Below are 53398 nucleotides of genomic sequence, written 5' to 3' on the forward strand. Positions count from 1 at the left end.
TTCAGGCGGAGGAGGATGTCAACATTCGTTTCCCGGGTCGATCACGTCGTCGTCGACCCGCCGGATGCTCTCCGCCAGTCGAGAGCCGTCGGGAACGGCGTTCAGGAACGCCTCGGAGCCGAACGACGCGTTCCCGTTGACCGACACCATCCCAAGGTCCGCGGGGTCGCCGTCGAGCCCGGTGAGGAACGCGACGGTCCGAACTGCCGGCACGTCGTCGACTCGGGCCGCCGCATCGACGGAGTCGTACAACGACCGATGAGTCGCGACGTGATAGACGCAGGTCGGAGTCGGCGCGAAACAGAGGAGGTATCGCGCGCCCGGCTCGGTGCGTCCAAGCTTCGGGCGGAGCGCGTGGCTCGCGTCGGCGTGGAAGTACCGCTCCATCCGGCGGTACTGCCGGAGGATCTCGTTGGCGCCGGTCGCGCCTCGGACGGCCGCGTCGCCCTTGAGTTCGATGACGTGGTCGACGCGTTCGGGCGCGCGGAGACGGACGTACACGTCGACGACCCCGCGGCGCCCCTCCGCGTCGTACGGCTCCTCCAACCGGATCTCGGGGTCGTCGTGGACCGCGCCGTAGTGGTCGACCACGCGCGTCGCCAGCTCGTCCTCCCGCATGGATCGACCACGGGGACGCCCGCGAATAAAGCCGCCGGCGGGAGGCCGTTTCTCACACGTGTCGGCTGGCTCGGTATTCTCGGAATTCGGGGGTAGGCAACGGGTTTGTAAGGCTCGAACCCCTACTCAAAGGCGATGTCTGACAAACTGTCTAGACGGCGGTACGTCGCCGGAACCGGAGCCGCGCTGACCGTGGGAACGCTCGCCGGCTGTTCCGGCGGCGGGGACGGCGGCGACGGTTCGGACGGATCTGACGGTTCGGACGGATCTGACGGTTCGGACGGATCTGACGGTTCGGACGGATCTGACGGCTCCGACGGATCTGACGGCTCCGACGGCGGCGACTCCGGCGGATCGGCGGCCGACGACGTTCCGAGCGAGATCGACGAGTACCTCACTGACGCCCGGCAGTACGACGGAACGATCATGGACTACACCGGGCAGGACGAGGTCACCGTCGCGGTCGGCGCCGGCGACGTGGGCTTCGCCTTCGATCCGGCGGCCATCCGGATCGACTCCAGCACGACCGTCGTCTGGGAGTGGACCGGCGAGGGCGGCGGGCACAACGTCGCCTCCGCCGAGAACTCCGAGTCGGACTTCGACAACGGCGAAACCGTCAACGAGGAGGGGTACACCTTCGAGCAGTCGTTCGATAATACGGGGATCCAGCTCTACGAGTGTACGCCTCACCAAGCGAACGGGATGCTGGGCGCCATCGAAGTCGTCGAGGCGTAACTCGGCCACCGACTGCGGTTCGCTTTTTAAAAGGACGGAGCTGCGGAACCCGTAGCGGTTGGCACGGGCATCCCGACAGCAGTCGATACGGACACCCCAGCGATTGATAGCGGGAGTGGGTGTCTCAATGTGGTTGATTGGTTCTTTATAAGTGGACGAGTGGTGTTGCTGTCGACCGTTTATACGTGATCGATGACCTCGCGGTGAAGGCCTCCAAAGCCCCAGTCGCTGCGGGCGGCGCACGCTCGCTGTGCTCCTCACTCAGTCGCTCACTTCGTTCGCTCCCTCGTTGCGGTGCTTGCGTCGCCTGCGCCGCCCGCAGCGACTGCCCCTTTGAGTCCCACCCACCCCGCACCGCGACCGCACCTCTCACCTCCCCAGCCTCGTCACCGGCGCACAGCGCCGGCGACCTCGCACCGTCGGTGAGCGGCCCTATGGGCCGCTCACCGGGGCGCGCCACCGCATAGGTATTTATAGGCGATCGGTGCCGTCGATCAGGGCTGTTTAAATACTGCATTATCCCACCGATCTGCAATACCGACTCCCGCTATCGTTCAAGAGCCGCCACTCACCAACCGACTGTGTCGGGCGAAAACACACCGACAGAGAGGGTTTCAGCAGCGTCAACAGACGCCCGTCTGTCAGCGTCGTGGCGAGCCGTCTCGGTGACGGGCGGAATCCGCGAACACAACGGTTACGGGAGGAACGACCACCGCACGTCGACGATCCGGTCATCCTCGCTCGTGACTGTCGGCCGCGCGAGGTGGTCGTTGGCGTTGACCCCGGCGTCGGCCAGCCGCGAGAGCGACTCTTCTAGCGTGCGATCGGATCGTTCGACGGCCGAGTCGCGGACGTACGGCGCGTCGAGGGGGTCCGACCGGGAGTTCGAGATATCGATCGCGTCCGTGAGCTCGCCGCCGATCGCGTACGCCGGCTGATGGAACTTCCACCCATCGACGGACAAGAAGAGCCACACGTCGCCGTTGATCGCGTGATACTCGCCGGAGACGCGGGACGGGTCGTGGGCGACGACGCGGGTGAGGACGGCGGTCTTCGTCCGGTAGAGCGCGTCTTTTCGTGCCGATCGGACGTTGCTTTCGGTGAGGTCGCCGCGCTCGTACGCGGCGGTCGCCTCGTCCGCGAACTGCTTCGCGACCTTGTTGACGACGTACAGCGATTCGAGCAGATCGTCCGTCGGTTCGAGCGGGTCCACGGTGACATCGGTCGGCGGCTGCGACCGGTGTGAGGTGGGTCCGTCGCGGGCATAGGCGTTTCGGGATCCGCGATCGGTGTCGGTCGAAGCGACCGGCACAGTCGACGCGATCGCGCCCCCCGGATGGTTAATTCTTTAAGCGTACGGACGAACTCGAAGACAAGCAATGTCGGACGACTCGCTCAAACTGTACACGGCGATATACGTCGCGCTCCTGGTCGCGGCGGCGCTGAACTTCGTTCTCTTCGAGGCCGATTTCCTCAACTTCACCTACGCTCAGGCACTCGGTGGGACGATGGTGATCGCGACGGTCAAGACGCTCCTCATCGTCGCGTACTTCCAGCACCTCCGGTGGGAGAACCGCTCGCTCACCTACGTGATGGCGCTCGCGCTCGCGCTCACCATGCTGCTGATGGCCGCGGCGACGTACTCCATCTCGTAGAGCGCCTCGCGACGGTTCGCGCTTCTCTCGTCCGTCTTGTTCTCGATTCCGGTTCTTCGCCGCTCTCCACTTCGACCCGTTCCGTCTGTGTGTTTTTTGTAGCCGCACGTGGATGTGCCCGTATGGAACTCCGACCCGCAACGCTCGACGACATCGACGCGATCCGGACGGTCGCGCGCCAATCGCTGATCGCTTCCTACGGCCACGCCGTCGACGAGACGCTGCTCGCGGAGGCGATCGACGAGTGGTACGACCCCGACGAGCTCGGCGCGGACATCGGCGACGAGGACACGGTGTTCCCGGTCGCCGTCGTCGACGAGACGGTCGTCGGCTTCGCCGAGAGCTACGTCGTCGGTCGACGCGAGCGCGTCGGCGAGATCGACTGGCTCCACGTCCACCCGGACCACCGCGAGTCGGGAATCGGCTCTGAGCTCTTAGAACGGGTGGAGTCGGAGCTTCGCGAGTCCGACGTCGACCGCATCGAGGCACGCGTCCTCGTCGCCAACGAGGCGGGGACGGCCTTCTACGAGCGTGAGGGGTACGACCTCGACGGCGAGCGCTCGGTGGAGATCGGCGACGAGACGTTCGACGAGCGCGAGTACCGCAAGCAGATCGGGCGGCTGACCGGGATCTCCGAGGGAACCTACGAGACGGACGACGGCGACACCGTCCACGTCGCCTTCGACGAGAGCGATCGGGGCTCCCACGCCCCGTTTTACGTCGCGTACGTCGACGCCGACCTGTCGCAGCGGTACGGCTTCCTCTGCGGGAACTGCGAGGGGACGAACGTCGCTATCGACACGATGGACCGGATGGAGTGCCGCGACTGCGGCAACCGCCGTAAGCCGGCCCGGTGGGACGCGGCGTACTGAGTCGCGCCTCTCTCGCTCCGATCCCCGACTACAGCGTCTCTTTCACGCCGAGCACGCGCTCCTCCGCTTCTCGCCCGGGGTCCCACTCGCTCCCGTCGCGGTCGGCGTCCCGATGCTCGGCGACGGTCCGCGCCATCGCCTCGTCGACGGGCGTCGACTCCCACCCGAGGTCGGCGAGCGCGCACGTGTCGAGCAGGTGCGGGTACTCCCGGTACAACGCGAAGTCGTCCAGGTCGAGGCCGCCGGCCGCCAGCGCGTCGGCGCTCGCCGCGACGATCTCGCAGTCGACGCCGGCCGCGTCGGCGACCGTCTCCAGCGTCTCTTCGAGCGTGAGCGCCCGGCGGTCGCCCACGTTGTACGCCGTCCCCGCCTCGCCGCGCTCGGCGACGATCCGGAGCGCGCTCGCCACGTCCTCGACGTACGCCCGGTGCCAGAGGTTCTGTCCGTCGCCGGGGACGACGACGCGGTCGTAAGAAAGCACGCGGTCGATCCAGTAGTCGAGCCGCTCCGTGTAGTCGTTCGGCCCGTAGACGATACAGGGACGCACCGCCATCGCCCGGACGCCCTCCTCGGCGGCCGCAAAGACGGCGCGGTCGCCCTCGGCTTTCCGGTTCCCGTAGGTGTCCGAGCCGTCGTCGGTCGCCTGCTCGGTCGTGCACGGGCGAAGCGGCGTCTCCCCCTCGCGTTTGGGGATCTCCTCGGCCGCGTAGCTGGCCCCGGAAGAGACGTATACGTACCCGTCGACGTCGGCGAACACCTCCGTGGCCGTCTCCACGTCGGCCGGCTGGTAGGCGACGCAGTCGATCACGATGTCGGGCTCGACCGAGAGCTTCGCGCTCCGGAGATCCCGCTCGTTCTTGCGGTCACCCTCGACGTGGGTCACCCGGTCGTCGTCCGAAAAGGGGTTCTCGTGGTTTCCTCGGTTCAACAGTCCGACCTCGTACCCGTTCTCGAGCAGGTCGACAACGGTGTGTCGGCCGATGAATCGGGTGCCACCGATAACCAGCGCCGTATCGGTCATATCGGTCATCCGAGAAGCGGACTCAAAAGCGTGGCCGAACCGGAACGAACGGTCACTCCTTTGCCCGTGGCTCGTCGCCGTCAGGACTGTCGGGACTGACCTCGTCCGCGCGCGGCCCGTCACCGCGCCACCGCCGGTACAGCAGGTAGGCGACCCCGAGCCCGACGAACCAGCTTCCGACCCCGGCGATCGCGAAGCCGACTCCGATCAGGAACTCACCGGCGGGCACGCTGAACATACTCCCGCTGGGCGTCTCGGCCACATAAACGCTCCGAGGGAGGGGTAGTTACTCGGCACTGGCTCCCGTTCCCGGCGACATGAGCGACCACAACAGGAGCCGGCGACGGCCGTGGCTTGCGGCGGCGCTGGCGCTTCTGATGTCCGGGCTCGGTCACGCCTACCTCAGACGGTGGGCGCGCGCCTTCGGCTGGTACGCGGTGATCACGGCAACGCTCGTGTTTATCGTCCCCGACCCGGCCGTCGATCGGCTGGTCGCCGGCGATCCGCCGCCGATCGCCGACATCGCCCCCGTGCTCGTCGTCGTCGCCGCCAGCGTCGTTGACGCGTACGTCCTCGCGGTCCGGAACAACCGGGCGCACGAGCGGCGCTCGTCGTCAACGGAAACGGGAGGGGGCGAGCCGCGGCCGGACGCCGACGAGGAGGGGACGTGGAGTGACGACTCTACGATCGATACCCGGTCTTCCGATCCCACCGCAGATTCGGCCGCCGGCACCGTCTCGTGTCCGCACTGCGGCCGCGAGACGGACGCGAAGCTCGACTTCTGTCAGTGGTGCGCCGAAGCGGTCGACGAGTAACGGAGATCCGCGAAAAGAGCCGAATCGGGGTGCCCCCGCTACCTCAGAAGAGGTAGAACAGCGGGAAGATGAACACCCAGACGATGTCGACGAAGTGCCAGTAGAGGCCGAAGTACTCTATCGGCCGCTCGTCGTCCATGTAGTGGCCCTGATACGCCCGGACGAACAGGAAGATGGCGATCACGAGACCGATGATCACGTGGATCCCGTGAAGCCCGGTCGTCACGTAGTAGATCGACGCCTGAATCGGGTCGCCGTGCGCGTTGGCGTTGATCGTCACGCCGCGGTCGAAGATCTCGTGGTTCCACTCCCACAGCTTGATCGCGAGGAACACGAAGCCGAGCGCGATCGTCGAGCCGAGCGAGGCGAGCAGCCCCTGCCGGCTCTTGCGGTGGGCGGCCACCAGCGCGAGTATCACCGTGAACGAGGAGGTGATCAGCACGAACGTGTTGATGAGGCCGGGCAGCGACTCCGTCAGCGGCTCCCACGTCATCCAGCCGGCGTTGTACCGGACGAAGATGGCCGCGGAGAGGAACGCGCCGAAGACGATCACGTCCGACGCGAGGAAGAACCACATCCCCAGCTTCACCTTCTCGACGCCCTCGAAGGGCCACCGCTCGGCGAACTCACTGGGCGGGGCGTAGAAGTCTTCCAGCCCCCACTTCACGCCGGATCCGATCAGTCCGATCAGGCCGACGACGACAAGTATCGGGTACACCGGGTTCGACACCGTCATGGTCGTCGTCGCGATCGAGTCGCCGAGGGCGAACGACAGCGACTCGCTGAACCCGGAGAGGCCGAGCAGCATGATGCCGAGCCCGAGCGAGAGCGTGAACGGCCAGATGCTCGCGTGGCTCGGGTGCTTGTCCCAGTACGGGTACTCCGTGATGTGCTCATCGTGACTGTCGCCGCCGTCGGTCGCGGCGTTACCGTCGGCGTCGGCCTTCACGGCCGGGCCGCCGTCGGGCACGTAGTCCTTCACGAACTCCAGCTTGCCGGAGGCGTACGAGGGGCGGTTGGGCCAGTTCTCGAGCGGCGGGGGCGAGGAGATCGCCCACTCCGCGGTCCGCGAGTAGTCCCACGGATTGTCTCCGGCGGGCTCGCCAGAAACGTAGGACTTCGCGAAGTTGTAGAACATGATGAAGAAGGACAGCCCGAGAACGAACGCGCCGATCGTCCCGAACTGGTGGTAGATCTGGAACTCGGGGTTGTACTCGAACACCCGGCGGGGCGTCTCCCAGCCGAGGAACATCGAGAAGTACACCATGTTGAAGCTGATGAAGAAGATCACGAAGTGCAGCTTCCCGAGCAGCTCGTCGTACATCTTCCCGGTCACCTTCGGGAACCAGTAGTAGGCCCCGCCGAACAGCGCCGTCGCGCCGCCGAACATCACGTAGTGGAAGTGCGCGACCACCCAGTAGGTGCCGCGGAACTCGTAGTCGAGGACGATCGCGCCGAGGAACACCCCGGTGATGCCGCCGAGGATGAAGAGTAGAAGCGCCCCGAACGCGAAGAGGAACGGCGTCGTGAACTGGATCCGGCCCTTGATGAGGGTGTAGATCAGCGAGAACACGACTAGGTCGAAGGGTAACGAGATCCCGATGGTGGTCGCCATCATCAGCGTCTTGATCTCCAGGTTGATCGTCGTCAGGAACATGTGGTGCATCCACACGAGGAACGACTGAACCGAGATCAGACAGATAGCGATGATCACCCACTTCCGGCCGACGAGCCGCCGCCCAGAGAAGGTCTGGAACAGCTCAAGCATCACGCCGAGCGCCGGGAAGAAGACGATGTACACCTCGGGGTGGCCGAAGAACCAGAAGAGGTGACCCCACAGGAGGGATCCCCCCTCGGTGGCCGAGAAGTACACACTCCCGAGCACGCGGTCGGACGCGAGGATGAGCCCCACGGCGAGCAGCGCCGCGAACGCGAACAGCATCATCCACACCGTCGCGAGCATGGACCAGGTGAACATCGGCATGTCCATGATACCCATGCCCTCCGCTCGGGAGTGATGGATGGACGTGAGGAAGTTCACCGTCGAGGCAGTGACGCCGACGACGAACATGAACAGCGCGAGCACCGCCCCGGTCGATCCGATGCTCGGCGTGTACATCGGGATGTTGAGCGGGGCGTACATCGTCCACCCGGCGTCGAGGGTCCCGCCCTGGAAGAAGCTGATTCCCAGCAGGATGCCGGAGAACAGGTACATCCAGTACGACAGCGCGTTCAGGCGGGGGAACGCGAGGTCGTCGGCGCCGATCTGCAGCGGCACGAAGTAGTTCGCGAAGCCGAATCCGAACGGCGAGAGGAACCAGAACACCATGATCAGCCCGTGCGCGGTGACGGCCTCGTTGTAGGCCAGCCCAGAGAGGATCTGGCTCGTCGGGTCCCACAGCTGCATGCGGATCAGCAGCGCGAGCACCCCGCCGAACAGCAGGAAGAACAGTGCGGTGATCGTGTACAGAATGCCGATGTCCTTGTGGTTCGTGGTGACGAACCAGCGCTTGACCGAGGTCGTCGGCGGAAGCTCGCTCATGCGCTCGCACCCCCGATGGCGGCGTCAATGCTCGCGGCGCCGTCGACGCCCGCGCCGCCCTCGACGTTCGAGGAGTTACCGCTGGTTCCCTCGTACCACGTCTCCCACTCGTCTTGCGGGACGACGGTGATCTGTCCCTCCATCGCGGAGTGTCCGGGGCCGCAGAGCTCGAAGCACTCGACCATGTACGTGGCTTCACCGCCCTGCGCTTGGACCTCTTCGGAACTTACGGAGAACCAGTTGGTGTTGGTGTCCCCGGGAATGGCATCGGATTTTATCCGTAACTCCGACGAGCCGAAGTTGTGCCACACGTCCCGAGAGGTCACCGCGATATCGATCCGCGTGTCGGCGGGCACGATCATCTCACCGGTTTCGGTGTGCCCGTTCGGGTACTCGTACTCCCAGCCGTACTGGTAACCTTCGACCATGATCTCAATGTTGTCCCCGTTGGCGTCCGGGCCGTCCTCGACGTAGAGGAGGATGCCGTACGCGTACACGACGAGGCTGATGACGACGATCGCGCTCAACCCGAACGACAGGAAGAGCTTCTTTGCTTTCGGACCGCCCTGTCCCGTCGGGAGCTCGCCGACCTCTGGCGCGTCGAACTTCTCGTCCGACCGGTTCCCGTCGTCGCGGTACTTGTACACGTTCCACAGCGTGTACGCGACGACGATGGTTCCGACGAGAGTCCCTAACGCGAGGAAGACGAAGAAGATCTCGTCGAAGACCTCCGCCTGCGCGCGCCAGCCGCTCCCCTGTTGCAGGATAAGTGAGTCTATCATGTTCGTCTCTTTGCTCTTGTACTTCCCTTAGCGAAGGCGCACTTATCTCTTGTGTAGCCGACCGAGATGTGACGCGCTGACCGGACCGAATGAGGTCGTTTTCGAGGGGAGGGGCTCACTCCTCATGGCGAGCCACGGCGGAACGGTGCGTGTCGCTCGGCGGAACATACGAAGGCTATTTGTACGCGGGAACGGACCGGCTAACAACGAACTCACCATGGTCTCACTCACGCTCTTGAGCACGGCACTGATGGGGCTGCTCGTCGTGGCCACCTTCGTCGCCGTCGCACAGATCGGCGGGCAACGCACTGCTCCGGGCGCCGGATCGGTCAGCAGGTACGACGCGATCGTCGCGACGCTCGGCGACATCGTCCGGAAGCCGGTAACGTGGGCCGTCACGTTCGTCGCCATCGCGGTCGGCATCGGCGCGATCGCGCTCCTCGCCGTCGGCAACTTCGGACTGTCCGAGGCGCTCTCCGGGAGCCTCCTCACCGTCGTGTACGCGATTGTCGGGCTTCTGTTGACCGGATTCGTCTTCCTCGGCGCCTACTTCGGCGCTCGCGGCCGCGGTCTCGGCAACGCCCACGGCGTCGCTGCCGGGTCGTTCGCGTCGGGACTCGTGTTCCTCGTGCTCATCGCGGCCGAGCTGCTCATCGGCATCGTCGGGTAGTTCCGCCGGACACGATCGCTTCGCGCCGCCCGGTGAATCGCACCGATCGGGGACAACGAGCTTCGGTATGACTCGCTGTCTCGGCGGGACAGATTCTGTGTCGGACTCTCGTTGCCGACCGATCAGGCGACGGCGACGCCGTTTCGGGCGAGAAAATCGCTCGCGGCCTTGATCTCGACGGGGCTTCCGATTATCCGGTACTCGTCGTCTCTCTCGACCACCGTCACGGTGAACCGCTCGCAGACGCCATCTCGCAGCCCGTCGAGCGCGCAGCGGGGGAGGACGATCTGCGTGCTGTCACGGAGGATCGCCGGATCGGGCATTCGACGTGTCGTCCGTCGTGATACGCCGACATAATCGTGTCGAAAGATTGCCGAATCGAGTCCGATCTGTCGGCGACGCGTTCCGTTGCCCGCCGAGCCGCGGGCGAGTTCGCCGGAGATCGGGGTATTGAGAGATGGTGACGCGGCCGCGAGGCGGAAGGAACACCTTTAACGAGACGAACGGCCGACTGTACGCCAATGGGACTGGAGGACGAGATCGAAGACCTCCGCGAAGAGATCGCCGAGACGCCCTACAACAAGTCCACGGAGGCTCACATCGGGCGGCTGAAGGCGAAGCTCGCGGAGAAAAAAGAGAAACTGGAGAACCAGTCCTCCGCCGGCGGCGGCCACGGGTACGCCGTCGAGAAACACGGCGACGCCACGGTCGCGCTCGTCGGATTCCCGAGCGTGGGGAAGTCCACCCTGATCAACGCCCTCACCAACGCCGACAGCGAGGTCGGATCCTACGAGTTCACGACGCTCGACGTCAACCCGGGGATGCTGAAGTACCGCGGCGCGAACATCCAGATCCTCGACGTGCCGGGCCTGATCGAGGGCGCCGCGGGCGGCCGCGGCGGTGGGAAGGAGGTCCTCTCGGTCGTCCGGACCGCGGACCTCGTCGTGTTCATGCTCTCCGTCTTCGAGATCGAGCAGTACGACCGCCTGCGCGAGGAGCTGTACGCGACCAACATCCGCCTCGACACGGAGCCGCCGAACATCAACATCCGGAAGACGCACAAAGACGGGCTCGGCGTGACGATGAGCGACGAGGTGAGCCTCGGCGAGGAGACGGTCAAGCAGGTCCTCCGCGAGTACGGCTACGTCAACGCGAAGGTGACGATCCCCCACGACCTCACGATCGACGAGCTCGTCGACGCCGTGATGGACAACCGCGAGTACCTCCCCTCGATGGTCACCGTGAACAAGGCCGATCTCATCGACAAGAGCTACCTCCCGACCGTCAAGGAGGAGCTGCGCGAGCGCGACCTCGACCCCGACGACGTGCTGTTCATCTCCGCCGAGAAGGAACTCGGACTCGACGGGCTCAAGGAGCGCCTCTGGGAGGAGCTGGGCGTTATTCGTATTTATATGGATAAGCCGGGTCGCGGCGTCGACTACGAGGAGCCGCTGATCCTCTTCGAGGGCGACACCGTCGGCGACGCCTGCACGAAGATCGGCGGCGAGTTCGAGGAGCGGTTCAAGTTCGCGCGGGTGTCGGGCTCGAGCGCCAAACACGACGATCAGCAGGTCGGGAAAGGGCACGAACTCGCCGACGAGGACGTGCTTCGGATCGTCGCTCGGAAATGAATCTGTGAGCTGGTCGAGACGAGAGAGCGGTTGTGACCGCCTCCAATGCGTTCTGGAGTGATAGTGTTCAGATAAGCTGATTCCATGCGAAAGCGAACGATCTCAACCACTCGTCAGCAGTTTCTGTTTCGGCGTTGCTGAAGTAGATTTCTCACCCAGTTCCCCATGACTGAAGTCGTAGGCTTCTGCCCTCGGAAGCAATGTGACTCACCGCTGTGTTTCTGGGATAGAGCCTCCAAACTGAACAACTAGTTGTTCCGCAGAGAGTGCGTAGACCGTCATCTCGGTTCCTTTTCTAGAGTACCACGTATCGACGGCTTCGACGATGTTAGCTTCGCAGAGGCAATCAAGGTGATACTTAGCGTTCTGGGTAGACGTGCCGATAGCCTCGGCGATGTCTGAAGTTGTCGCTGGTTCGTCGTCAAGCGTCGCCAGTATCTGCTGTGCAGTGTCCGATGAGACCGTCTGGAGTACGTTACTTGACTGCTCGCCGTTAACGAGGATATTGATTTGTTCGCGTGGTGCGTGATCGATAGGAGTACGGTAGGGGAATGCTGTTGGCATATCTGTGAATTAACGTGAGTCACCGCCCAGTGTAGCTGGTTACGCGGTCATTGAGTTCGAGCGACTCGTCACGTCTGTAAATATATACGACCAGTACCAGACCACCGAGGATGGCGAAGCCGACGAAGACGAGTCCCTCTTCTCCAATCCAGCGCGGAGGGCCGACAATGTCAACGGCGAGGAGTTCCGGCGTCTGCTGTGAATGTCCCAGTCCGAATATCGCACTTTGTGTGAAATTATAGAACACGTGAAAGCCGATGCTCAGCGCGAGTTCGCCAGTTAGCACGTATACGCCACTCAGTACTAGTCCAGCGATCAGATAGTACCCATAGTGGCTAAAATTCGTTATTTTTCCGCCGTGTAGAAACGCAAATACGAGGGTGCTGAGAGTCACTGCGAGGCCGACGGCCATCCGCTGGGGAACGAATCCATTCGATCCCTCGGCAAGGTTCTGTAACATCGCACCACGCAGAATGAATTCTTCCCACGTGGCTGCGAGAGCGATATACGCGAACACGATCCCCATCGCAGGTACGAACGGCAGATCTCCGGAACCGCGCATCACGCCAACAAATGTAGCCCAACCAGCACCGAGGGATACTATGAGTGCCCCACCGTTGATCGCGGTGGCGACGAGTCCACCAACAACGAATGAGTGCCACCATTCTCGGTCGAACGAAAGCCCGAATCCACTCACTGGGCGTCGATCAATAACTCGTGCACCGAAGAGAATTGCACCGATGAGAATGACGCCAATGCCAGTCAGTTCAAGGAGTTCTCGAACGGGATGCTCGAACCTGGCTCGGATTACAGTCTGAAGGATTGCGAGGAGGATGAAGGTCAGCACCGTCGGCAGTAACGCACGAAGCGGAGCACGCAGTCGGCGTTGCTCAGCGTTCCAAATCGGCCAGAAGAGTTGAGAAACCCTCTGACGGAAGGCGGTCGGTAGGATACGGTCAATCGTCGATCGTAGCGACATACACGACACAAAGGGAGGGGTACAAGTAGCATCCTAGGCACGGCTTCCGACCCAGAAGCTGTGGCGGGTTTTTTACTATTACCGGGGTCTGGCATACACATGGCCGAGGACGAGGATACTGTCTTGGCGGTACTCGATGACGAGTACGCCCGAGCGATCCTCGCTCACCTCACAATAGAACCGATGTCAGTCGATGAACTTTGTACGGCCTGTGAGATGTCCGATGCGACGGCATACCGCCGCCTCGGTCAATTACAGGACGCAGACCTCGTGACTGAACAACAGGAATTTGATCCCGACGGCCACCACTATAAGCGGTATGTAGCCACGGTTGAAACCGTTACTGTCACATTCGCTGATGGGGGGTATGAAGTAGCAGTGACGCACTCGACAACCGACCCTGCCGACCGCTTCACAGATCTGTTCGAGGGGTTGTCCTGAGATGCTTCTCTTACAGTTGGATGCGACTGGAACTGCTCCGTTGATCGCACTCGGCGTGCTCGTTCTTTCTGTGATATCAGTAGCGCTGTCGCTGACCATTGCGATAGTTCTGGTTCGTGGTTACCGTCGAGGACCGTCTCATCGCGGGATGCTTTGGCTCGCAGTCGGTCTCATCTTCCTGATTACGGTTCCCGAGTTGCTTCGTGTCGGGTTACCGACGGCGACCGACATCGGGGCTGTCGGCCGGTCGATACTCGTCAGTGGCTGTGAGCTATTCGGGTTGGGAACGATCCTGTGGATCGTGTACGGAGGTGGGATACGGTGATAGCAAAGAGTCTGCTGGTGATGGAACTGCTCAGTGTGGTGTCGGTAGCTCGTGGCGTCACTGCCGTCGTGGGACTGTTTGTCGCTACGCTAGCTTACCGAGGGTACCGACGAAATGGTTCTGCGAAGATGCGGGCGCTTGCAGTCGGTATCGGTCTGCTGACGGTAGGAGTATACGTGGCCGTCATGCTCGCCGATATGGTTGGAGCAGGGAACGGCGTCGTCTTACTCGTCCGAGGTCTCGTGACAGTTATCAGCCTCTGTGTCGTCCTATACGCGATTACCGTGGCATAGCCGCTTCTATTGAGAAGGTGGTATAACGATTCATCGACAACGTGAACTTCAGACTTTGTTAAGATCTGGCTCTGTTGAAATTCTCTTCTTCAGACAGATTATCGACTGAAACGTCCGATCCTTGAAGAGTGTTCTTGATCGGTTGCAGGAGCAGACGCGTCGGATCGCTGGATGATTGTTTATAAGGAATTCGCGACTTCCCGGTGAAGACCTCCAAAGCCCCAGCCGCTCGCTTATAAATGGTTGACTGTTGCTCGGCTGAGAACACCACCAGAGCCCCAGCCGCGAGGACGGCGCACACTCGTTGCGCTCCTCGTCACTCGCGTTGCTCGTTCCTGCGGTGCTTCCGTCGTCTGCGCCGTCCTCGCGACTGCCCCTTTGAGTCCCGTCCCGCACCGCACAGCACCATCGGAAGACGGTCCTGCTCGCTCACTCCGTTCGCTGCGCAGGCTGCGACTTCCGTGCACCCGCTCGCTCCCTGCGGTCGCTCTCGGGACCGCAGCCTCACGCCTCCCCAGCTTCGTCAGTCGCCTCCGCTTCGCTCCGGCGACTGACTCCAGCGAGAATCGAAGATTCTCTGGCAGCCGGCGCGTAGCGCCGGCGACCTCGCACGCGCTCCTCGCGACCGCCGAGGGCGGCCGCTCGGAGGCGCGCGCCACCGCATCGTCTGACTCCATTTATACCACCTCCATGTCCCCGTGGCCGACCGAAAGGCGCTTTTCGCGGGGCCACGACCGTCGGGTATGCTCACGGTCGCGCTCGCGGGCAAGCCGAACGCCGGCAAGTCCACCTTCTACACCGCCGCCACGATGGCCGACGTCGACGTCGCGAACTACCCGTTCACGACGGTCGACCCGAACCGCGGAGTGACCTACGTCCGGACCCGCTGCCCGTGTCTCGACCGCGAGGAGCGCTGCGGCAACGAGAACTGCCGCGACGGGAAGCGGTACGTCCCCATTGAGTTGCTCGACGTGGCCGGGCTGGTTCCCGGCGCTCACGAGGGGAAGGGCCTCGGCAACCAGTTCCTCGACGAGCTGACGAACGCGGACGTGGTGTTGAACGTCGTCGACGCATCGGGCGCGACGAACGCGGAAGGCGAGCCCGTGGAGGTTGGCGCGCACGACCCCCTCGACGACGTGGACTTCATCGAAGAGGAGATGGACCTGTGGCTCGCCGGGATCGTCGACCGCAACTGGGAGGGCGTCGAGCGACAGTCGCGCTCGCCCGACTTCGACCTGGAGGCGGCGGTCACCGACCTCTTGACCGGGTTCGGCGCGACCGAACACGACGTGACGGCGGTCCTCCGCGATCTGGTGTACCCCGACGATCCGAAGACGTGGACCGACGACGACCGCGAGGCGCTGGCGCGGGCGATCCGGCGTCGGACCAAGCCGATCGTCGTCGTCGCCAACAAGGTCGACGCCGCGCCCGAGGGCGCGATCGACCGCCTCCGCGAGGGGACGGACAAGCCCGTGGTCCCGGCCACGGCGGACGGGGAGCTCGCCCTGCGCCGCGCCGCGGAGGCCGGCGTCGTCGACTACGACCCGGGCGACGAGGGGTTCGACGTGATCGGCGACGTCTCGGAGGGACAGCGCGACGGGCTGGAGGCGATCCGCGACGCGATGACCGAACACGGCGGCATGGGGGTTCAGACCGCGCTGAACGCGGCGGTCTACGACCTGCTCGACCGGATCACCGTCTACCCCGTGCAGGACGCTTCGAAGTGGACGGACGGGACCGGCAATGTCCTCCCGGACGCGTTCCTCCTCCAATCGGGATCGACTCCGCCGGACATGGCGTACGCGGTCCACACCGACATCGGCGAGGGGTACCTCCACGCGGTCGACGCGCGCTCCTCGCGCCGGATCGGCGAGGGTCACGAACTCTCGGAGGGCGACGTGGTGAAGATCGTCTCGACCGCGGGGCCGTGAGGGACCGGACGGAGTCAGTGAGAGGCGGTAGAGGGAGAGTGAGCATGAGACCGACAGGCACATCCGGATCGCCCGAGAGGGGCCGGTAGATGCTCGGGCTCGAACACGACTTCCGGATCGTCGACACCCGCGCCACGCTCGACCCCGACGAGTCGTCGGTCGCGACCCACGGGCGCGACATCTCCCCCGAGCTGCTGGAACGCGAGATGCTCCAGGCGGGCGTCGTCCGCGCGGTCGCGAGCCCCGGCCGGCGCGCGACTGGACAGAGCTACCTCCGCGCGAACAACGCGGTCGCGCGGCTCTCGATCGACCGCCCGTTCGTCGCTTTCGCGCGACTCAACGGACCTCGCGATCCGGGGAGCGGCCCCGTCTCCGCGGTCAAGAACCTCCGGGCCGAGCGCGACGACCACCACGCCCGCCCCGACGACGTCGAGCAGTACTCCTACGACGACCGGTTCCACGGGTTCACCCTCGTCCCGCACGCCGACGGGCTCCCGAACGAGGACGTGCTCACCCGGCTGGAGGACGCCGACCTCCCCGTGATCGTCCACGCCGGCAGGGAGTTTCCGCCGGAGGCGGTCGAGCGCGAGCTGCTCGAGTACGACATGCCGGTCGTGCTCGCCAGCTTCGGCGGCTACCCCCTCGACGCCGACCTGATGAACGAGACGCTCGACCTGTTGGAGGTGTACGACCGGCTGTACGTCGAGACGAGCGCCGTGCGGTACCGCGAGGTGCTCGAACGCGGCGTCTTGGAGCACCCCGACCGCGTCCTCTTCGGCTCCGGCGCGCCCGATGTGCACCCGAACGTCGGCGTGATGGAGGTGCTTACGCTCGACGTCTCCGAGGACCTGATGCGGCGCGTGTTCGCGAAGAATCCCGCCCGGCTGATCCCCGCGCTCGCCGAGGGTGCCGACGTCTGAAGCGACGAGCACTTGTTGCGGGGCCGCGGACCCGACGAGCATGAGCGACGCCGAGAGCGACGGAGACGCGCGGACCGCGGACGCCCTCATCGAGGTCGTCCGCGCGGTCGGCCACGAGCACGTCACCGCCGAGCACGCGAGCACCGTCGAGCTCACGACCGACGACTGGCTCACCCCCGCGGGCGACTGCATCGTCGGCGTCGAGGCCGACCGCGCGCCCCGCGACTTTTCGGCCGCGTTCCGCGAGGCGTGTCAGAACGCGGACGCGACGATCACGGCGCGGTTCGCGGTCGGCGAGCCGGGCGCAGACGCGGTCGACACCGAGGACCCCGCCCACGTCGACGAGATCGTCGGCCGCGGGGACGCCGACCTCGCGCTCCTCGACGACCGGTCGTTGGTCGGCCGGACCAGCGACTACACCGACGACGAGCGCACGATCTTCGTCGACGGCGACGGGGCCGCCGCGGACCTCGACCGCGACCTCGTGGCCGCGCTCGCGGAGGGCGCACCCCTGACGCTGCGGTTGGAAGTCGATTCCGGGGAGTGAAAAGAGGGGAGAGGCAGGGACGAACGCGTCGAGTCCGCTCAGACGCGCTCGCTCGTGGCGGCTTCGATGAGGTCGATGACGGGGAACGGCTCGCGACGGTCGAACGACGCGAAGACGGCCTCGTAGCGCGCGGAAGGAAGAATGAGCACGACGACGTTCTCGAAGAACAGCGTCTGCGCCTGAAACTCCTCCTCGATGAGGTCTTTGAAGTCGTCGCCGGTGACCTGATTCGCCATGAGCAGCTGATACGCCTCTTCGAGGTCCTGATCGGAATACACCGATTCGAGGTCTTCTCGGACGTATTCGACCGTGAAATCGAGGGCATCCAGGTGGGCGATCACCCGGGCGTCGGCCCCGTCGACGCCGCGGAGCGTATCGACGATCTGAGACATATCAGTAAATTTCACCGATATGTTGTAAATGTGCTCATCTGGAGCCATACCGGCCGATTCGACGGGATTCACAGAATTTCGACCGAACGCGGGCGCCCGATCGGTGGACTCCCACTGGGACCGTCGCTCCGCGGCCGACCTCAGATCGGAAGCTCCGCGTCCGCCCCGACAACCCGATCGACCTCCTCGGGCGCGCGCCAGTCGGTCGTCCGCTCCAGCAGCTGCACGACCATCCGGCCGGTCGCGCCCCAGACGGTGTAGCCGTCGACGTGGAAGAAGTGAATGCGGTGGTCGCCGTACTCCGGGTGGCCGATGCGACGCTCCGTCTCGTAGTTCGCGGGGTCGCTTAGCCCGCTGACGGGGAGCACGGCGACCTCCGCGACCTCCGACTCGTCGGGAATGTACTCGCGGTCGGGCGCGACGCCGACGAACGGTCGGATCCGATACGCGGAGGAGGTCCGGGTGTCGTCGAGCCGGCCGACCACGTCCACCTCGTCGGAGCGCATCCCGACCTCCTCGTCTGCCTCGCGGAGCGCGGTATCGGTGAGGGTCCGATCGATCGGCTCGCGGCCCCCGCCGGGGAAGCTCATCTGGCCGGGGTGTCTCCCGAGGTGGGCCGCGCGCTTGGTGAACAGCAGGTGGGCCTCGCCGCCGCGCTCGATGACGGGCGCCAGCACGGCGGCCTCGCGGCGCGCCCGGGTCACCTCTTTGGGTGTGTGCCGACGCAGCCCCGTCAGGTCCATATCGGCCGTAGGCGCCCGGACGGGGTTAACGTTTCTCCGGGTTCCGGCGATCTGAAACGAGCGCGGCTTCGGACGTTTTAAGCCCGCGACCCACCCTTCACTGGACAATGAGCGACGACGACCAGGAACTCGGAATCACCGAGTCCAAGTCACACAACACCGGCGAGTGGTACGCCGAGGTCGTACAGAAGGCAGGGCTGGCGGACTACGGCCCCGAGGGGATGAGCGGGTTCATCGTCACCCGCCCTCGCGCGTACGCGGTATGGGAGCGGCTGCAGGGGTTCCTCGACGCGAAGTTCAAGGACACCGGCGTCCAGAACGCCTACTTCCCCCTATTTATCCCCGAGTCGTATCTCGAACGCGAGAAGGACATCGTCGAGGGGTTCGACCCCGAGGTCGCGTGGGTGACCGAGGCGGGCAACAAGGAACTCGAAGAGCGGCTCGCGGTCCGCCCCACCTCCGAGTCGATCATCACGCCGTACATCAGCCAGTGGGTGCGGAGCCACCGCGACCTCCCGCTGCGCGTGAACCAGTGGTGCTCGGTCGTGCGCTGGGAGGCGACCGAGACGAAGCCGTTCTTCCGCACGAAGGAGTTCCTCTGGCAGGAGGGCCACACCGCGCACGCGACGAGCGAGGACGCGTGGAACGAGACGATGACGCGGCTCGACCAGTACGCCTCCGTCTACGAGGACCTGTTGGCGATGCCCGTGCTGAAGGGCCAGAAGCCCGACCACGACAAGTTCCCCGGTGCGGAGACGACCACGACCGTCGAGGCGCTGATGCCCGACGGCAAGTCGGTGCAGGCCGGAACCTCCCACAACCTCGGACAGTCGTTCGCGGAGGCGTTCGACATCACCTACTCCGACGAAGACGAGGAGGTGCGGCTCGCGCACACCACCTCGTGGGGGCTCTCGTGGCGCGCGCTCGGCGCGCTGATCATGACGCACTCCGACGAGCAGGGGCTCGTGCTCCCGCCGGGCGTCGCCCCCGAGCAGGTCGCAGTCGTCCCGATTTGGCAGGAGGACACGAAAGACGACGTGCTGGAGTACGCCGAGGGCGTCGCCGACGACCTCGACGACGCGGGGATCCGCGTCGAGCTTGACGACCGCGACGGGCGCAACCCCGGGTTCAAATTTAACGAACACGAGCTCAACGGCGTCCCGCTCCGGATCGAGATCGGTCCCCACGAGGTCGAGGACGGCGAACTCACCCTCGTTCACCGGCCCGACGGCGAGAGCGCCGTCGAGGACCGCGACGGGGTCGTCGAGACGGTCCGAGACCACTTCGACGAGGTGTACGCGAAGCTGTACGCCGCCGCCGAGGAGACCCTCGACGGCGAGGTGCGCGAGGCCGACGACCGCGCAGACATCCTCGGGACGCTCGGCCAGCACGGCGGCTACGTGAAGGCCCCGTGGTGCGGCGACGAGGAGTGCGAGGAACCGATCAAGGAGCCGATGGCCGCCGAGATCGTTATGGTCCCGTTCGACGACGAGGACCCCCTCGTCGAGGGAGACCACGACGAGACCTGCGCGATCTGCGACGACGACGCCGAGCGGACGGCGTACTTCGCGAAGTCGTACTGAGCCGACACGGTCGCCACGCAGAATCCTCGCCCGACGCCGTCCCCCGTTTAATCCGCGTTGATCCGGCTTAACGGAGATCAGTATATATAGGGATACGTCGCGTACCGTCAGGTAATGAAACGAGGGATCGCACTCATCGCCGTCGCGGTCGTGCTCGTCGGTATCGCCGGGATCGCCGCGGCCGGTCCCGTCGGAACGGCCGTCGCGCAGGACGACCCAGTGGCGACGAACGAGACGGGTGAGCGTAACGGCGCGGAGACGGCGAACGGAACCGACATCAGCCCCGGCGAGCGCCTCTCCGGCGTGATCGGGGTCCAGCGCGCCGAGATCTCCGGCGAGGTGGAGTCGCGCTCGTTCGAGGTCGCGCTCAACCGCACGGAGGCGCCCGAGGAGCGGGCCGACCTGGTCGCCGAGCGACTGAACGGGACCGAGGAGCGACTGGTCGCGATCGAGCGGCGCCAGCGGGAGCTCCGCGAGCGCCGCGACGCCGGCGAGCTGAGCCAGGGCGCGTTCGCCGCCCGGATGGCGGAGACGAGCGCTCGGGCCGAGACGATCAAGCGCGAGGCGAACCGGAGCGCCGACGTCGCTCGCGGGCTCCCAGAAGCGGCGAGGGCGAACCGCGGACTCGACGATGACCGGCTCAACGAGGTCCGTCAGCGGGCGAGCGAGGCGAGCGGCCCCGAGGTCGCGGCCATCGCTCGCGGCGTCGCCGGCAACGGCGTGGGCGGCCCACTGGCGTCCGAGCGACGCGGGCCGCCGGGAGGCGCGGGCGCTGGCGAGGGCCCCGATCGCGGCGATGGACCGGGTGCCGGTGATGGACCGGGTGCCGGTGATGGACCGGGTGCCGGTGATGGACCGGGTGCCGGTGATGGACCGGGTGCCGGTGATGGACCGGGTGCCGGTGATGGACCGGGTGCCGGTGATGGACCGGGGGATGGTGATCGTCGGGGTACGGGTGGCGGCCCGCCCGATGACGGACCGTCCGGTGATGGCCCGCCGGACCGCGACAACCGGGCGGACGCCGACGGCAACGAGACGGACACCGGCGGAAACGCGACGAACGCGACCCCCGACCCGACAAACGCGACCCCCGACTCGACGAATGCGGTCGAGGATCCGATAGACGACGCCGGAAACGCCGGTAACGCCGGAAACGTGAGCGACGGCGCCGATCGGGGGACAGAAGCCGGTGACGGCGACTCGACGCCCCCAGGTGACGACCCGTCCCCGCCTGCTGGCAGCAATAGCGGTAGTGACGACCGCGGTGATGGACCGGGAGCCGGCAGCGGGAACGGACCCGGGGGCAGCAGCGGGAATGGACTCGGGGCCGACAGCGGGAACGGACCCGGAGCCAACGCCGCGAACGGCGTCGGCACGGTCGCGGAGCGTCTCGCCGGACCGCTGACGGCCGGGACCGACTTCGTTCGGGGAGTCGTCGGTATCGATGGATAAGTCCGGAGTGGCCCGGTCGCGTCGCGGAGTGACCGCGAGCGACCGGCGTTGTGCTCACCTGCAAACGCCGCTCGGCTTGATCCCGGCTCGTCCTCACTCGTGAGATGGGAAGCGATTTATCCGAGCCTCGTAACGGTTCGTCCGTGCAGCGAACGGTGCTCCTTCTCGTCGTCGTCGCGGTCGCCGCCAGCGCCGGACTCGCGTCGATCGGGGCCGCACAGAGCGGTGCGGGCCTCCAGGCCGGCGGTTTCGACCAGATGGACGTCAACCCGGACGACGTTCTGATCGAGGTCTCCGTCGAGCCCGACGGGGACGCGGTCTGGGAGACGCAGTACCGGGTCCAACTCGCGAACGACGACGAGGAGCAGGCCTTCGAGGAGCTCCGTGCGGACGTGGAGTCGGACCCGGACGCGTACGCGTCCCAGTTCGGTGAGCGCATGCGCGCGACGGCCGACACCGCCGAGAACGCGACGGGCCGCAAGATGAACGTCACGAACGTCACGGTGACCGCCGATCGACGCGAACTCCCGCAGTCGTACGGCGTCCTGACGTATCGGTTCGAGTGGAGCAACTTCGCGGCCGTCGACGGCAGCCGGCTCGTCGTCGGGGACGCGATCGACGCGCTGTTTCTCGACGAGACCTCGTCGCTCATCGTCTCGTGGGAGGACGGCTACCGGCTCGGCGACGCGTCGCCGTCGCCGACCGAGACCCGCGACAGCGCGGTCGTCTGGCAGGGCCCGGTCGACTTCACCGAGGGCGAACCGCGCGTGACGATCGAACCCGAGGGGCGCTCCGCGGGGGCGGTCCCGTTGGTCGCGGTCGGACTGCTCGTCGCGATCGTCGCCGTGGTCGGCTACCGACGCCGGCCGTGGGGAAGTTCGGAGGCCAGTAGCCCCTCGGAGGGACCGGCTGCGACGGCCGACGAGTCCGCGGACGACGCGGAGGATTCGAAGAGCGCGGCGGCCGCGACGGCAGTGGCCGGTGCCGACGGGGATGACGGTCCCGCCGGATCCGGCGACGATACGGGGGCCGACTCGGCGGCACCGATCGACGACGACCTGTTGAGCAACGAGGAGCAGGTGCTTCGGCTCGTCGAGGCCAACGGCGGCCGGATGAAACAGAAGCGAGTCGCCGAGGAGCTCGACTGGACCGCTGCCAAGACGAGTCAAGTCGTGACGGGGCTCCGCGATGAGGGCGATCTCGACGGATTCCGGCTCGGCCGCGAGAACGTCCTCTCCCTGCCCGACTACGATGCGACGACAGACGATGGAGAAGGGGACGAGGAGGACGACGAGGGGAAAGCAGACGACGCCGGTGACGGCGAGTGACTCCCGCCCTCGTTACAGATCCCGCGACCGTCCGAGATGTTGAAGCTCTCCGCCGCACTCGCAGGTGCCGCCCGACTCGGATCGCGCACCGCATTTGAAACACTCGTACAGTTCTTCGCCGTTAGTCTCTGATTCTGGTCGCATATTATGACAAACGTTAGCAAGAGGGATAGATACCGCCCTAATATTCTTTAGAGAGTATAATCGGATTGCTGGCGCTCTGTGAACGAACGATCGGTTTGACGGAGAGTGTGAAAGAAACGAAAGCCGGAGGAGGGATTTGAACCCTCGACCTATTCCTTACGAAGGAATCGCTCTGCCAGCTGAGCTACCCCGGCACGCGTCTTACCATTCCCGAACGGAAAAATAAGGGTTCCGAAACCGCGGCGCCACGCTCCGCGCGATCACGCGACACCGGCCGATTTCGAGCGATCGCTGTCATCGATCGACTGTGTGCGTCTGTTTCGAAATACATTCGATATCGTTCGAATTGATGTACAGAATAGAACATCGTCTCAGGAATATAAGGAAAAAGCATATATGCGTGTTTGGACTTCGGTTGAGATGTGATCGCACCGATCGCGTGCCGCGATGGCGGGGATCGACTCCCCCGACGGTGTCTGCCCGGTCGGAGCCCGTACCGGGCGTCGCTCGTCTCGTCGGTCGCGACCCCCACCGCGACCCGGCGCGGCTGTCACCACTATCAGCGATCCGACACGGCCGGCGTGTGACTCACGTCTCCGACGTGCCAAGCGCGAAATCGCCTCTGGCCCCGACCGTCCGCGGCCGTGGACTCTTGTCATGTGACGGGCCCGCAGCCGTCCCGACCCGTCGGCGTTCCCCGGGTGGGACGGCAGTCACGCTGTCCGCTCGCCCCGCAAAGCGGTGTCGCCGTCCTCACAACCGCTCGTTCTCACACCCGCGTCAGCCTGACGTCCAGACAGACGTTGTACTCGTGGGGCGCGTACGACCGGACGACGCGCTCCGTCTCGACGCTCACGTCGTACGCGTCGCCGGCGGCCTCGCGGATCTCCCGCGTTCCGGGGCCGAACGGGTCGTCTTCGTGTTGGATGTCGTAGTAGTGAACGACGCAGTCGTCGCCCGCCAGCCGAACGGCGGTGTCGAGGAACTCGTCGGCGGAGTGCGGGAGGTTCATCACGAGCCTGTCGGCGGTATCGGCGTACTCGTCGCCGATCTCCCGCACGTCGCCGGCGATCGCGGTCACGCGGTCGGCGACGCCGTTGCGCTCGGCGTTCTCCCGGAGGTACTCCACCGCACGCTCGTTGAGGTCGCAGGCGACGGTGCCGGCGCCGCGAGCCGCCATCGGCACCGCGTAGGGGCCGACGCCGGCGAACATGTCGATCGCAGTCTCGCCCGACTCGACCTGCTCGATCACGCGGTGGCGCTCGGTGGCGAGTCGCGGGGAGAAGTACACCTCGGCCACGTCCAACAGGAACTCGTGGCCGTACTCGCGGTGGACCGTCTCGGTGCCGTTCCCCGCCAGCACGTCCCAGCGCCGGACGCGCAGCTCGCCCTCGATCGGGGAGGCTCGGTTGAGTACCGTCTCGCAGGGCACGTCGGAGGCCATCACCGCCTCGGCGATCTCGCGGGCGCGCTCGTCGTCGTCCTCGTCGACGATGACGATGTCGCCGAGCCGCTCCAGCGAGGGCTCGTAGCCGAGGATCGCGGCGGGAGTCCGCGGACGGTCGCGCTCGGCGGCGTCGCGCTCGACGATCGTCGCCGCGAGGTCGCCGGGGACCGCTTCCGGGTCCGTAACGGGGATGTAGATCGTATCGCCGTCGACCGCGATCTCGTGGGCGCCGTCGAGGGCGTCGGCGTCGGCGAGCCGTTCGCGGACCGCCTCGCCGCGCTCGCGCTCGACCGCGACGCAGGGGACGCTCATTGTCGCGAGAACGCGGGGCGAGCCATAAACGCTGACGCTTTATCCGTCCGAGGCCGGAGCGGAGGGCCGCGCCGGGTCAGTCGAACGGGTACCGCGCGGTCGCTCCGCACTCGCGACACCGCACGACGACTCGTCCGGGTCGGAGCCGGACGCGGCTCGTCTTCCCCGGGCGGAGGTAGACGCCGCAGTCGTCGCAGGTCTTCCGCGAGAACTCGGCGGGGACGCCGCAGCGGTTCCGCTCCGCGATCCGGCGCGCGAGCGCGACGTACTCCCGCGCGCGGTCGTACTCGTCGTCGACGACGGCCTCGCGGGCGAGCGCGAACAGCCGGTCGATCCGTTCCGACGGGATCCCCATACCTCGCCGGGCGTGACGGATCGGCAAAGTCGTTGTCATCCGGGGTGACGCTTCGGACGCCCCCGAAACCCTCTGACTCCCGCGCCCGCCAACCCGCACGCTTTTTTAGCGGTCCGCGCGAACGACGCGACATGAAGGAATCCCTGATGGACGTCGTCTGCTGCCCGCTCGACAAGGCCGACCTGGACCTCGACGTCGACGAGCGAGACGACGAGGAGATCCTCGCGGGGACGCTCACGTGCACCGAGTGCGGCGAGACCTACCCGATCGAGGACGGCATCCCGAACCTCCTCCCGCCGGACATGCGCGAAGAGGCGGCGGCGTAGGACGCGTCGTCTTCTTTCCTCCGCCTCGTTCCGCACTGATTCCCCGTTCCGTACTGCATCTTTTTTTAGTGTGAGTACGTCGACCCGAACGTGTCGACACTCTCCGTCGAACTAAACGGGGACGCGGTCCACTCGATCGGGGCGCCCGGCCGGTTCGAGACGACCGGGCCGTTCGCCGTCGCGCTCGAGAACGAGGGCCGTTCCACGCACGTCCACCTGCACTTCGACGACGACCTCGACCGGTTCGTCTCGGTGGCAGAGACGAACCACTTCGTCGACGACGAGGCCACGAGACACGTCCACGTCTCGGTCGACGGCGTGACGGAACCGGTCCGCGGAAAACTGAAGATCGTCACCGGCTACGGCTCCGAGACCCGGTACGTGGACATCCGGATCGACCCGCCGGAGGACACCGTCTCCGAGGAGGTCGCCGTCGACGAGGCGTTCGCGAAGCCCCCGGAGCGCCCGCCGGAGGTCTCGCCGGCTCAACGCGTCGCGAACGCGGTCGACCGCCTGATCGAACGAGGCGGCGTCCCCGGAGCGATCGCCGCGTTCCTCGCGCTCGCCGTCGGGGTCGCCATCGCGCTCGCGCTCGACAGCGCGGTCGTCACGGCAGCCGTCGTCGTCGTGTTGACGGTGTCGCTCGGGGCGGCGCTTCTGGCGGTCTGGTGACGGAGGTAGGCGGGAGCGGCGGCGTCGGTCTCGCCGGCGACTCCGCCCGCCGATCGCCGCGAATCCGGGCGCTTTTAAGCGTGCCAGCGGAAAGTTGGCGTATGAGCTTCGAGAAGGAAGACGAGGTCGTCCTCCACGACAAACACAGCGAGTACGACGGCGAGACGGGCACGATCACGCAGGTGATGGAGACGATGTTCGGCGACGCGACCTACACGGTCAGCTTCGAGGACGGTCAGGAGACCGGCGTTCCCGAGGACGACCTCGACGCCGTCGAGAGCGAGGAGTAACTCTCCCCCTTTTCCCGACCCGCATGGCCAAAGTCCCCTTCCACTACGTCGACCTCCGGGCGTTCGCGTACGCCACCGAGGACGAGAAGCGGGTCGCTGACGCCCTCCGGACGTTCCTCCCCGAGGACGCCGAACTGGACCGCGTCGAGAACGTCGGCCACCACGGCGACCGGATCGTCGTGCTCTCGGCTCGGATCGAGAACGCCGACGGGATGCGCCACGTCCTCGACCGACTCTCCGGGCTCGACGAGGTCGACCGCGTGATCGACGAGCTCGACCAGCGGGTCGACGACAACTGCGCGCTGTTCCTCCGCGTCGACAAGCAGGCCGCGTTCCGCGGCGAGGTCCGCCTCGGTCCCGGGATCACCGTCCGCGCGAAGGTCGAGGCGTACCCCGCAAAGAAGGAGGCCGCTGTCGAGAACGCCCGGGAGACGCTGTCTCGGCTTCGGGACGACGGCGATACGTAGCCGGCATCCGTAGCCGGCGACCCGTTCTGTCGACGCGCACGCGTCGCATCCCCGGCGTGCCTTTTTACCACCCCCTGCCGTCGATGTGCCCATGAGCGACCCGTTCGTCGTCGTCGGTGCGGACGCGGCCGGACTGAGCGCGGCCAGCAAGTTCCGCCGCGAGGCGCCCGACCGCGAGGTCGTCGTCTTCGAGAAGGGGCGGTGGATATCGTACGCCTACTGCGGGATGCCGTACTTCATTGAGGGGAGCGTCGAGCGCATGTCGGACCTCCTCTCGCTGTCGCCGAGCGAGGTCGACGAGCGCGGGATCGACCTCCGACGCGGGCACGAGGTCGTCGGCGTCGACCCGGACGCAAAGACCGTCGCCGTCGAGACCGCCGAGGGCGACTCCGTCGAGCAGCCGTACGACGACCTGCTCGTCGCCACGGGCGGACGCGCGACGACCGGCCCGTTCGACGTGCGGGGGGTGGACGGCGCGTTCACCCTTCACGACATGAACGCCGCGGCCGCGATCGACGCGTACGTCGCCGAGCCGGACGCGTACGACCCCGACCGCGCCGACGTGAGCGCGGTCGACCGCGAGCTCGTCGAGCGCAACGCCGCGATGCCGGCCCCCGAGACGGCGGCGATCGTCGGCGGCGGCTACGTCGGCGTCGAGATGGCCGAGGCGCTCGTCGGTCGTGGACTCGACGTGCACCTCTTCCACCGCTCCGGCCACCTCCTCTCGGACTTCGGCGAGGCCGTCGGCGAGCGCGTGGCGGACGAACTGGACGCGAAGGGCGTGACGGTCCGCACGAACGCCCCCGTCGAGAGGATCGTCGGCGACGACCGGATCGAGGGGATCGCCTTCGACGGCGGAGACGGCGCCGAGACGCTCCCCGTCGACCTCGCGGTCGTCGGCGTCGGGATCCGACCGAACACCGGGCTCCTCGACGGGACCGGGGTCGAAACCGGTGAGGGCGGCGCGATCCGCACCGACGAGTACGGGCGGACGAGCCTCCCCGACGTGTACGCCGCGGGCGACTGCGCGACCGCGACCCACGCCGTCACCGGCGAGGAGGCGTGGGTACCGCTCGGACTCACCGCGAACCGGGCCGGGCGGGCGGTGGGTGCAACGGTCGCCGGCGACCCCTCGCCGGCGGGCGAGATCGCGGGTACCGCGGCCGTGAAGGCGTTCGACATGGAGGCCGGTCGCGTCGGACTGGTCGAGGAGGCGGCGGCCCGGAAGGCGGGGTTCGACCCGGTCCGCGAGACGGTGACCGCCGGCTCCCGGTCCGGCTACTACCCGGGCGCGGCGCCGACCGACGTGACGCTCGTCGCCGATCGCGACACGAGGCGCCTCATCGGCGGGAGCATCGTCGGCTCCGACCGCGCCGCGGTCCGGATCGATACGCTCGCGACCGCGCTGGAGGCGGACATGACGGTCTCGGAGGTCGAGCGGCTGGACCTCGCGTACGCGCCGCCCTTCTCGCCGGTGTGGGACCCGATTCTCGTGGCCGCGAAGGTGCTCAACGGGACGCTCGACGAGGAGAAGTAGTTCGGATCAGTCGTCCGGCTCTGCGCTTTCGTCCGCAGGATCCGGCTGACTCGCTCCCTCGGTACCGCCGATTCCGGCGACGACGCGCCCGACCACGTAGCCGGCGACGCCGACCGCGACCGCGGCCGCGACGGCGACACCGAGCGGTTCGATCAGTGCGACGAGGAAGGACAGGGGGTCGGCGAGCGGGATCGAGTACGGCTCCGGCCCCGAGGTTCGCAGGAGAACCGCCGCGAACGGACCGTACGCGAGGAGGACCGCCGGGAGCACGCCCCCGCCGACCGCGGCGAAGGCGACGACGCCGACCGCGGTCAGGATCGCTATGGCCGCAGCAACACTGGCGGCGGCGGGCGAGAGCCCCACGATCCCGCCGACGATCCCGACCGCGTCGAAGGCGACGTACGAGACCGCGAAGCCGACCGCGCTCCAGACGGCGGCGCGCTCGAATCCGGTCTCGCCGAGGGCGACGCCAGCGAGGGCGTCGAGGCGTCCGGAGTCGGCCGCGTCGTCTCCCGTCATTCCGGGCGAGTCGCCCCTCGTCCCTCCCGGTCGGGGGTGAGGTTGCCGTGTTCGTCGATCTCGCCGGCGACGATCCGGGTCGAGGAGATGCGCTCGCCGTCGTCGGCCGTCTCGTGGTCGACCACGACGAGTTCGAGGGGGTCGTGGCCGCGTTCGCGGCGGATCTCGTTGATCTGTTTCCCGCCATCTCTCGTCTCCGGAGAGACGATCAGCGCGTCGAACTCGGGCTCGACGGCGATGCCGGTGGGATCGGTCAGCTCGCGGATCTCGAACTCCCGGCCGTGCTCGTCGGCGAGGCCGGACAGCTCGGCCTCGAGGTCGCGCTTCCGGCGGTCGTACGGGCGGACGTACCGCTCGACGTGTCGGGTCTTCGGCGCGAGCTCGTCCGACGTGAGCCCGACGGTCACGTCACCCAGCTCGAACGCCCGTTCGAACAGCTTCCGGTGGCCGTCGTGAACGGGATCGAACGTACCACCCAGCGCGACGTTCATGCACAACGGTTGCGCGGACGGAACTTAAAACGTCTCGAAGCAGGAGCGGCCGGCCGCGACTCAGCGGTCGTCGGCTTCGTCGCTGTCGGTTTCGTCGTCGTCAGCTTCGCCGTCGTCAGCTTCGCCGTCGTCGCTGTCGACGGTCTCTTTGCCCCCATCGCTCTCGCTGCTCTCATCTCCGTCTCCGTCGTCCGCTCCGTCGCTGTCGACCGATATCTGGACCGGCTCCGCGTCGCCGTCGGGCGACTCGCCGCCGAGCCGACGGTCGAGGTTGAACACGGCGTTGAGTTCGCGCTGCACGTCGCCGACGACGCCCTGTACCAGCTCGCTCGGCGCGATCGCCTCGTACTCGTAGGGGTTGTTGCCCGCGCCGCTCGCCTCCCGCTTGTCGCGGTCGACCGTCCCCTCGTCGTGGAGCTCCGCGAGCGCCTCGCGGACCGTGCTCGGGTAGAGGCCGGTCCCGTCGGCGACCTCGTCGCTGGTGCTGTTCGGGTTGTCGCGGAGGTAGACGTAGATCCGCGCGCGGGTCTCGGTGTCGAGCAGCCACGACAGGAGGTCGACGACGTTGTCGTCGAACCCCTTAACTGCCTTGTCAGCGCCCTCTCCGAGTCGTTCCTTGGTCTTTCGGAGCTCCTCGCGGGTCCGCTCGGTGGGCGACTCGCCGTCGGAGTCGTCGACGGAATCGTCAGTAGTCATACCGGAAACTCGGGTCCGCGCGCCCAAAAGCGTTTCTCGTCGTTTCGGTTCCAACGGAACGTTCTCATCGCCTCTCGACTCCCGCCTACGGCGACAACACGAGGTCCTCGCAGAGCGCGTCGAGGCCCCCTTCCTCCTGAAGCCGGCGCTGGCGTCGGGTGCCGCTCTCCGCCTCGTACACCGAGCGGATCCCAGAGATTCCGAGGCGGTCGCACTCGTCTTCGACGACCTCGCCGAGCGAGACCGTCTCCTCGCCGTCGCGAGCGATGAAGGAGGCGTCGTGGCCGTGGCGGATCGCCCGCCACTTGTTCTCGTCCAACAGCTCCCGGCGGAGGGCGGGTGCGGATTCGCCGTCCGCGTAGCACTCGGCGTAGTCGACGACGAGGGCGTGGACGTACTCGACCATCGCGAGGGTGACCGCCGGATCGCGCTGGGCGTCCGGCGCGCGCACCTCGACGGTCCCGTGACCGGTGTGGGGGCGCACGTCGAACCAGAGCTCCCCGCGGTCGTCGATGGAGCCCTGCTCCACCATCCGGCGCTCGTAGCGCTGGAAGGCGTCGAAGTCGTCGAACGCGGACGGGATCCCCGTGTTGGGGAGGTTCTCGAAGACCTTCGCGCGGGCCGACGAGAGCCCGGTGTCGAAGCCGTTCCAGAACGGGGAGTTCGCGGAGAGGGCGAGCAGGATCGGGCAGTGCCACCGGAGCCGATTGGCGATCCAGACGGCCTTGTCCGCGTCGTCGACGCCGACGTGGACGTGGAGCCCCGCCGTGGTGTTCCGGTGTTGGGGGTACTGGATCCGGTCTAGCTGTGCTTGGTACCGCGGCTTCTCGGCGTGATCGAGCTCGCGCCACTTCGCGGCCGGATGGAGCCCCGCGGCGGCGATCCGGTAGCCGTCGGCGGCGGCGTGGTCGACGAGCGCCTCACGAACCGTCGAGAGGGCGTCGGCCGCGTTCGACGGGTCCTCGATCAGCTCCGTCTGCGCCTCGATGGTGCACTTGAACAGCTCGTGGTCGAACCCCTCCGGGACCTCCGCCGGGGGGTCGCGACCGTAGACGAGATCGTCGGTCCCCGAGGTCGGGCGGCCGTCGGCATCGACGATGTAGAACTCCTCTTCGATGCCGAGGGTCCCCATCCGGGCGAACGCGTCCCGCGAACCGAGTTCCATTACCGCTCCGTACCGGCCGCGCGGTCTTATATGAATTGGAACCCGAAACAGGGCGCCGGCCGTACAGGGGATTCAACTTTTTTAGGCGTTCGGTCGAACCACCTCGATATGCCCTCCAGATCGCCGTCACTTATCGCGGGGATGTTCGCTGCCGTTCTCGGATTAGGGATAGTTTCCGTGGTGTTTCTCGTCGGTGTGTGGGCCGTCCTCTACGGGCTCTTTTCGTTCATCGGTGTGGCCCCGGCATCGCACTTCGCGGCGGGCAGTACCGCGCTGACGATCGCGAGTGTCGGGTATCTCGAACATCGACAGATCGACACGATCGAACGCGTCGCCGACGCCGAACGCATCGATAGAGAGGACGAACCGGCGTTGCACGAGCTAGTCACGCGGGTCGCAACGCGGCTCGATATCCCCGTCCCGACGATCGCGCTCTCGGAACGGCAGGCGCCCGAGGCGCTCGTCGTCGGATTCCGGCCGGGAAACGTCCATCTAATCCTGTCCCGCGGGACGCTCGACGCTCTCGAGGGAACCGCGGAACTGGAAGCCGTGATCGCCCACGAACTCGCGCACGTGAAAAACCGGGACGCGATGGTGATGACGATCGTCTCCCTGCCGGTCGTTCTGGCGAAGGGGCTCGCGACCCGAATCGCGGACATCGAGAGTCCGGGGTGGACCGCGGTCGTCATCGTCCCGCTCGGACTCGTCTCGACGGTCGTCTGGGGAGTCGGAAAAGGGATCACTGCTCGCCTGTCTAGGGTGAGAGAACGCGCCGCGGACCGCGTTGCAGCGGAGATAACCGGGTCACCCGCGGCGCTGGCGAGCGCGCTCAAACGGCTCGATCGAGACATCTCGGAGACGCCGAACCGCGATCTGCGCGACGCGTCCGGTATCTCGTCGCTGTCGATCCTCTCGCTCGAACCGGAGGAGCCCGAAAAGGTGATGCTCGGTCCGGAGGGCGACACAGAGCCGTCGTACTGGTGGCTTCGCACGCGACTCCACCGGTTCCAGCGCTGGCTGTTCCGAACGCACCCGCCGACGGACGACCGTCTCGACCGACTCGCTGCGTACGAACGCAGGCAAGAGGGACGCGCCCCACCAGAGAGACAGTCCTGAAACCCGGTCGAGAAGTTAAATGACGGTGATTTTGTAAGAACCACGGAGAATCCTCCGCATCTCCCGGGTTTTTCATTACAAACGCTCTAAAACGGAGATTCTTTACACACGGATTCAGTACTGGCGGGCCAATACGTGATCCCACGACTGCACCAGTGCCGCGACGGATTCCCGGGGCGTTCCCCTGAACGAGGGAGTTCGTCCGGATGTCGACGCTACTGTCGTTCGCTGGCGGTATCTCACCGCTCGCCGTTGACCACCCTCGCTCGCAAAGCGCTATTTTGACACACTGCTACCGATGAGCGCAACTCGATCCCAACGGCTCCAGAAGTCGTTTCTGAAGTATCAACACGTATTCGTCTTCGCAGCGCCGGCGGTGTTCGTGGCGCTGGTCCTGTTCGCCGCACCGACCGGCGGGAGCGGTGGGCTGGACTACTGGCTGGAGTACTGGTGGCTGTTCCCCTTCTTTCTGCTCGGGGCGACGACCGTCAACACGGTCGGGATCAGCGGCTCGGCGCTGTTCGTGCCGTTCCTGATCTTCATCTTCCCGCTGTTGTCGGGAGAGACGCTCACTCCGGAGACGCTCGTGAAGGTGGGGCTGATCAGCGAGTCGTTCGGCCTCTCGGCCTCGTCGATCGCGTTCATCCAGTACGGGCTGGTCGATCGGCGACTCGCGCTGACGATCGTCGCTGGGAGCGTTCCCTTCGTCATCGCCGGGGCGCTGCTGTCCTTCTTCATCCCGGAGCCGCTGTTCCACGCGGCCCTCGGCGCGGCGCTGCTCGTCGCCGGCTTCCTGATGCTCAACGCCGACATCGGCCACGGTGAACCGGACGAGGCCGACGACGCCGTCTCGACCGACGGCGGCTCGCCGGCGGACCTTCCCGACGACGCCGGGAAACTCGGCCCCGCGGGCGTCGACACCACCGACGAGGGCGAGGTCACCCGGGTCGACCGCGAGGGCGACACGTACGAGTACTCCTGGACGGGGTATCTCGAACGGTTCGCCAACTACAGCGTCGGCGGGACCTTCCAGGGGCTGGCCGGCTTCGGAAGCGGCGAACTCGGGATCATCTCCCAGCTCCGGACCGGCGTCCCCACCCGAGTCGCCATCGGGACCAACCACATCATCGTCGCGACGACGGCGATCCTCGCCTCGCTCGTCCACGTCTTCGGCGGGACGATTCTCGGCGCGTTCGGTTTCGGCGGGGTCCACTCGCTGAGCCTCGCCTCGACGCCGTGGAACATGGTCGTGTTCACGGTCCCCGCGACGGTCACCGGCGGACAGATCGCTCCGTACGTCTCGAACGCGCTCGACACCGGAACCATCCAGAAAGGCGTCGCCGGCCTCTTCGGCATCATCTCGGTCGCGCTGTTCCTGATGGCCGGCGGGGCCGGGATCTGATACGGCCAGACACACGACACTCACGCATGTACGATCACCTACTCTTGCCGACCGACGGAAGCGACGGGACGTCGACGATCGCCGAGCACGTCGGCTCGCTCGCCCGACAGTACGACGCGACGGTCCACGTGCTGTCGGTCGTCGACACGCGCAACCGATTCGAGGGCCCGAGCATGGGCCTCGGAACCGAGACCTGGGAAGACGCCGAGCGCGAACGCGCCGAGCGGGCCGTCGACGATGCCGCCGGTGCGCTCCCGGACGGCGTCGCCGTCGAGCGTCGCGTCGAGTCGGGCGTCCCGCATACCGAGATTCTTGACTACGCCGACGCGGCCGACGTCGACCTTCTCGTGATGGGAACGCACGGCAGAACGGGGATCGACCACTACCTGATCGGCTCCATCGCAGAGCGGGTCGTCCGGCAATCACCGGTCCCGGTGCTGACGGTACGCATCGCCGACGAGTGAGGGCCTCCACGCTACAGCCGCAAACGTCGAAGGGCCGTCGATAGCTCGAACACCAAAAGCAGATTCGGTCGCACCGGACGCCGATTTATCGAAAACGAGTCGGCGGCGCGCGGTCGCACGCCGCTGCTTCGATTCTCCCGGCCGGATTCGTCCCCGCTCAGCCGAGGACGTAGCGGAGCGCCGGGAACTTCTCGACGAGCGCCTGCCCGCCGACCTCCAGTTGCTCGATGTAGGCGTCGAGGCCGAGGACGCGGCCCGCGCCGAACGCGGCGACCGTGAGGAACACAATCGCGTACACCAGCGTCGAGTCGAACAGCGCGAGGACGTCGCCGCTCCACCCGCCGAGGTAGAACAGCGCCATCTGCATCGCGCCGCCGAGCGCGGCCAGCCGGACGAACGCCCCGGCGATGAGCGCGACGCCGATGAGCACCTGCGTGACCGGGACGACGACGTTGACGACCTCCATCAGCGCCGGGCTCGACGCCATCGCGGCGAACAGCCCGCTCACCGGGCTGGCCGCGTCGACGTTCGCGAGGTATCCCGCGGCGTCGAACGGCCACTCCGAGACCTTCCCGAGGCCGGCAAACAGGATCATCCCGCCGATGGTCGCCCGAAGCAGGACGATGAACAGCGCCGACAGCGAGTGCGCCTTCCCCAGGAGCGTGACGCCGCCGATCTCTCCGCCGAACTCGTTTGTGTTTTTGGTGGACATTGTGTCTCTCCTCATGTACGGATACGCCGGGTGTACCGATAAACCCGGAAGCGAGTTCCACTTCGGAGGGAACGGATCGGCGATCTCCCCCGGTCGTTGGGGTCTTTAAGTAAATCGTCCCGAACACGTTCCCGGCTTCCACACGCTCCGCCGCTCGTCAACTCCGCGCTGCCCCACTCACCACGCCTCGCCGCTCGCCAGGTCCACGTCGCCGTCGCCCTTCTTGGAGGGGCACACGTCCGCGAGCACGCAGTCGTCGCAGTCCGGGTTGATCGCGGTACACGTCGCGCGGCCGTGGTCGATCATGAGGTGCGTGAACTGCTGCCAGTCGTCTTCGGGGACCACGTCGAGGAGATCCTGTTCGATCTTCGTCGGACTCTCCTCTTCGGTGATCGCGAGCCGGCGGGTGAGGCGCTGGACGTGGGTGTCGACGACGATCCCCTCCACCACGTCGTGGCCGTGTTGGAGCACGACGTTGGCGGTCTTGCGGCCGACGCCGGCCAGATCCGTCAGCTCCGACATCGTGTCGGGCACCTCGCCGTCGTGTTTCTCGGCGATGTCGGCGCAGGCCGACCGGATGTACTTCGCCTTGTTGTTGTAGTACGTGATCGAGTTGATCGCCTCCGCGAGCTCCTCTTGGGGCGCGTTCGCGTACTCTTCGGGCGTCTCGTACGTCTCGAAGAGCTCGGCACAGACCTTGTTCACGCGCTCGTCCGTGCACTGCGCGGAGAGGATCACGGCGATGAGCAGCTCCAGCCGGTTCGAGTAGTTCAGCGAGATGGTCGAGTCCGGGTACTCCTCGTAGAGCCGATCGAGGACCTCCTCGACCTGCTCCTCCCGCGGCTCCAGTGGCGTGCCCATATCGTGTTCCTCCGCGCGGGCGCCATTGAACGATCCGGAAGCGGCGCGCTCTCACCTCACGCGACCTTGGCTCGAACCGGCAGATTCACGTCGTATCACCGACACGTTAGCGCGTGTCCCGGTCCCGCGATCAACGGCGGCGACGCCCGGCCTACCGACGACGGCCACAGCAGTTCTACTGGCTGTGGATCGCCGCGACCGCGACGTACGGGGTCGGCGACATCGTCTCGACGATCGCCTTTCTGGAGTACGCTCCGACGGTCCAGGAGGCGAACCCGGTCGTCGCGCTCGCGCTCGACGCGTTCGGGCTCGGCGGGCTGGTTATCCTGAAGATCGCCGTCTACCTGATCATGCTCTGGATCAGCGTCCACGGCGCCCGCGAGGGCGACGCGTTCCTCTACTACTTCCCGCCGGTCCTGCTGACGGTCGTCGGCACCTATCTCACGGCGAGCAACGTTCGGTTGCTGTTGATCGCCTGAGGCGGTCGGCTGCGACTCGCTTTCCCCAGCCGGCCTCTCCGCCTCCCCTTCCCCGACCGACACCGGTTTGCGCCGGCGCGACCCATGTCGGCCCATGCTCTCGGACACCCCGGGCCTCCACCACGTAACGGGGATCGTCGGCGACGCCGGCGCAAACGCCGCGTTCTACGCGGAGACTCTCGGACTCCGGCTCCTGCGCCGGACCGTGAACTACGAGGACAGCCACCAGTACCACCTCTACTTCGGCGACGCGACGGGCTCTCCCGGCTCCGTGTTCACCGTCTTTCCGGACCCGCACGGCGACCCCGGACGCGCCGGGAAGCCCGGGTACGCCGCCGTCGCCTTCGCGGTTCCGCCCGGCTCGCTCGACTACTGGCGCGAGCGACTGACCGATCGCGGAGTCGCGGTCGAGGATATCTCCTCCTCCGAACGCTTTGGCGACCGCGCGCTCTCCGTCTCCGACCCCTCCGGCACCCGCGTCGAACTGGTCGAGAGCGACGCGGACGGCGACCCGTGGATCGACGGTGGCGCCGACGACGCCACCGACGCCGATTCGGCCTCGGAGCCGGACCCCGTCCCCGAGTCGACCGCGATCCGCGGGCTGTACGGCGTCACCGCGCTCCCTACGGACCCGTACGGGACGGCGAGCGTGCTCGACACGCTCGGCTTCGAGTACGAAGCGGAGACCGGCGACCGGATCCGCTACCGCGCCCCCGGCGACCACGCGACCGTCGTCAACCTCCTCGACCGGGACGCGCCGTACCTCCGCGAGGGGCCGGGCGCGCTCCACCACGCCGCCGTGCGCATCCCCGACCGCGACGCGCTCCTCGAGTGGCACGACCTGTTCCGCGACCGCGGCTACGACGTGTCGCGGGTGAAGGACCGCCACTTCTTCCACTCGCTGTACGTGCGCGGTCCCGGCGGGCTCCTCGTCGAACTCGCGACGGAGGCCCCGACGCCCGACGGGCCGCAGACCCCCGGCCTCGCGGACCCCGGCGTGACCGGCCACGCGACCGAGCTGTATCTCCCGCCGCGGTTCGAGGACGACCGCGAGCTGATCGAGAGCCAGCTCCCCGACTTCGAGATCGGGGGAGGGGGCGACGGGAACACCCGACCGGACGCCGATCGATGACCCGGAGGCTCTCGGGCGTTGATGGCCCGCACGCCGACGCCACGCTGGAGACCGCGGGGGCCCCGGCCGCGGCGGCGGAGGTCGCGGTCGTGCTCGTCCACGGTCGCGGGGGAACGGCCGAGGGGCTGCTCCGGATCGCCGACGAGTTCTCCCGGCCGGGCGCGACGCTGCTCGCCCCGAACGCGGTCCGCTCGAACTGGTTCCCGGCCGGTCACGACGCGCCGATCGCCGCCAACGAGCCGGCGCTGACCTCGGCGGCCGACTGCGTCGCGGCGACCCTCGACGCCGCCGGCGATATCGGAATCGGACCCAAGCGCGTCGTCCTCGTCGGCGTCTCGCAGGGCGGCGCGGTCGTGAGCGAGTTCCTCCGGCGTCGGCCGGGGCGGTACGGCGGCGCGTTCGTCGTCTCCGCGGCGCTCCCGGGCGAGGACCTGGCGGAGCGTTCGGTGATCGACGAGGACGGGGCGGTGAACGAGACCGGGCTCGGGGACCTCGCAGGCACGCCCGTTGCGCTCGACAGCAGCGAGGACGACCCCTACGTGCCGGTCGAACGCGTCCGTGCGACCGCGGACGTGTTCCGGCGGGGCGGCGCGTCAGTCGACCTCCGGATCGACGAGGGCGACGGCCACGGGCTCTCGGACGCGACGATGGCGCGGATCGGCGAGCGGATCGCGGAGTTGCTTGCGGACGACTCCGCCCTCGACGAGTGAGACCGATCCGCAACTCCGAACGTGTTCGCGACACGGCCCATCCCCCTCCGGACGCGAGTAGCGACCGATGACCGAACTCGACGTCAGACAGATCCCGCCGAGCGAGCGGCACGACCGGATCCACGATGCGTTCGCCGAACTGGACCCCGGCGAGACGCTCACCGTCGTCAACGACCACGAGCCGACGCCGCTCTACCACGAGATGGCGGCGGAGGTGCCCGCGTTCGACGCGGACGGCTACGCCGTCGAGCGCGAGGAGGCCTCCCGATTCGTCGCGGAGTTCCCGAAGGTCGAGGTCGAGTCGGGCGCGGAGACGGTCCGGCTCGCCGACCTCGACGGCGAACCGCATGCGGCGGCGTTCCCGGGCCGCGAGCCGAAGACGGTCCGGCTGTCGCTGGACACCGGCCAGAGCGTCCCCGAACACACTCACCCCGACCGGACGGTGCTGTTCCACGCGCTGACGGGGGCGTTCGAGGTCCGGCTCGACGGCGAGGAACACGCGGTCGAGGCGGGCGAGATCGTCCGGTTCGACGGCGAGACGGCTGTCGAGCCGACCGCGACCGAGGACGCCACCGCACTCGTGGTGCTGGCGCCGAAAGCGGACGCGTGAGGCGGGGAGAGACGGGTGAGTGAGACGGAGGCGGTGAGCGAGGCCGGCCCCGCCGTCGGCGTTTTATACGCCGCCGTCGAATCCGGCCCATGGAGACGACTCGACAGCGCATCGCCGACACGCTCCGCGAGGGACCGGCGACCGCGAGCGACCTCGGAGAGACGCTGTCGCTGCCGACGCCGGTCGTTCTCGATCACGTGGAGCACGTCTCGCGGTCGGTCGACGGCGACGCGGAGCTGCTGGTCGCGCCGCCCGAGTGCCGCGACTGCGGCTTCGACGCCTTCGACGACCCGATCAACGAGCCCTCGCGGTGCCCGGAGTGTAAGAGCGAGCGGATCGAGGAGCCGGCGTTCGTGATCCGGTAGGAGCGTTGTTATAACGCCGCGTCCTCACTCCACCTTCGTCGAGACCGCGATCCCGGACCCGACCGGGAGGATCGCGGTCTCGACGGCGTCGTCGGAGCGCACGGTGCCGACGTACTCGCCGATACCCCGGGTCTCGCCGTCGATCTCGGGGTCCGGCAGGGGCGCGCCGTCCTCGAAGTGCGCGACGAGGTCGCCGAAGTCGATCGGGCCCCTAGTGACGTTGTCGGCGACGATCACGCCGCCGGTCCGGACTTTCGGGAGCACGGTGCGGTAGGCCTCGGCGTATCGGCCTTTCTGGTGGTCGATGAGAACGACGTCGAAGGGGCCGTCGTAGCGCTCGATCGTCTCCATCGCGTCGCCGACCTCGAAGGTCACCCGGTCGGCGTATCCGCCGTCGGCCGCGAACTGGACCCCGCGTTTGGCCTCCTCCTCGTCGAACTCGGTGCAGATCACGGCGTCGGCGCCGCCCCGGAGGAACCACGTCGCGGAGTAGCCGAAACCGGATCCGAACTCGAAGACGCGCTCGGCGGCGGTCAGGCGAGCGAGGAGCCGGAGGACCGCACCCGCCTCCGGACCGATGGTGGGGAAGCCCCAGTCGTCCGCGAGGGCGGCCATCTCCGCCTGCGTCGGGGTGTGTTCCGGCGCCGTCGCGGCGAGGAAGCGCTCGGCCGAGTCGGAGAGGATGTCCATGCTCCGGATTCGGCCGGCCGACACTTGAAACCGACCGTCGGCGGGAGTTCGGTGCGTTTGGGGGCGGACTCGGAGAGGGACCCGAGATCCCCACCCCCGAAAAGTGTTAAGTCCCGCTCGCGCGACCGGTTTAGTAATGTACGATCCCGAGGAACTGGACGCGATCCGGGACGCCAAGGAGTCGTGGGAGGAGGGGACCTACGGCGAGACGGTCGACCGGTTCGGGGAGCGCAAGGAGTCGTTCACCACGGACACGGGCGGGCAGGAGGTCGACCCGCTGTACACGCCCGCCGACATCCCCGACCACGACTACCGCGAGGACCTGGGGAACCCGGGCGAGGAGCCGTACACCCGCGGCGTCTACTCGACGATGCACCGCGGGCGGCTCTGGACGATGCGCCAGTACGCGGGGATGGGGACCGCCGCGGAGACGAACGAGCGGTTCAACTACCTCATCGATCAGGGCTCCTCCGGGCTCTCGATGGCGTTCGACCTCCCGACCCAGATGGGGTACGACTCCGACGCCGCGATGGCCGAGGGCGAGGTGGGCCGGTCGGGCGTCGCCATCGACACCCTCGACGACTTCGAGACCGTCTTCGACGGGATCCCGCTCGACGAGGTGTCCACGTCGATGACGATCAACGCCCCCGCGGGCGTCCTCCTCGCGATGTACGTCGCGATGGGAGACAAACAGGGCGTCCCGCGCGAGGAGCTTCGGGGTACGATCCAGAACGACATCATGAAGGAGTACGTCGCACGGAACCTCTACATCTACCCGCCGGAGCCCTCGATGCGGCTCATCACGGACATCTTCGACTTTTGCGCCGGCGAGACCCCCAACTTCAACACCATCTCCATCTCGGGGTACCACATCCGCGAGGCGGGCTCGACCGCCGCACAGGAGGTCGCGTTCACGCTCGGCAACGGGATCGAGTACGTGCAGGCCGCGATCGACGCCGGGCTCGACGTCGACGACTTCGCCCCCCAACTCTCCTTCTTCTTCAACGCTCACAACAACATCTTCGAGGAGGCCGCGAAGTTCCGCGCCGCCCGCCGGATGTGGGCACAGATCATGGAGGAGCGGTTCGACGCGCAGAACCCCAAGTCGAAACAGCTCAAGTTCCACACCCAGACCGGCGGCTCCACCCTGACCGCCCAGCAGATCGAGAACAACGTCGTCCGGGTGTCGTATCAAGCACTCGCAGCGGTGCTCGGCGGTACCCAGAGCCTCCACACCAACGGGAAAGACGAGGCGCTGGCGCTCCCGACCGAGAAGTCGGTCCGCACCGCGCTCCGTACCCAGCAGATCCTCGCACACGAGTCGGGCGCCGCCGACACGATCGACCCGCTCGCGGGCTCGTACTACGTGGAGAACCTCACCGACGGGATCGAGGAGGACGCCTTCGAGATACTGGAGGAGGTCGATCGCCGCGGCGGGATGCTGGAGGCGGTCAAGAGCCAGTGGGTCCAGCGGCAGATCCAGGACGTGGCCTTCGAGCGCCAGCGCGAGATCGAGGACGGCGAGCGCGTCATCGTCGGCGTCAACCGGTTCGAGGTGGACGAGGAACCGGAGATGGACTTAGAGGAGGTCGATCCCGAGCAGGAACAGAACCAGCGCGAGCGACTCCAAGGGGTGAAGGCCGACCGCGACGACGAAGCGGTCGACGACGCGCTCGAATCGCTTCGCGAGGCCGCGCAGGGCTCCGAGAACGTGATGCCGCACATCGTCGACGCCGTGAAGGCGTACGCGACGGTACAGGAGGTCTCGGACGTGCTCCGCGACGAGTTCGGGGAGTACAAGCCGGGGCGGTAGGAGGCGGTCGGGCGGCGGTTCTACCGCAGCCGAACAGCGGTCCCGTACGCGAGGATTTCCGCCCCGCTATCGGCGATCGAGGAGGTCGTAAACCGAACGTTGACCACGCCGTCGGCGCCGAGCGCCTCCGCCTCCTCGATCATGCGATCCTGTGCCTGATCCCGAGCATCGGTCATCAATTCGGAATACCCCTTCAGCTCGCCGCCCGCGAGGTTGCGGAGGCCCTGAGTGATGTCGCGACCGACGTTGCGAGCGCGGACCGTATTCCCACGGACGAGGCCAAGCGTCTCGACCACTTCCTTGCCGGCGATCGATTCGGTGTTGGAGAGCTCCATACCGGCACGATTTGTCGGGTGAGAACTTAAATGTCGACGGCAATCGGTCGCCCGCCCTGCCGTCGGCCTTTCCGTTAGCTCAGTCCGCCCCGCGGACGACGTGCCCGTACTTCAGCAGCGCGACGAACACCGCGCCGCCGAAGGCGTTGCCGATCGTCGCTAACACGAGGAACGCGGCGTAGTCGGCCAGCGTGATCGCGGGCGAGACGAGCAGTCCGAACAGCACCTCGACGTTGCCCGCGATCGAGTGCGGGAGGTGGAGGAGGCCGATCGTTCCGGTGACGATCAACACGAGGAGGATCCGGCTCGTCGTGTCCTGCGCCGCCGTCACGAGCCACGCCAGCAGACCCATCAGCCACCCGGCGAAGACGCCGCCGACGAACAGCCACGGGAGGTCGTGGTCGACGAGCTTCAGCGCGATCGTCTCGAACGACTGTGGGTCGACAACGCCGAGCTCCGGCATCAGCAGGGTCACGAGCAGGGTGAAACAGAGGCCGCCGACGATGTTCCCGACGTACACCAGTCCCCAGAGTCGGCCCAAGTCTCGGAGCGAGGCCTGCCGGTCGAGGACCGGGATCACGGCCAGCGTCGTGTGCTCGGTGAACAGCTCCGAGCGGCCGAGGATGACGAACATGAAGCCGATAGAGTAGACGCTAGCGAGCAGGAGCTCGGTCGTGAGGTCGCCGAAACCCCCCGGCGAGAGGGTTAACACGACCGCCATCATCAACGGACCGAACCCGATGTCGAGCCCGGCCGATACCCCCGAGAGCAGCAGTCCAGAGGGCTCCCGATTCATCTCGTGGAGCCCGCTCTCGAGCAGCGAGTCGAGGATGCCCCGCGAGGTCATTTGCTCCGTCGACACCTCGGTCTGTGAGTCGCTCACTGGTGGAGTCGCTCGCCGCTACTCCCGGGCCGCACCCAAACCTTTGGGTCTCGGCGGGGACCGAGAGCGATGTGACCGCTCTCCCGCTCGGTTCTTATAAGTCGGCGGCGGCCGATCCGAAGCGCATGCACTTCGACCACGTCGGCGTCGCGACGCGCGACGCCGCTGACCTCGCCGACCTGTTCGACGGGCTGCTCGACGCGCCGGTCGCCCACGAGGAGACGTTCGAGGGGATGGACGTCGTCTTTCTCGAACTCGACGACGGCGGCTACTTCGAACTGCTCGAACCGACCGCGGGCGGCGCGATCGATGACTACCTCGACCGCGAGGGTCCGGGGATCCACCACGTCGCGCTCGCGACCGACGACGTCGCCGGAGCGCTCGCCCGCGCCCGCGACCTCGGGGTCGACCTCATCGACGATGAGCCGCGTCCGGGGGCGTGGGGCCACGACGTCGCCTTCCTCCACCCGCGCTCGACCGGTGGCGTGCTCGTGGAGTTCGTCGAGCACTGAGGGCGACGCGGTCGCCGGACGGGGAGACGGCGATCTCGCCGATCTGGGTCGGATCGTCGTAGACGTTGAGCGGCAGTTCCGACATGCGCCCATCGATCGGCGGACGGAGGAAATACGTTCGGAACGCGAAGGCCGTCGAGTCTCGGCTCAGCCCTCGGTCTCGGTCACGCCGCGCTCCGCGGCGCGCTCGCGTATCAGCCGCGCCCGCTTCCGAACGCGGGCGACGTAGCGGTCGATCTTCTCCGGCTTCTCCCCGTAGTATGAGGCGACCCACTGCCGCCCCGTGTCTGGCTGCGTGAGGAGATACCCGACGAGCGTGTCGCGGCCGGCTTGAATGATCGCCGGTGGGACGCCCCGGTCGCCGGTGCCAGCCTCCTGGAAGCCGTTCACGTCGAAGTACACGTCGGCGTACAGCTCTGCGGTGTCGGGGTCGTCGAACACGACCCCCTCGTGATGCGGGGCCTGGAACCGGTAGACCGGATCGCCGTCCGGGGACGCCTCCTCGCGGATGCAGACCCCGAAGGCGTAGGAGGCGTGCATCGATCCGTCGCGGTTGGTCGTGTCGGCTCCGTCTGTCGGCGTGTCGTCATTCGCTTGCGTATCACTGTTCGCCGGTTCGTCGGTGGGTGCGTGGTTCGTCTTTGACATCGTGGTCTGGTGGTCGCTTCGCCTCTGGCGGGTCCGGTCAGCGGGGCCGACGAGGACGCTACGAGCGCCGGCGCGCCACGGCGAGGGCCGAGAGCGCGACGATCGCGACGAGCGCCCCGAGCAGAGCGAGGGCATCGGTCGGGAGGGCGTCGGCGCTCCCGCCTAGCTCGTCGACCGGTCCCGCCGAGGGCGGGTCCGCGCTCTCGGTGGCGGACGCCGACGAGTCCCCCGTGACGGTCAGGGCCCCGGCCTGTGCGGCCGGCTGGATCCGGTCCCCGTCGTTGGTATCGACCTGCTGGGGTTCGACGGCCAGTTCGGCTTCGCCAGGCGCGTCGCCGGCGATCTCGACCGTCGCGAGCGTCACGTCCGACGCGCCGGCGTCGATCGTCGATCCCATGTCGGCCGCTTCGAGCGTGACCGTTCGGCCCTCGTCGCCGACGGCCGGATCGGTCGTGAGATCGAACCGGTCGGGGTAGCTCGCGGACTCGATGTGCGCCACGTTCGGGTCGTCGACGGTTAGGTCGATGTTGTACCCCGCGAGCCCGTTCGGCGCAGACGTGAGCACCACGTCGACCGTGGCGGTGCCGGACGCGGAGAGATCCGCGTCGGTCACGCTGACCGCCGGGCCGTCGGTCTGAGCCGTCGCGAGGCCCGCTCCCGCGCCGAGGAGCGCGAGCGCAGCGAGAGCGACCGCGAGGTGCGTCATGGTCGTGTCTGAGGACGTTTCGGGAGCGTCAGTGCGCGTCTGGGTGTGTTTCGTCATTGGTGTGTATGGTGGGTGTCTCGGAGAGGGTACGAAGCGGGCCCGGATGCGGAGCAGAGCCGGGCCGAGCGAGGCGGAGAACCGGAACGAGGCGGGGACCGGAGGGATCCGCGGGAGCCGTCGGCCCGGCTAGTTGACCTCCTCGTAGAGGCTCACCACGTCGTCGAAGTCGAGCCGGTCGTTCTGATTGAAGTCGAACGCCCGCGCGTTGGAGGAGACGCTATCGCTTTCGAGGTTCTCGAACAGCAGTTCGACGTCGGCGTAGTCGACGCGACCGTTCCCGTTCACGTCCTCGTAGTGGCCGTCGCCGTCGGGGTCGGTGGGGGCGTCGCCGCCGGAGCCGACGTTCGCGGGACCGGTGATCGCGAGCCCCGACCGCGCTTCGACGTCGACCGACTCGCCGTCGTCGTCGTCGAACGACCCCGCGGTGTCGACGTCGGTGACGCCGGCGCCACGACCCGAGAGGGTGAGCGTCGCCAGCGTGAAGTCGGTGTCCGCCGGCTCCATCGCGTCGTCGACGTCGGCGAACCGGAACGAGGCCGTGGCGCCGTCGTCGGTGATCGTCGGCGCCTCCGAGAGTCCGACCGAGTCGGGGTAGTTCGCGCTCGTGATCCCGACGACGTCGGGGTCGGCAACGCTCACGGTGAACTCGCCGCCGGCGATACCGTCGGGGACGTTGCGCGCGACGACCTCGGCCTCGACGGCGTCGCCCTGCCCGACCGCGACGGAGCTGACATCGAGGCGGACGTGCGGCTGGAAGACGTAGAGCCCGTCGTTCGGGTACGAGCGGGCGGGACCGCCGAACCCGTCCTCACAGCAGAGCACGCGTCCGTCGCGCATCGTGTACACGTTGTCGATGTTGCGGAGCGCGTCGTCGGCGTCTTCCGGGGAGTCGGTGAAGTCCGGCCCGGTGATCATCGGTTCGAGCGTCGAGACGTTGTAGTCCGGCTCCAGCTCGGCGCGGTAGACCACGCCGCCGTCGACGCGGTCCATCTGGATGTCGCCCTCGTCGTCGGCGAGCGCGTCGTTGAACTCGGAGATACCGAAGTAGACGAAGTCGCCGGGCTCGGAGTCGTCCACGCTGTCGACCCCCTCGGCCTTGTTGAACTCGATGGACGCGCCGATCTCCTTGGCCGCCGCGCGGGTCTCCAGGAAGGGGACGCGGCGGAGTTCCTCGTCGACGCCCTCCGGGCCGTTCTCCTCGTACTGCGTCGCCCACTCGACGATCGCCTCGTTCGAGATGTAGTTCCGGTTGCCGTTCTCGATGACCTCGATGTCGGCCTCTCGGACTGCGGCGGCCGGGTCGCTCTGCCAGTCGGTCTCCGCGTGGGCCTCCAGGTAGTCGGCCTGCGTCACGTCGTCGTACTCGGCGACCCACGACTCTACCTCGCCGTTGGTGGCGCTCCCGAGCGGGATCCACTCGACTTCGAGCGGCGTCTGTGCGGGGGAGTTCCGCTCGCCCGAGTCAGCGACGCTGGCGGCGTCGTTGGTGATCTTCGGGGCGAACAGCGTCCCCGCGATGTCGTCGGTGTCGTCGTACTCGTCGATCGGCTCGTCGGCGACGAACTTGTAGATCCCCTTGCTGTCGCCGTCCGAGCAGCCGTAGACGGTTTTGCGGTCGCCCTCGATGTCCGGTGCCTCCCAGGAGGCCCGACCCATCACGTAGTACTTGAGCGATTCGGGCTCGTCGGCCGTCGGTTCGCGGACGTCGACGAAGTACCCGTATCGGTACGGGTTCGGATACACGTCGTCGATCGGCGTCGTCGCGAGGTTGTCGTCGCCGGACTGATCCGCTTGCTCCGCACCGAGGTAGTACGCGAGGAACTCGACGCCCGTCAGCGCCCAGTAGCCCTGCGGACTGAAGCTCGATTCGAGGTCGCCGTCCTCGGCGTACGTCTCGATCGAGCCGGCGATCTCGCTCGGGTTCGGCCGGTTCCAGAACTGACAGCCGCCGATCAGCCCCTCGCCGGACCCGGCGTCGACGATGTCGCTCACGGTCGCCGTGCGGGTGACGCGGGCGTGCGCGTAGTTCTCCTCGGCGGAGATCATCGTCCCCCACGGGCTGAGGTCGCCGTAGCAGTTGATTCGCGTGCCGCCGTGCGAACGGAGCGACTCGGTGTCCGAGAGGTTCATCGCGTTCTCGGGGTCGGCGCTCCACTCGCCGTCGTCGTCCTGACTGAGCGGAACGCGAGTGATCTCGCCCGGGCTGTTCTCCCAGTTCGTGAAGAGGTACCCCTCGGTGCCGTCGTCGTTCGTCGGGACGAACTGGTTGCAGTCGGGGTTGGTCGCCGCGCCGCCGTACTGCGTGCCCGCGAAGACCTCCTGTGTGATGTCGGTCCCGTCGGGCGTCTGGGTCACGCCGAGGCGCGCGTCGCCCCCGTCTATCGACTCGCGTCCCTGCACGAGGACCTCGTAGTCGCCCGCCGCCGACCGCACCTCCCGCTGCTTCTCCTCGGTGTCCGGGACGCCGACCTCGGGGAAGTCGTCGTTGCTCCCGTCGAACTCGAACTGGAACCCGCTGAAGTACCCGACCGCTGCGCGCCCGAACGGTTCCGGGTTCTCTTCTACGGGGTGCTGGAGACTGTACAACAGCGAACCGTCCTCAAACACGAACGGCCCAGTCACCTCCGCGCCGAACGCGGTCGTCGAGAATCGCTTCAGATCGCCTCGGACGCTCGGAGCGCCCGGAGTGTCCGACTCCGATACCTCGTCTGCACTTGCTACGCCCGCGACGCTGGCGCCCAGCGCGGCGGCGACTGACGCACGCATCAACCCACGGCGGTTCATGTCCACCATGCGAGTGAGAGTGACGGGGAAAACCGAAAAGAAGTTTTATAATTCTTATATATACGCTGTAATTCTATCCCTGTCAGGTAATGTTTCAATGTACTCTACTATCGGTCTCCGATCCGGTATATACCTCGTCGGAGCGGCCGACGGGCGGGGACGCCGGTCGCGAGCGACGCGCCCACGCCGCCGGCCTTTAATCGTCGGCGGCGCCAGAGACCACCGTGTTCCGCGACTGCTCGCGACCGATCGAGACGGGAATGCCGACGTTTCCGGGCGACCCCGAGGTGACGCTCGCGCCCGACGCGACCCACGAGGCCGACGGCTACGCGACGAGTGAGCTCCGGACCGGGACCCACGCGGGGACCCACGTCGACGCGCCGCGACACACGCTCCCGGAGGGTGCGGCGATCGACGAAGTCGACGCGAGACAGTTCGCGTTCGACGCCCGCCTCGTGGATCTCCGACCGCTGGAGCCGCGAGAGGCGATTCCGGCCGAGGCACTGCCCGAGCCGAGCGACCTCGACGCCGATACCGATCTCCTCGTCCTCCGGACCGGCTGGGCGGCCCACTGGGGGACCGATCGGTACCGCGACCACCCGTACCTGACTGGGGCGGCCGCGCGGCGGTGTCGGGAGCTGGGCGTCGGCGTCGGACTCGACGCGTTCGGGCCGGACCCGACGCCCTCGGCGTCGCCCGCGCCGGGCGAGGGAACCGGATCCCCCCGCGAGGACGAGCCCGACGGCACGCCCGCTCACGACGCCCTCCTGAGCGACTCGCTGCCGATCGTCGAGAACCTCTGCGGGCTCGACGGCCTCCCCGAGCGGTTCCGGCTGTACGCCTTCCCGCTCCGGCTCCGCGGCGGGGACGGGTCGCCGGTCCGAGCGGTTGCGGAGTGGGAGGGGTGAGCGGGCAAAAGGGGGACGCGCCGACGCCCGCGAGTCAGACCAAACCCGTTTTAAGCGTCGGCGACGAACCGCGACTCAAGGTCGATATCCATGGAAATGCCACGCCGCTTCAACACGTACTGCCCCAACTGTGACTCCCACCAGGAGCACGAAGTGGAGAAGGTTCGATCGGGTCGGGCGACCGGAATGAAACGCGACGCGCGCCAGCGACGCCGCGCGCTCGCGACGATCGGCAACGCCGGCGGGTACTCGAAGGTGCCCGGTGGCGACAAGCCGACCAAGAAGACCCACCTGAAGTACCGCTGCGGCGACTGCGGCAAGGCCCACATGCGCGAGGGCTGGCGCGCCGGGCGGCTCACGTTCCAGGAGTAACCATGGCGGGAAGCTTCCACCGCGTCGCCTGCGGCGACTGCGAGAACGAACAGGTCGTCTTCGGCAAAGCCTCCTCGACGGTGTCGTGCGCGGTCTGCGGCACGACCCTCGCGACCCCGACCGGCGGCGAGGCCGAGCTCCACGGCGAGATCGTCGAAACCGTTGAGGCGCGGTAACCGCCTCACCACCCCCGTATGAAGTACAGCGGCTGGCCCGAACCCGGCGAGTTAGTGGTCGGCGACGTCGACGAGATCGCCGACTTCGGCGTGTTCGTCGACCTCGACGAGTACGAGGACAAGCGCGGCCTCTGTCACATCAGCGAGGTCGCCTCCGGCTGGATCAAGAACGTCCGCGACCACGTCCGCGAGGGACAGACGGTCGTCGCGAAGGTTCTCGACGTCGACGAGTCGTCCAACCAGATCGATCTGTCGATCAAAGACGTCAACGAACATCAGCGCAAGGACAAGATACAGGACTGGAAGAACTCGCAGAAGGCCGACAACTGGATGCTGATCGCGCTCGGCGAGGACGTCGACGACGACCGCTACACCGAGGTCGCCAACGCCCTCCTCGTCGAGTACGATTCCCTGTACGACGCCTTCGAGTCGGCCGCGATCAGCGGCGAGGAGGCCCTCGAAGACGTCGACATCGACGACGATGCCCTCGACGCCGTCGTCGAGGCCGCCCGCGACAACGTCTCGGTCCCGTACGTCGACGTGACCGGTTACGTCGACCTCGAATCGATGGGCCCCGACGGTGTCGACGACGTGAAGACGGCCCTCGAAGCGGCCGAGGGCAACGGCGAGGTCCCCGACGGCGTCGACCTCGAGGTCGGCTACGTCGGCTCGCCCGAGTACCGGATCAAGGTCCGCGCGCCCGACTACAAGACGGCCGAGGACCAGCTGGAGGCCGCCGCGGCCCGCGCCCGCGAGGCCATTGAGGCCGCCGGCGGCGTCGGCGAGTTCCACCGCGAGCGCCGCGAGGACGACGAGTAGTCGCCCGCGGTTCGCTTTTCACTCCCCCACCTCCGAACCCGTGAAATCCGACATCCGCGTCTGCGCGAACTGGGAGACCGCCCACGACCGACCGGTGTACGCGCTGGGCGAGCGCTGCCCGGAGTGCGACGGCCCGACCGAGAACAGCGCGCCGGCGCCGTTCAGCCCCGAGGACCCCTACGGGGAGTACCGACGGCGAGCGCGGCGGCGGGCCTCCGAGTAGCGCGGGTTCCGGCGTCGCCGCCGTCTTACCCGGTCGCGCCACCCTGCCGCTGTCCCCTCACTGTCGAGCCGCGGGCGTAACGCCGGAATAGCCACCCTCTTGTGAGCCCCGCCCGGAGTACCCCGGTATGGACGACATCGAGATCGACGAGGTCGCGACGCCGGAGCTCGACGACCCGGTGCTCATCGAGGGGCTGCCGGGCGTCGGCCACGTGGGGAAGCTCGCGGCCGAGCACCTGTTAGAGGAGTTCGACGGCGAGCTGGTGCGCCGCGTGTACACCACCGAGTTCCCGCCGCAGGTGAGCGTCGACGGCGACGGCGTCGCGGAGCTGACCTGCGCGGAGTTCCACGCGGTCGAGACCGACGGCGCCGACCTGCTCGTGTTGACCGGCGACCACCAGGCCGGCTCGAACAAGGGCCACTACACGCTCACCACGACGTTCCTCGACGTCGCCGAGGAGTTCGGCGCGACCCGCGCGTACGCGCTCGGCGGCGTGCCGACCGGCGAACTCGTCGAGGAGTACACCGTGCTCGGCGCGGTCTCTAACGGCGACCTCGTCGACGAGCTGGAGGACGTCGGCGTGGAGTTCCGACCGGACGAGCCCGCCGGCGGTATCGTCGGCGTCTCCGGACTCGTGCTCGGGCTCGGCGGCCGACGCGGCTTCGACGCCGCTTGCCTGATGGGCGAGACGAGCGGCTACCTCGTCGACCCGAAGAGCGCGCAGGCGGTGCTGGAAGTGCTCGCCGACCGCCTCGACTTCGCCGTCGACTACGAGAGCTTGGAGGACCGCGCCGAGGAGATGGAGGAGGTCGTCGGCAAGATCCAGGAGATGCAGGACGGGCCGGCGGTGCCGGACGACGACCTGCGGTACATCGGGTAACGGTCCGCGGCGGCCGCGCGACGACCCGCGGTACATCCGCTGATTCCGACCCGCCCGATATCGACGGCCCTCCACCGCTTCCGGCACCGATAAACCGGTCCCCGATCATCGTTCGTGCATGACCGACGCACGCGTCGCCGGAGTCGGGCTCACTCACTTCGGGAGCCACCCGGATCGGACGGGCCGCGACCTCTTCGCGACGGCCGCGCTCCGGGCGTTCGAGGACGCCGGCGTCCCCCGCGAGGACGTCGAGGAGTTGAACTACGGCAACTTCATGGGCGCGCTCGCCGAGCATCAGGGTCACCAGGCGCCGCTGATGGCCGAGGCGGCCGGGGTGAACTGCCCGTCGACCCGCTACGAGGAGGCGTGCGCCTCGGCCGGCGTCGCGGTGCGCGAGGCGGTCCGGACCGTCCGCGCTGGCGACGCCGACGTGGCGCTGGCCGGCGGGATGGAGCGCATGACGAACCTCCCGACCGACGAGGTGACCGAGGGGCTCGCCATCGCCGCCGACGACCTGTTCGAGGTGCGTGCCGGAGTGACGTTCCCCGGGGCGTACGCGCTGATGGCGACCGCCTACTTCGACGCGTACGGCGGGACCCGCGAGGACCTCGCGCACGTCGCCGCGAAGAACCACGCGAACGCGGTCCCCAACGAGTACGCGCAGTACCGGAAGGAGGTGTCCGTCGAGGAGGCGCTGGAGGCCCCGCCCGTCGCCGAGCCGCTCCACCTCTACGACGCCTGCCCGATCACCGACGGCGCGAGCGCGCTCGTGATCGTCTCCGAGGAGTACGCGGCCGAGAACGACGTGGACGCCCCCGTCGCGGTGGCGGGGACCGGACAGGGCACCGACCGGATGGCGCTCGCGGACCGCGAGCGCCTCGCGCGCACTCCCGCCGCCGACGACGCGGCCGACGCGGCCTACGCCGACGCCGGGGTCGGCCCGGACGACGTGGACGTGGCGGAGGTCCACGACTGTTTCACCATCGCGGAGGTGCTCGCGCTGGAGTCGCTCGGCTTCTTCGACCCCGGCGAGGGGATCGCGGCCGCACGCGAGGGGGTCACGACCGCCGACGGCGACCTCCCCGTGAACCTCTCTGGCGGGCTGAAGGCGAAGGGGCACCCGGTCGGCGCGACCGGCGGCTCACAGATCGCGGAGCTGACCCGGCTGTTACGCGGCGATCACCCGAACAGCGAGCACGTCGCCGACGCCGAGGTGGGGGTCGCGCACAACGCCGGCGGGACGGTGGCCAGCGCGGTCGTCCACGTGCTGGAGGTGGCGGAATGAGCGCGCCCGCGAGCAACGGGGGCTACGACGAGTGGCTCGACGCCCTCGCGGACGGCGAGGGGTACGCCCTCGTCTGCCCGGACGGGCACGGGTCGCTCCCCCCGCGACGGGTGTGCCCGGAGTGCGGGGCCGCGGCCCTCTCCGAGGGGCCCCTCGCCGAGACCGGGACCGTCGAGACGTACAGCGTCGTCCACGTCGCCGGGCCGCGCTTCGCCGACGACACCCCCTACGTGAACGCGATCGTCGACTTCGGACCGATCCGGCTCACGGGTGTCCTGCGCGGAGTCGAGCCCGCGACCGAGGCCGTCGCGGTCGGCGACCGGGTCGCCGTCGGCGTCGAGGAGCGCGCCACCGACGGCGAGCCGCTCGTCGTCTTCCGGCCGGCGACGGAGGAGTAGCCGTTTTTCGACCGCGAGAGGAGAAGTGGGTCGCCGCCGCAACCGCGGGACGCAACGTCGTTTTTTGTTGCTGTCACCTTCTCTCCGGACCGGTCCAAACGGTTATGACGGCGTCCCGAGTACTCCGACTCCATGAGCGACCGCATCCGCGTGCTCCACGTCGAGGACGACCCGGACCTCGCGGAGATCACCGCGTCGTTCCTCGAACGGGAGGACTCGCGGATCGCGGTCGAGACCGCCTCGAACGCCACTGAGGGACTCGAACGCCTCGACGATCCCGACGCCGAAGTGGACTGTATCGTCTCCGACCACGACATGCCGGGGCCGAACGGGATCGAGTTCCTGGAGACCGTCCGCGAGCGCGACCCGGAGATCCCCTTCGTCCTCTACACCGGGAAGGGGTCGGAGTCGGTCGCCAGCGAGGCGATCTCCGCGGGCGTGACAGACTACCTCCAGAAGGGCGGCGGCACCGAGCAGTACGAGATTCTGGCGAACCGCGTCGTCGACGCGGTGGAGAAGTGCCGGATCGAGCGCGAGGCCGACCGAACGCAGGCCCACCTGCGGGCGATCACCGACCACTCGATGGACGCCATCGTCACCATCGACGCCGACAGCCGGATCCGGTTCGCGAACCCGGCGGTCGAGCGGCTGTTCGGCTACGCGCCCGCGAAGCTGGAGGGCGAGCCCTTGGCGACGCTGATGCCGGACCGAACGCGGGAGGCGCACCGCGAGGCCCTCGCGCGGTACTGCGAGACGGGCGAGCGCTCGATGGACTGGTCGGCCGTCGAGTTTCCG

Annotated in this window: 65 protein-coding genes, 1 tRNA gene and 1 pseudogene (1 of these 67 cut by a window edge); 39 read left to right on the top strand and 28 right to left on the bottom strand. The window is 67.5% G+C overall.

The features are described from left to right. Nucleotides 1-18: 18 nt before the first annotated feature. Nucleotides 19-618 carry a hypothetical protein gene (locus ACP96_RS15925; RefSeq protein WP_050034082.1) on the bottom strand — a complete coding sequence of 200 codons (600 nt, stop codon included), beginning with the start codon at nt 616-618 and terminating at the stop codon, nt 19-21. Nucleotides 619-753: 135 nt separating this feature from the next. Between ACP96_RS15925 and ACP96_RS15930 the strand changes: the two genes are divergently transcribed. Next, a complete protein-coding gene (locus tag ACP96_RS15930) occupies nt 754-1353 on the top strand; it encodes a halocyanin domain-containing protein (RefSeq protein WP_050034083.1) in 600 nt (199 codons plus the stop codon). Between the two features lie 694 nt (nt 1354-2047). Here ACP96_RS15930 and ACP96_RS15935 read toward each other — a convergent pair. Beyond that, nucleotides 2048-2566 (bottom strand): hypothetical protein, encoded by a 519-nt coding sequence (locus ACP96_RS15935; protein WP_050023215.1) that lies wholly within the window; start codon nt 2564-2566, stop codon nt 2048-2050. Between the two features lie 166 nt (nt 2567-2732). Between ACP96_RS15935 and ACP96_RS15940 the strand changes: the two genes are divergently transcribed. Both ACP96_RS15940 and ACP96_RS15945 read left to right on the top strand, forming a co-directional pair. Further along, the gene (locus tag ACP96_RS15940) at nt 2733-3008 is read left to right on the top strand and encodes a cytochrome C oxidase subunit IV family protein (protein ID WP_050023101.1); all 276 of its coding nucleotides are present in this window, start codon (nt 2733-2735) and stop codon (nt 3006-3008) included. Nucleotides 3009-3130: 122 nt separating this feature from the next. Beyond that, a complete protein-coding gene (locus tag ACP96_RS15945; protein WP_050034084.1) occupies nt 3131-3880 on the top strand; it encodes a GNAT family N-acetyltransferase in 750 nt (249 codons plus the stop codon). Between the two features lie 28 nt (nt 3881-3908). On the opposite strand, the gene ACP96_RS15950 is transcribed toward ACP96_RS15945, so the two are convergent. Together ACP96_RS15950 and ACP96_RS15955 are read right to left on the bottom strand one after the other, a co-directional pair. Continuing rightward, a complete protein-coding gene (locus ACP96_RS15950) occupies nt 3909-4901 on the bottom strand; it encodes an NAD-dependent epimerase/dehydratase family protein (RefSeq protein WP_050034085.1) in 993 nt (330 codons plus the stop codon). Between the two features lie 52 nt (nt 4902-4953). After that, the gene (locus ACP96_RS15955; RefSeq protein WP_050023109.1) at nt 4954-5139 is read right to left on the bottom strand and encodes a hypothetical protein; all 186 of its coding nucleotides are present in this window, start codon (nt 5137-5139) and stop codon (nt 4954-4956) included. 79 nt (nt 5140-5218) lie between these two features. Between ACP96_RS15955 and ACP96_RS15960 the strand changes: the two genes are divergently transcribed. Further along, a complete protein-coding gene (locus tag ACP96_RS15960; RefSeq protein WP_050034086.1) occupies nt 5219-5716 on the top strand; it encodes a DUF7575 domain-containing protein in 498 nt (165 codons plus the stop codon). Nucleotides 5717-5759: 43 nt separating this feature from the next. Here ACP96_RS15960 and ACP96_RS15965 read toward each other — a convergent pair whose 3' ends face one another. Together ACP96_RS15965 and coxB are read right to left on the bottom strand one after the other, a co-directional pair. Further along, nucleotides 5760-8258, bottom strand: coding sequence for a cbb3-type cytochrome c oxidase subunit I (locus ACP96_RS15965; protein ID WP_050034087.1), 2499 nt, complete (start codon nt 8256-8258; stop codon nt 5760-5762). Next, nucleotides 8255-9040: a cytochrome c oxidase subunit II gene (coxB, locus tag ACP96_RS15970; protein WP_050023115.1), complete on the bottom strand. Its 786-nt coding sequence runs from the start codon at nt 9038-9040 to the stop codon at nt 8255-8257. Before coxB ends, ACP96_RS15965 begins: the two co-directional genes overlap by 4 nt. 217 nt (nt 9041-9257) lie before the next feature. Here coxB and ACP96_RS15975 point away from each other — a divergent pair, with 217 nt between their 5' ends. Beyond that, nucleotides 9258-9710 carry a hypothetical protein gene (locus ACP96_RS15975; RefSeq protein WP_050034088.1) on the top strand — a complete coding sequence of 151 codons (453 nt, stop codon included), beginning with the start codon at nt 9258-9260 and terminating at the stop codon, nt 9708-9710. Nucleotides 9711-9832: 122 nt separating this feature from the next. On the opposite strand, the gene ACP96_RS15980 is transcribed toward ACP96_RS15975, so the two are convergent. Next, nucleotides 9833-10033 carry a VNG_1110C family protein gene (locus tag ACP96_RS15980; protein WP_050023120.1) on the bottom strand — a complete coding sequence of 67 codons (201 nt, stop codon included), beginning with the start codon at nt 10031-10033 and terminating at the stop codon, nt 9833-9835. A 198-nt stretch (nt 10034-10231) separates the two neighbouring features. Between ACP96_RS15980 and ACP96_RS15985 the strand changes: the two genes are divergently transcribed. Further along, nucleotides 10232-11341 carry an OBG GTPase family GTP-binding protein gene (locus ACP96_RS15985; RefSeq protein ID WP_050023122.1) on the top strand — a complete coding sequence of 370 codons (1110 nt, stop codon included), beginning with the start codon at nt 10232-10234 and terminating at the stop codon, nt 11339-11341. Nucleotides 11342-11408: 67 nt separating this feature from the next. On the opposite strand, the pseudogene ACP96_RS18940 reads toward ACP96_RS15985, so the two are convergent. The 3 genes and pseudogenes from ACP96_RS18940 to ACP96_RS15990 form a co-directional block, all read right to left on the bottom strand. Beyond that, nucleotides 11409-11483, bottom strand: a pseudogene (locus ACP96_RS18940) (IS6 family transposase); the annotation flags it as partial. Between the two features lie 65 nt (nt 11484-11548). After that, nucleotides 11549-11905, bottom strand: a complete 357-nt coding sequence (locus ACP96_RS18295; protein WP_080509879.1) for an ArsR/SmtB family transcription factor — start codon at nt 11903-11905, stop codon at nt 11549-11551. A gap of 19 nt (nt 11906-11924) precedes the next feature. Then, complete coding sequence (locus tag ACP96_RS15990; RefSeq protein WP_237561700.1) at nt 11925-12752, bottom strand: CPBP family intramembrane glutamic endopeptidase; 828 nt, start codon at nt 12750-12752, stop codon at nt 11925-11927. 231 nt (nt 12753-12983) lie between these two features. Between ACP96_RS15990 and ACP96_RS15995 the strand changes: the two genes are divergently transcribed. From ACP96_RS15995 to ACP96_RS16020, 5 genes are all read left to right on the top strand, one after another. Beyond that, nucleotides 12984-13325: a winged helix-turn-helix domain-containing protein gene (locus ACP96_RS15995; protein ID WP_050023124.1), complete on the top strand. Its 342-nt coding sequence runs from the start codon at nt 12984-12986 to the stop codon at nt 13323-13325. 345 nt (nt 13326-13670) lie between these two features. After that, nucleotides 13671-13943: a DUF7521 family protein gene (locus tag ACP96_RS16005; RefSeq protein WP_050023216.1), complete on the top strand. Its 273-nt coding sequence runs from the start codon at nt 13671-13673 to the stop codon at nt 13941-13943. 743 nt (nt 13944-14686) lie between these two features. Then, the gene (locus ACP96_RS16010; RefSeq protein ID WP_050034090.1) at nt 14687-15874 is read left to right on the top strand and encodes a redox-regulated ATPase YchF; all 1188 of its coding nucleotides are present in this window, start codon (nt 14687-14689) and stop codon (nt 15872-15874) included. Between the two features lie 89 nt (nt 15875-15963). Continuing rightward, on the top strand, nt 15964-16794 hold the full coding sequence (locus ACP96_RS16015; RefSeq protein ID WP_050023129.1) for an amidohydrolase family protein: 831 nt from the start codon (nt 15964-15966) through the stop codon (nt 16792-16794). A gap of 40 nt (nt 16795-16834) precedes the next feature. Further along, nucleotides 16835-17341, top strand: coding sequence for a DUF371 domain-containing protein (locus tag ACP96_RS16020; protein ID WP_050023130.1), 507 nt, complete (start codon nt 16835-16837; stop codon nt 17339-17341). A 38-nt stretch (nt 17342-17379) separates the two neighbouring features. Here the strand turns inward: ACP96_RS16020 and ACP96_RS16025 are convergent, their stop codons facing one another. Together ACP96_RS16025 and ACP96_RS16030 are read right to left on the bottom strand one after the other, a co-directional pair. Beyond that, nucleotides 17380-17733: a hypothetical protein gene (locus ACP96_RS16025; RefSeq protein WP_050023131.1), complete on the bottom strand. Its 354-nt coding sequence runs from the start codon at nt 17731-17733 to the stop codon at nt 17380-17382. Between the two features lie 140 nt (nt 17734-17873). Continuing rightward, nucleotides 17874-18476 (bottom strand): NUDIX hydrolase, encoded by a 603-nt coding sequence (locus ACP96_RS16030; protein WP_050023133.1) that lies wholly within the window; start codon nt 18474-18476, stop codon nt 17874-17876. A gap of 107 nt (nt 18477-18583) precedes the next feature. On the opposite strand from ACP96_RS16030, the gene proS reads away from it, so the two are divergent. The 3 genes from proS to ACP96_RS16045 all read left to right on the top strand — a co-directional run bounded on the left by proS (nt 18584) and on the right by ACP96_RS16045 (nt 22839). Beyond that, nucleotides 18584-20059, top strand: coding sequence for a proline--tRNA ligase (gene proS, locus ACP96_RS16035; protein ID WP_050034091.1), 1476 nt, complete (start codon nt 18584-18586; stop codon nt 20057-20059). Nucleotides 20060-20173: 114 nt separating this feature from the next. Further along, a complete protein-coding gene (locus ACP96_RS16040) occupies nt 20174-21511 on the top strand; it encodes a hypothetical protein (protein ID WP_050034092.1) in 1338 nt (445 codons plus the stop codon). A gap of 143 nt (nt 21512-21654) precedes the next feature. Next, a complete protein-coding gene (locus tag ACP96_RS16045) occupies nt 21655-22839 on the top strand; it encodes a helix-turn-helix transcriptional regulator (RefSeq protein WP_050034093.1) in 1185 nt (394 codons plus the stop codon). Nucleotides 22840-22851: 12 nt separating this feature from the next. On the opposite strand, the gene ACP96_RS18945 is transcribed toward ACP96_RS16045, so the two are convergent. Both ACP96_RS18945 and ACP96_RS16050 read right to left on the bottom strand, forming a co-directional pair. Continuing rightward, the gene (locus ACP96_RS18945) at nt 22852-22983 is read right to left on the bottom strand and encodes a rubrerythrin-like domain-containing protein (protein ID WP_152663291.1); all 132 of its coding nucleotides are present in this window, start codon (nt 22981-22983) and stop codon (nt 22852-22854) included. A gap of 121 nt (nt 22984-23104) precedes the next feature. Continuing rightward, nucleotides 23105-23177, bottom strand: a tRNA-Thr gene (locus tag ACP96_RS16050). 228 nt (nt 23178-23405) lie between these two features. Here ACP96_RS16050 and ACP96_RS18950 point away from each other — a divergent pair. Next, nucleotides 23406-23570 (top strand): hypothetical protein, encoded by a 165-nt coding sequence (locus tag ACP96_RS18950; protein ID WP_154020514.1) that lies wholly within the window; start codon nt 23406-23408, stop codon nt 23568-23570. Nucleotides 23571-23752: 182 nt separating this feature from the next. Here the strand turns inward: ACP96_RS18950 and ACP96_RS16055 are convergent, their stop codons facing one another. Beyond that, on the bottom strand, nt 23753-24742 hold the full coding sequence (locus ACP96_RS16055; protein WP_050034094.1) for a class I SAM-dependent methyltransferase: 990 nt from the start codon (nt 24740-24742) through the stop codon (nt 23753-23755). A 76-nt stretch (nt 24743-24818) separates the two neighbouring features. After that, nucleotides 24819-25097: a ribonuclease P protein component 4 gene (locus tag ACP96_RS16060; protein WP_050023136.1), complete on the bottom strand. Its 279-nt coding sequence runs from the start codon at nt 25095-25097 to the stop codon at nt 24819-24821. A 131-nt stretch (nt 25098-25228) separates the two neighbouring features. On the opposite strand from ACP96_RS16060, the gene ACP96_RS16065 reads away from it, so the two are divergent. From ACP96_RS16065 to ACP96_RS16085, 5 genes are all read left to right on the top strand, one after another. Continuing rightward, the gene (locus ACP96_RS16065; protein WP_164471153.1) at nt 25229-25423 is read left to right on the top strand and encodes a methytransferase partner Trm112; all 195 of its coding nucleotides are present in this window, start codon (nt 25229-25231) and stop codon (nt 25421-25423) included. A 90-nt stretch (nt 25424-25513) separates the two neighbouring features. Next, on the top strand, nt 25514-26095 hold the full coding sequence (locus ACP96_RS16070) for a DUF7524 family protein (RefSeq protein WP_050023137.1): 582 nt from the start codon (nt 25514-25516) through the stop codon (nt 26093-26095). A 101-nt stretch (nt 26096-26196) separates the two neighbouring features. Beyond that, complete coding sequence (locus ACP96_RS16075) at nt 26197-26385, top strand: hypothetical protein (protein WP_050023138.1); 189 nt, start codon at nt 26197-26199, stop codon at nt 26383-26385. Nucleotides 26386-26408: 23 nt separating this feature from the next. Next, nucleotides 26409-26852, top strand: coding sequence for an RNA-binding protein (locus tag ACP96_RS16080; protein WP_050023140.1), 444 nt, complete (start codon nt 26409-26411; stop codon nt 26850-26852). A gap of 91 nt (nt 26853-26943) precedes the next feature. Continuing rightward, a complete protein-coding gene (locus ACP96_RS16085; protein ID WP_050034095.1) occupies nt 26944-28389 on the top strand; it encodes an FAD-dependent oxidoreductase in 1446 nt (481 codons plus the stop codon). 6 nt (nt 28390-28395) lie between these two features. Here the strand turns inward: ACP96_RS16085 and ACP96_RS16090 are convergent, their stop codons facing one another. From ACP96_RS16090 to ACP96_RS16105, 4 genes are all read right to left on the bottom strand, one after another. Continuing rightward, nucleotides 28396-28908 (bottom strand): hypothetical protein, encoded by a 513-nt coding sequence (locus ACP96_RS16090; RefSeq protein ID WP_050034096.1) that lies wholly within the window; start codon nt 28906-28908, stop codon nt 28396-28398. Further along, nucleotides 28905-29399, bottom strand: a complete 495-nt coding sequence (locus tag ACP96_RS16095) for a phosphopantetheine adenylyltransferase (protein ID WP_050034097.1) — start codon at nt 29397-29399, stop codon at nt 28905-28907. Before ACP96_RS16095 ends, ACP96_RS16090 begins: the two co-directional genes overlap by 4 nt. 60 nt (nt 29400-29459) lie before the next feature. Further along, the gene (locus ACP96_RS16100) at nt 29460-30095 is read right to left on the bottom strand and encodes a winged helix-turn-helix domain-containing protein (RefSeq protein ID WP_050034098.1); all 636 of its coding nucleotides are present in this window, start codon (nt 30093-30095) and stop codon (nt 29460-29462) included. An 85-nt stretch (nt 30096-30180) separates the two neighbouring features. Beyond that, nucleotides 30181-31260 (bottom strand): glutamate--cysteine ligase, encoded by a 1080-nt coding sequence (locus ACP96_RS16105; protein ID WP_050034099.1) that lies wholly within the window; start codon nt 31258-31260, stop codon nt 30181-30183. Between the two features lie 108 nt (nt 31261-31368). Between ACP96_RS16105 and ACP96_RS16110 the strand changes: the two genes are divergently transcribed. The 3 genes from ACP96_RS16110 (at nt 31369) to ACP96_RS16120 (ending at nt 34242) form a co-directional block, all read left to right on the top strand. Beyond that, entirely contained in the window at nt 31369-32376 is a 1008-nt protein-coding gene (locus ACP96_RS16110; protein WP_050034100.1) for a M48 family metallopeptidase, read from the top strand. A 298-nt stretch (nt 32377-32674) separates the two neighbouring features. Beyond that, complete coding sequence (locus ACP96_RS16115) at nt 32675-33778, top strand: sulfite exporter TauE/SafE family protein (RefSeq protein ID WP_050023144.1); 1104 nt, start codon at nt 32675-32677, stop codon at nt 33776-33778. A gap of 26 nt (nt 33779-33804) precedes the next feature. Then, nucleotides 33805-34242: a universal stress protein gene (locus ACP96_RS16120; protein WP_050023146.1), complete on the top strand. Its 438-nt coding sequence runs from the start codon at nt 33805-33807 to the stop codon at nt 34240-34242. Nucleotides 34243-34399: 157 nt separating this feature from the next. Here ACP96_RS16120 and ACP96_RS16125 read toward each other — a convergent pair whose 3' ends face one another. Together ACP96_RS16125 and nth are read right to left on the bottom strand one after the other, a co-directional pair. Continuing rightward, entirely contained in the window at nt 34400-34954 is a 555-nt protein-coding gene (locus ACP96_RS16125) for a DoxX family membrane protein (protein WP_050023148.1), read from the bottom strand. A 177-nt stretch (nt 34955-35131) separates the two neighbouring features. Then, a complete protein-coding gene (gene nth / locus ACP96_RS16130; protein ID WP_050034101.1) occupies nt 35132-35815 on the bottom strand; it encodes an endonuclease III in 684 nt (227 codons plus the stop codon). A gap of 113 nt (nt 35816-35928) precedes the next feature. Here nth and ACP96_RS16135 point away from each other — a divergent pair, with 113 nt between their 5' ends. The 5 genes from ACP96_RS16135 (at nt 35929) to ACP96_RS16155 (ending at nt 39111) form a co-directional block, all read left to right on the top strand. Beyond that, nucleotides 35929-36294, top strand: a complete 366-nt coding sequence (locus ACP96_RS16135; RefSeq protein WP_050023152.1) for a hypothetical protein — start codon at nt 35929-35931, stop codon at nt 36292-36294. Between the two features lie 94 nt (nt 36295-36388). Beyond that, a complete protein-coding gene (locus tag ACP96_RS16140) occupies nt 36389-37426 on the top strand; it encodes a VOC family protein (RefSeq protein WP_050034102.1) in 1038 nt (345 codons plus the stop codon). Beyond that, on the top strand, nt 37423-38136 hold the full coding sequence (locus ACP96_RS16145) for an alpha/beta hydrolase (protein WP_050034103.1): 714 nt from the start codon (nt 37423-37425) through the stop codon (nt 38134-38136). Before ACP96_RS16140 ends, ACP96_RS16145 begins: the two co-directional genes overlap by 4 nt. Before the next feature lie 67 nt (nt 38137-38203). Then, nucleotides 38204-38746, top strand: coding sequence for a DUF2249 domain-containing protein (locus ACP96_RS16150; protein WP_050034104.1), 543 nt, complete (start codon nt 38204-38206; stop codon nt 38744-38746). 89 nt (nt 38747-38835) lie between these two features. Beyond that, a complete protein-coding gene (locus ACP96_RS16155; protein WP_050023154.1) occupies nt 38836-39111 on the top strand; it encodes a transcriptional regulator in 276 nt (91 codons plus the stop codon). A 24-nt stretch (nt 39112-39135) separates the two neighbouring features. On the opposite strand, the gene ACP96_RS16160 is transcribed toward ACP96_RS16155, so the two are convergent. After that, a complete protein-coding gene (locus ACP96_RS16160; protein ID WP_050023156.1) occupies nt 39136-39801 on the bottom strand; it encodes an O-methyltransferase in 666 nt (221 codons plus the stop codon). Nucleotides 39802-39937: 136 nt separating this feature from the next. On the opposite strand from ACP96_RS16160, the gene ACP96_RS16165 reads away from it, so the two are divergent. Next, nucleotides 39938-41614, top strand: a complete 1677-nt coding sequence (locus ACP96_RS16165) for an acyl-CoA mutase large subunit family protein (RefSeq protein ID WP_050034105.1) — start codon at nt 39938-39940, stop codon at nt 41612-41614. 20 nt (nt 41615-41634) lie between these two features. Here ACP96_RS16165 and ACP96_RS16170 read toward each other — a convergent pair whose 3' ends face one another. Next, complete coding sequence (locus ACP96_RS16170; RefSeq protein WP_050023158.1) at nt 41635-41949, bottom strand: YbjQ family protein; 315 nt, start codon at nt 41947-41949, stop codon at nt 41635-41637. Nucleotides 41950-42028: 79 nt separating this feature from the next. Further along, the gene (locus ACP96_RS16175) at nt 42029-42832 is read right to left on the bottom strand and encodes a formate/nitrite transporter family protein (protein WP_050023160.1); all 804 of its coding nucleotides are present in this window, start codon (nt 42830-42832) and stop codon (nt 42029-42031) included. 125 nt (nt 42833-42957) lie between these two features. Here ACP96_RS16175 and mce point away from each other — a divergent pair, with 125 nt between their 5' ends. Continuing rightward, nucleotides 42958-43344, top strand: coding sequence for a methylmalonyl-CoA epimerase (mce, locus tag ACP96_RS16180; protein ID WP_050023162.1), 387 nt, complete (start codon nt 42958-42960; stop codon nt 43342-43344). A gap of 147 nt (nt 43345-43491) precedes the next feature. Here the strand turns inward: mce and ACP96_RS16185 are convergent, their stop codons facing one another. The 3 genes from ACP96_RS16185 to ACP96_RS16195 all read right to left on the bottom strand — a co-directional run bounded on the left by ACP96_RS16185 (nt 43492) and on the right by ACP96_RS16195 (nt 47551). Beyond that, nucleotides 43492-43992 carry a hypothetical protein gene (locus tag ACP96_RS16185; RefSeq protein WP_080509882.1) on the bottom strand — a complete coding sequence of 167 codons (501 nt, stop codon included), beginning with the start codon at nt 43990-43992 and terminating at the stop codon, nt 43492-43494. A 58-nt stretch (nt 43993-44050) separates the two neighbouring features. Beyond that, entirely contained in the window at nt 44051-44698 is a 648-nt protein-coding gene (locus tag ACP96_RS16190) for a hypothetical protein (protein WP_237561701.1), read from the bottom strand. A 186-nt stretch (nt 44699-44884) separates the two neighbouring features. Further along, on the bottom strand, nt 44885-47551 hold the full coding sequence (locus ACP96_RS16195; RefSeq protein WP_394296553.1) for an alkaline phosphatase PhoX: 2667 nt from the start codon (nt 47549-47551) through the stop codon (nt 44885-44887). 215 nt (nt 47552-47766) lie between these two features. Here ACP96_RS16195 and ACP96_RS16200 point away from each other — a divergent pair, with 215 nt between their 5' ends. The 9 genes from ACP96_RS16200 to ACP96_RS16240 all read left to right on the top strand — a co-directional run. Next, nucleotides 47767-48450, top strand: coding sequence for a cyclase family protein (locus tag ACP96_RS16200; protein WP_050023169.1), 684 nt, complete (start codon nt 47767-47769; stop codon nt 48448-48450). Nucleotides 48451-48540: 90 nt separating this feature from the next. Further along, the gene (locus ACP96_RS16205; protein WP_008004085.1) at nt 48541-48822 is read left to right on the top strand and encodes a 50S ribosomal protein L44e; all 282 of its coding nucleotides are present in this window, start codon (nt 48541-48543) and stop codon (nt 48820-48822) included. A 2-nt stretch (nt 48823-48824) separates the two neighbouring features. Further along, the gene (locus ACP96_RS16210; protein WP_004050354.1) at nt 48825-48998 is read left to right on the top strand and encodes a 30S ribosomal protein S27e; all 174 of its coding nucleotides are present in this window, start codon (nt 48825-48827) and stop codon (nt 48996-48998) included. 18 nt (nt 48999-49016) lie between these two features. Beyond that, nucleotides 49017-49817 (top strand): translation initiation factor IF-2 subunit alpha, encoded by an 801-nt coding sequence (locus ACP96_RS16215; RefSeq protein WP_050034106.1) that lies wholly within the window; start codon nt 49017-49019, stop codon nt 49815-49817. 40 nt (nt 49818-49857) lie between these two features. Next, entirely contained in the window at nt 49858-50040 is a 183-nt protein-coding gene (locus tag ACP96_RS16220) for an RNA-protein complex protein Nop10 (protein ID WP_050034107.1), read from the top strand. A 127-nt stretch (nt 50041-50167) separates the two neighbouring features. Continuing rightward, on the top strand, nt 50168-50920 hold the full coding sequence (locus ACP96_RS16225) for a proteasome assembly chaperone family protein (protein ID WP_050023173.1): 753 nt from the start codon (nt 50168-50170) through the stop codon (nt 50918-50920). Nucleotides 50921-51038: 118 nt separating this feature from the next. Continuing rightward, nucleotides 51039-52205 (top strand): thiolase domain-containing protein, encoded by a 1167-nt coding sequence (locus ACP96_RS16230; protein WP_050034108.1) that lies wholly within the window; start codon nt 51039-51041, stop codon nt 52203-52205. Continuing rightward, nucleotides 52202-52603 (top strand): Zn-ribbon domain-containing OB-fold protein, encoded by a 402-nt coding sequence (locus tag ACP96_RS16235; protein WP_050034109.1) that lies wholly within the window; start codon nt 52202-52204, stop codon nt 52601-52603. The genes ACP96_RS16230 and ACP96_RS16235 overlap by 4 nt, the downstream gene beginning before the upstream one ends. 132 nt (nt 52604-52735) lie before the next feature. After that, nucleotides 52736-53398, top strand: partial view of a hybrid sensor histidine kinase/response regulator gene (locus tag ACP96_RS16240; RefSeq protein ID WP_050034110.1) — the beginning only. The gene runs 2130 nt beyond the window's last position; only the first 663 of its 2793 coding nucleotides appear in the window; it begins with the start codon at nt 52736-52738; the stop codon falls past the right edge of the window.

The sequence above is a fragment of the Halorubrum halophilum genome (assembly GCF_000739595.1).
GTDB lineage: Archaea > Halobacteriota > Halobacteria > Halobacteriales > Haloferacaceae > Halorubrum > Halorubrum halophilum.

Bases quoted from the DNA above. Each gene is read 5' to 3' on its own strand.
- ACP96_RS18295 (WP_080509879.1), bottom strand. From the start codon at position 11,905: ATGCCAACAGCATTCCCCTACCGTACTCCTATCGATCACGCACCACGC.
- ACP96_RS16075 (WP_050023138.1), top strand. From the start codon at position 26,197: ATGAGCTTCGAGAAGGAAGACGAGGTCGTCCTCCACGACAAACACAGC.
- ACP96_RS16020 (WP_050023130.1), top strand. From the start codon at position 16,835: ATGAGCGACGCCGAGAGCGACGGAGACGCGCGGACCGCGGACGCCCTC.
- ACP96_RS16065 (WP_164471153.1), top strand. From the start codon at position 25,229: ATGAAGGAATCCCTGATGGACGTCGTCTGCTGCCCGCTCGACAAGGCC.
- ACP96_RS16100 (WP_050034098.1), bottom strand. From the start codon at position 30,095: ATGACTACTGACGATTCCGTCGACGACTCCGACGGCGAGTCGCCCACC.
- ACP96_RS16215 (WP_050034106.1), top strand. From the start codon at position 49,017: ATGAAGTACAGCGGCTGGCCCGAACCCGGCGAGTTAGTGGTCGGCGAC.
- ACP96_RS16040 (WP_050034092.1), top strand. From the start codon at position 20,174: ATGAAACGAGGGATCGCACTCATCGCCGTCGCGGTCGTGCTCGTCGGT.
- ACP96_RS16160 (WP_050023156.1), bottom strand. From the start codon at position 39,801: ATGGACATCCTCTCCGACTCGGCCGAGCGCTTCCTCGCCGCGACGGCG.
- ACP96_RS16015 (WP_050023129.1), top strand. From the start codon at position 15,964: ATGCTCGGGCTCGAACACGACTTCCGGATCGTCGACACCCGCGCCACG.
- ACP96_RS16140 (WP_050034102.1), top strand. From the start codon at position 36,389: ATGCTCTCGGACACCCCGGGCCTCCACCACGTAACGGGGATCGTCGGC.
- ACP96_RS15930 (WP_050034083.1), top strand. From the start codon at position 754: ATGTCTGACAAACTGTCTAGACGGCGGTACGTCGCCGGAACCGGAGCC.
- ACP96_RS15975 (WP_050034088.1), top strand. From the start codon at position 9,258: ATGGTCTCACTCACGCTCTTGAGCACGGCACTGATGGGGCTGCTCGTC.
- ACP96_RS16110 (WP_050034100.1), top strand. From the start codon at position 31,369: ATGCCCTCCAGATCGCCGTCACTTATCGCGGGGATGTTCGCTGCCGTT.
- ACP96_RS15960 (WP_050034086.1), top strand. From the start codon at position 5,219: ATGAGCGACCACAACAGGAGCCGGCGACGGCCGTGGCTTGCGGCGGCG.
- ACP96_RS16205 (WP_008004085.1), top strand. From the start codon at position 48,541: ATGGAAATGCCACGCCGCTTCAACACGTACTGCCCCAACTGTGACTCC.
- ACP96_RS15950 (WP_050034085.1), bottom strand. From the start codon at position 4,901: ATGACCGATACGGCGCTGGTTATCGGTGGCACCCGATTCATCGGCCGA.
- ACP96_RS15980 (WP_050023120.1), bottom strand. From the start codon at position 10,033: ATGCCCGATCCGGCGATCCTCCGTGACAGCACGCAGATCGTCCTCCCC.
- ACP96_RS16055 (WP_050034094.1), bottom strand. From the start codon at position 24,742: ATGAGCGTCCCCTGCGTCGCGGTCGAGCGCGAGCGCGGCGAGGCGGTC.
- ACP96_RS15995 (WP_050023124.1), top strand. From the start codon at position 12,984: ATGGCCGAGGACGAGGATACTGTCTTGGCGGTACTCGATGACGAGTAC.
- ACP96_RS16115 (WP_050023144.1), top strand. From the start codon at position 32,675: ATGAGCGCAACTCGATCCCAACGGCTCCAGAAGTCGTTTCTGAAGTAT.
- ACP96_RS16095 (WP_050034097.1), bottom strand. From the start codon at position 29,399: ATGAACGTCGCGCTGGGTGGTACGTTCGATCCCGTTCACGACGGCCAC.
- ACP96_RS16005 (WP_050023216.1), top strand. From the start codon at position 13,671: ATGGAACTGCTCAGTGTGGTGTCGGTAGCTCGTGGCGTCACTGCCGTC.
- coxB (WP_050023115.1), bottom strand. From the start codon at position 9,040: ATGATAGACTCACTTATCCTGCAACAGGGGAGCGGCTGGCGCGCGCAG.
- ACP96_RS15925 (WP_050034082.1), bottom strand. From the start codon at position 618: ATGCGGGAGGACGAGCTGGCGACGCGCGTGGTCGACCACTACGGCGCG.
- ACP96_RS16105 (WP_050034099.1), bottom strand. From the start codon at position 31,260: ATGGAACTCGGTTCGCGGGACGCGTTCGCCCGGATGGGGACCCTCGGC.
- ACP96_RS16170 (WP_050023158.1), bottom strand. From the start codon at position 41,949: ATGGAGCTCTCCAACACCGAATCGATCGCCGGCAAGGAAGTGGTCGAG.
- ACP96_RS16190 (WP_237561701.1), bottom strand. From the start codon at position 44,698: ATGACGCACCTCGCGGTCGCTCTCGCTGCGCTCGCGCTCCTCGGCGCG.
- ACP96_RS16080 (WP_050023140.1), top strand. From the start codon at position 26,409: ATGGCCAAAGTCCCCTTCCACTACGTCGACCTCCGGGCGTTCGCGTAC.
- mce (WP_050023162.1), top strand. From the start codon at position 42,958: ATGCACTTCGACCACGTCGGCGTCGCGACGCGCGACGCCGCTGACCTC.
- ACP96_RS16195 (WP_394296553.1), bottom strand. From the start codon at position 47,551: ATGGTGGACATGAACCGCCGTGGGTTGATGCGTGCGTCAGTCGCCGCC.
- ACP96_RS16230 (WP_050034108.1), top strand. From the start codon at position 51,039: ATGACCGACGCACGCGTCGCCGGAGTCGGGCTCACTCACTTCGGGAGC.
- ACP96_RS16155 (WP_050023154.1), top strand. From the start codon at position 38,836: ATGGAGACGACTCGACAGCGCATCGCCGACACGCTCCGCGAGGGACCG.
- nth (WP_050034101.1), bottom strand. From the start codon at position 35,815: ATGGGCACGCCACTGGAGCCGCGGGAGGAGCAGGTCGAGGAGGTCCTC.
- ACP96_RS16120 (WP_050023146.1), top strand. From the start codon at position 33,805: ATGTACGATCACCTACTCTTGCCGACCGACGGAAGCGACGGGACGTCG.
- ACP96_RS16185 (WP_080509882.1), bottom strand. From the start codon at position 43,992: ATGTCAAAGACGAACCACGCACCCACCGACGAACCGGCGAACAGTGAT.
- ACP96_RS15955 (WP_050023109.1), bottom strand. From the start codon at position 5,139: ATGTTCAGCGTGCCCGCCGGTGAGTTCCTGATCGGAGTCGGCTTCGCG.
- ACP96_RS16235 (WP_050034109.1), top strand. From the start codon at position 52,202: ATGAGCGCGCCCGCGAGCAACGGGGGCTACGACGAGTGGCTCGACGCC.
- ACP96_RS16025 (WP_050023131.1), bottom strand. From the start codon at position 17,733: ATGTCTCAGATCGTCGATACGCTCCGCGGCGTCGACGGGGCCGACGCC.
- ACP96_RS15945 (WP_050034084.1), top strand. From the start codon at position 3,131: ATGGAACTCCGACCCGCAACGCTCGACGACATCGACGCGATCCGGACG.
- ACP96_RS16145 (WP_050034103.1), top strand. From the start codon at position 37,423: ATGACCCGGAGGCTCTCGGGCGTTGATGGCCCGCACGCCGACGCCACG.
- proS (WP_050034091.1), top strand. From the start codon at position 18,584: ATGAGCGACGACGACCAGGAACTCGGAATCACCGAGTCCAAGTCACAC.
- ACP96_RS16210 (WP_004050354.1), top strand. From the start codon at position 48,825: ATGGCGGGAAGCTTCCACCGCGTCGCCTGCGGCGACTGCGAGAACGAA.
- ACP96_RS15965 (WP_050034087.1), bottom strand. From the start codon at position 8,258: ATGAGCGAGCTTCCGCCGACGACCTCGGTCAAGCGCTGGTTCGTCACC.
- ACP96_RS16090 (WP_050034096.1), bottom strand. From the start codon at position 28,908: ATGACGGGAGACGACGCGGCCGACTCCGGACGCCTCGACGCCCTCGCT.
- ACP96_RS16150 (WP_050034104.1), top strand. From the start codon at position 38,204: ATGACCGAACTCGACGTCAGACAGATCCCGCCGAGCGAGCGGCACGAC.
- ACP96_RS16085 (WP_050034095.1), top strand. From the start codon at position 26,944: ATGAGCGACCCGTTCGTCGTCGTCGGTGCGGACGCGGCCGGACTGAGC.
- ACP96_RS15940 (WP_050023101.1), top strand. From the start codon at position 2,733: ATGTCGGACGACTCGCTCAAACTGTACACGGCGATATACGTCGCGCTC.
- ACP96_RS16030 (WP_050023133.1), bottom strand. From the start codon at position 18,476: ATGGACCTGACGGGGCTGCGTCGGCACACACCCAAAGAGGTGACCCGG.
- ACP96_RS16165 (WP_050034105.1), top strand. From the start codon at position 39,938: ATGTACGATCCCGAGGAACTGGACGCGATCCGGGACGCCAAGGAGTCG.
- ACP96_RS16010 (WP_050034090.1), top strand. From the start codon at position 14,687: ATGCTCACGGTCGCGCTCGCGGGCAAGCCGAACGCCGGCAAGTCCACC.
- ACP96_RS15985 (WP_050023122.1), top strand. From the start codon at position 10,232: ATGGGACTGGAGGACGAGATCGAAGACCTCCGCGAAGAGATCGCCGAG.
- ACP96_RS16225 (WP_050023173.1), top strand. From the start codon at position 50,168: ATGGACGACATCGAGATCGACGAGGTCGCGACGCCGGAGCTCGACGAC.
- ACP96_RS16125 (WP_050023148.1), bottom strand. From the start codon at position 34,954: ATGTCCACCAAAAACACAAACGAGTTCGGCGGAGAGATCGGCGGCGTC.
- ACP96_RS18945 (WP_152663291.1), bottom strand. From the start codon at position 22,983: ATGCGACCAGAATCAGAGACTAACGGCGAAGAACTGTACGAGTGTTTC.
- ACP96_RS16060 (WP_050023136.1), bottom strand. From the start codon at position 25,097: ATGGGGATCCCGTCGGAACGGATCGACCGGCTGTTCGCGCTCGCCCGC.